Origin of the sequence: Paenibacillus sp. FSL H8-0282, from assembly GCF_037963825.1 — a bacterium.
GTDB classification, from domain to species: domain Bacteria; phylum Bacillota; class Bacilli; order Paenibacillales; family Paenibacillaceae; genus Paenibacillus_AQ; species Paenibacillus_AQ odorifer.
Genome location: NZ_CP150146.1, coordinates 5,190,428 through 5,248,098, shown reverse-complemented (window position 1 = coordinate 5,248,098; position 57,671 = coordinate 5,190,428). Strand labels below are relative to the sequence as shown.

The window sequence follows — 57,671 nt, the reverse complement described above, 5'->3', positions numbered from 1 at the left end:
CCAAAAGATCAAATAAGAATAAGAACACAAACTCACCCTCTGCGGCAGACCAGACACATGGAACAGGGAGTCGGGACGACCTGCGCAATGGTGTAGTCTGGGCAGAGATTCTGGGTCCACCACGTTCTCGTCAGCCGCATTCCACCCGAAGATAATATTTACGGATCATAGTAACAATCAAGCCTCGGTTTCCTATCTTTACGATAGGTTGCCGGGGCTTTTTTTGCTTTTTTCACACTAGAAGGGTCCTCCTTTGTTACTTCTTCTCATAAAAAAAAGCGTTGCCGCATAAGGTGTACAGAAGGCAGGAAGGGGGAACGTCTACTTATGACCCGTATTGGCCGCAGGCTGCGGGGATGGACAAACGGGGTACTGGATCTACCACAGGACTTATTACAGGAAATGCCCCGGATCACCCTGATCGGCAATAAGGAACTGCATATTGAGAACCATCGCGGCGTGCTGCATTTTTCCTCTGGTCAGCTTAAGCTCGCGTTAGCTAAAGGATCGCTTGAAATCACAGGCGAGGGACTTGTCATCCGAAATATTCTAGGCCAGGAATTGGCTGTAGAAGGCGTTATCGGGGAGATCAGATATAACGAAAGCGAGGAGAGATCATGAAGGAGCCACCTCTGTCATCACTGCGGGGGTTCGTTACACTGCATGTGACGGGACCTCAGGTGGAGCGATTTATTAATTTCATTTCTGAAGCAGGAATCATGATTTGGGATGTGAGGCCCGCTGAGGGCGGCGCTTCCCTTAAGCTGCTTCTGGATGATTTTTATGTCCTCCGGCCGATTTTAAAAAAGACAGGCTGTCGTATGCACGTTACCGGTAGAAGCGGACTTCCATTTCTTATGGCGCGGCTGTGGAAAAGGAAATTTTTTGGCATAGGTATTTTGATGTTTGGAATTACACTTTTTATGTTATCTACGATGGTATGGAGTATTAGAGTCGAAGGGAATGAAAAAATTGCTTCTGAGGATATATTGGCTGCCGCTCGCCAGGAGGGTGTGTACCCTTTTCAGTGGATATGGCGTCTGGAGGAGCCGGACAAGCTCTCTAAGGGGCTGCTGGCCCATTTACCGGGTGTTTCTTGGATAGGGCTGCAACGGACGGGGACGAGCATCAAAATTCAGGTTGTAGAGGCTAAACAGCCCGATATCAAACCTTTGCTTAGCCAACGGCATTTAATTAGCCGAACAGATGCGGTGGTAACAGAAATATATGCGGAGCAGGGCAGACCGGTAGTAGCGCGTAATTCGCGTGTGAAAAAAGGGGATATCCTGATTTCCGGTGCTCTTGGAGACGAAGAAAATGTAGAGTATGTGGTAGCCAAGGGTGAGGTTAAGGGGTTGGTTTGGCATGAGTACAATATCGAGGTTCCGCTTGAAACAACAAATAGCACCTACACTGGGGAGCGTAAGGATCGCACCTATCTCGTGTTGGGGAAATGGGCTATTCAGCTGTGGGGTTATGGCAAATCCTCCTTTGAGAATTCAAAGACGCTCACAGAGCATGATCCGCTATCTTGGCGCTCTATTGAGCTGCCGCTGGGCCTGATGACTGAGAAAGAAATGGAGATCAATGAAACAAAGGATACGATAACTCCAGAAGCTGGAGTTGCGAGGGGAATTGAGCGGGCGAAGAATGATATTTTAGCTCGATATGGTGTTGATAGCGTCATCAAAAGTCAAAAAGTTTTGCATGAGAAGAAAGAGAATGGTAAAGTTTATATGAAAGTGATCTTTGAAGTAGAAGAAAAAATTTCCGAAGAACTGCCAATAGTAAACAATTGAGGAGAATGAGGCTACTTGTCAGAACAGACTGCAAGCATTCGTATATCTTTGCAAAATGCGGGAGAAGCGCAATCGCTGTTTGGCCCGCAGGATGGATTCTTAAAAATCATCGAGAGTGAAATTCCCGCCATTATTGATTCGCGTGAAGCAGAGCTAACGATTCGTGGAGCTGAGCGGGAAGTAGACATGCTGGGGCAATTGTTTAATGTGCTACTGTCCCTCATTCGGAGCGGTTACATACTTACTGAACGTGATGTGCAGTACGCTGTGGAACTGGCGAAAGATTTTCGTGCTGATCAATTGCTCGATTTGTTCAAAGGAGAAATTACTACAACTTTTCGCGGAAAGCCTATCCGTGTCAAAACGGTCGGCCAGAAGCATTATGTGACAACGATCAAGAAGCGTGATATTGTATTCGGAATCGGTCCTGCAGGAACGGGGAAGACCTACTTGGCAGTGGTGCTTGCAGTTACGGCACTGAAAGAAGGTTCGGTTAAGCGTATTGTTCTTACGCGTCCCGCAGTAGAAGCAGGAGAGAGTCTAGGATTCCTTCCAGGGGATTTGCAAGAAAAGGTAGATCCATATCTGCGTCCGCTTTATGATGCATTATACGACGTTATGGGGCCCGACCAGGTGGCTAAGGCACTTGAACGGGGATTGATTGAGATTGCTCCGCTGGCTTATATGCGCGGACGTACATTGGATGATTCATTTATCATCTTGGATGAAGCGCAGAATACAACACCTGAGCAAATGAAAATGTTCCTGACTCGACTCGGCTTCGGGTCCAAAATGGTGATTACAGGTGACGTTACCCAGATTGACCTGCCCCGCGGCAAGAAATCCGGTTTGATTGAAGCCAAAGCGATTTTATCCGGCATAGAAGAACTTGGCTTTGTCTACTTCGCGGAACAGGATGTAGTACGGCATTCCCTGGTGCAGAAAATTATCGTTGCCTATGACCGCTCTGCCGAAAACCTCCAATAAAGGGGATTGTCTTCATGGCTTCAAAGCAACCATCTAAATTAAGCGGATTTGTATATACGAACAACGGATGGAAGTATAGCGCAGTGACACGCTATGCTCTTTTCCTGTTACTCGGACTAGTGTTCTACTTCAGCTTGTCGCCAGAATTGCTACCTAAGAAATATGATATTAAAGAGAATACTTACAGTGCAAAGGAAATAACGGCACCGAAACAAATTAAGGACACCAAAGCTACGTTAAAAGCAGCTGAGGAAGCGGCCGAAAGCGTATCTCCCAAGTACAAAATTATCCCGATGAGGGCAGACAACCTAGTGACCTCGCTGCTGGACCGGATAGATCGCCTCAATCAGGATGATCTGATCTCGCAAAGCGATAAGACGGGGATTTATCGTGATGAAATCCCGCAGAGAGCCAGCGATTTCATCTTGAATTTCGTAGCTTCCAATCGGGGCAGCGCTACATATTCAGATCACCTCTTGGATGAAATGCAATCTGTCATCAAAGAGCAGACCTATGTCATTCCGGAAGAGACTTACATTAAGATTCCGCGCCTGACCTCTCAGGACATTATCGAGATGAAGCCTGTCGCCCGAGATATTGTAACTAGGCTGATGAATGATCAGATTACGGATGCGCAGACCGCTCGCGCCAAGGTAGCGGAACAGGTCAGTATTAGTTCTCTAAGCCAGCGTACAGCGCGTGAGGTTGTTCAGGAGCTTGTACGTCTTGTGATCACAAGTAACAAGTTCTACGATGAGGATGCTACCAAGGAAGCAAAGGTACAAGCCCGGGAGAACACACCTGATGTATTCATTGAGCAAGGGGACACGCTTGTTGCTAAGGGGCAGCTAATTACTCCAGAGCTCTACACTCTTTTGGATGAGAATGGACTACTAAGCAATGAGGTGAATTACTGGCCACAGTTAGGCCTATTGATTCTCTCTGCGATGCTCTCCGTCGGTTTGCTTGCGTTCATTCGTTATTCAGGCGGCACCTCAGGCTTTAAGTACAACAATTCTCAGCTATTGATGCTGGTGCTTGTATTTGTTATAACTATTATCTCTATGCGGCTGGCCGCTGTTTTGCAGACCGATGTCCGATCTTATATCGGATTCCTGGCACCGGTGGCGATTGGCGCAATGTTAATTGCAATGCTTCTGGACATGCCTTTGGCCTATTTCTGCTCCATTCTATTCAGTGTACTGGCGAGTGTTATTTTGAATGTGCAGCAGAACTCAATCTTTGATTTTAACTTTGGTTTCTTTGCTATCGTGGTTTCGTACGTGGCTATCTTTGCGACTCACCGTGCGGGTCAACGCTCCACGCTCCTTAAAGGCGGGATTATGGTATCGCTTTTTGGCTGTCTGACAGTCTTTATGCAAATACTGTTAGGTGGAGGAGCATGGAAAGAGGTAGGTACCTTGTATTCGGTTGGTTTTGCTTTTGCAGGGGGACTATTGACGGCTGTACTTGTGATTGGGCTAATGCCTTTTTTCGAGGCAACCTTTGGTATTCTATCGGCATTGAAGCTGGTAGAATTGTCTAATCCAAACCACCCGCTGCTGCGCAAACTGCTTACTGAAACGCCGGGAACCTATCACCATAGTGTAATGGTAGGTAACCTGTCAGAAGCTGCCGCGGAAGCGATTGGAGCAGATGGGCTATTGTGCCGGGTTGGATCGTATTATCATGATATCGGCAAAACAAAACGTCCGTTTTATTTTATCGAGAATCAGAATAATATGGAAAATCCACATGACTCTATTGAACCGAAGCTTAGTAAATCTATCATCGTTGCCCACGCCCGTGACGGGGTGGAAATGCAACGAGAATATAAGCTGCCAAAGCCAATCCGTGACATTGCGGAGCAGCATCATGGAACAACGTTCCTGCATTATTTTTACCATAAGGCACTGAAGCTGGCGGAAGAAAAAGGTGTCGAGGCTGATTTTACCGAGGAAGATTTCCGTTATCCTGGACCGAAAGCCCAGTCGAAGGAAGCAGCCGTTGTGGGAATTGCCGACAGTGTCGAGGCTGCAGTGAGATCATTGCGTAAGCCAACTGTTCTGCAGGTGGAAACGATGATTGAGAAGATTATTAAAAGTCGACTGGATGATCATCAGTTTGACGAATGTGATTTGACGATTAAAGAATTGGATATTATTGCACGGACTCTGAAGGAGACGGTTATGGGAATTTTCCATTCACGGATCGAATACCCAGAAGATGTGCGTAAGCCGAAAAAAGAGGAAGGGGCACCTAACCCATGAGTTTGGAGATCGTTTGGGATAACGAGCAGGAAGAATACGAGATAAAGGACGATCTCATTACGCTGCTGGAGAGTATTTTGCAAAAAGCAGGTGAAGCGGAAGGGATCGATCGGGGCGAGGTAGCTCTTACTTTTGTCGATAACGTTCGTATACATGAGTTGAATTTGGAATATCGGGGCATTGACCGTCCGACGGACGTGCTTTCTTTTGCTATGAATGAAAGCGGAGAGGATGAGCTGGACATTATATACGAGGTAGAGGAAGGCGAGGCGCTGGAAGATGTTCCAGACGTACTTGGGGATATAATCATTTCCGTAACTCGTGCGCAGGAGCAGGCGCTGGAATATGGCCATTCACTGGAACGAGAGCTTGGTTTTCTTTTCGTTCACGGATTTCTGCATTTGTTAGGATATGATCATCAGGATGAAGCTTCAGAAGCAGAGATGATGTCCAAGCAAGAAAAAGTACTATCTCAGGTTGGGTTGACGCGCTAATGGTGAAGAACACGGCGGTAGGGCACAAGAAGTTCTGGCACTCTTTTCGGTTTGCATCGCAAGGCTTAGTGTCGGCATTCAAATCCGAGCTTAACATGAAGGTGCATTGCTGTTTAGCGGTGGTTGTGCTAATAGCCGCTGCCGTGTTCAGACTTCCGCTGGCCAGTTGGATGTTGCTGCTGTTCTCGATCACGCTTGTCCTAACTGCCGAATTGCTCAATACGGCGATTGAAGCGACGGTTGATCTGATCTCGCCAGAGATTCATCCACTGGCTAAGAGAGCAAAAGATACCGCCGCAGGAGCTGTGCTTCTCACGGCGGTGTTTGCTGTCTTAGTCGGGATCTATGTTTTTTATCACCCTGTGATGGACTGGATTAGCGGACTTATGTCATAATCAGGATACAAAATCAATTCAGGGGAGAGGCGGACCCGCGTTTTGCGATTCCGCCTCTTTCGTTACTGAATAATTTGAAGTGAGTTATGCACCCGAATATATCTCATGAAGTACGCTGATAAAATTTAGTGCACGCTGAGAAAATAACGATAAACGAAACTAATTAGATGTTTACGAAGTGCATTTTGTCGAAGTAATAACAGGAAGTAACGCTAAACAAAACAGAGCATATGTTTACAAAGTGAGTTTTGTGCGAAGAAAAATCAATGAAGTCAATACTCACAAAACTAAGCAAATGCTTACGAAGTGGGTTTTGTTGTAGTGATAAAAGGTAGTAATGCTAAACAAAACTTTAGGAGGTCAAAATATGGATTCTACTCTTCTTATGCAAGAGGCGATTAAAGCACGAGCAAAAGCTTACATTCCATATTCCCGATTCGGAGTGGGCGCTGCCCTTCTTGATCAGGATGGTCATATTCACCACGGCTGTAATGTGGAAAATGCTGCTTTTGGCCCAACCAACTGTGCGGAACGGACAGCACTATTCCGTGCGATTGCGGATGGCCACGCTATTGGTTCTTTTAAAGCAATTGCCGTAGTAGCTGACTCTGACGGCCCCGTTTCACCTTGCGGTGTGTGCCGGCAAGTAATGATTGAGTTGTGTTCGCCGGATATGAAGGTTATTCTTGGGAATATGAAGGGTGATATCGTTGAGACTACGGTGGGAGAATTGCTTCCAGGCGCTTTTGGTCCCGTAGATCTGAAGCAAGGACAAGCTCCAGAATAAAATGAGGTTTTGGTTTAATGCCTGTGCCTGTTTAAAGGCAAATCAGGCATAGTTAGACGAGGGTAGCTACTTTAATTGCACAATGTACAGTTAAATTGCTACTCTTTCGCACAAAAATGAATTTAGTTGCAGATAGTACAATTAAATTTATGCTAAAGTCCATGTTTGGCTCTTAAGACAGGATTTAATTGCACAAAATACAACTAAACACCAAAAACATAAACTCAACCTAAAATTAGTTGTACAAAGTACAATTAAAAGTGTTCTAGTTCTACCAAGTTAGGCTAAACTGGTGCAAACTATGTGTTTTTAGAGTAACATTACGAGGTAAAGCGCCGCGGCAAAAGCCGCCAGCGATTCTTTGCACATCGTAACTTGAACCCTGACTGTAAGCTGCATCTCAGTAATCTTTATCTATGGTGAGCTTAATGCGAACCGTGTTAATAAGCGACAGTGAAGTGTGTCCCCAACAGGGGACACAAGCGCTCACGCACGACCGTCCCTCTAATCCCGCCGAACGTTGCGGGTGCGCCCATTTCCGGGTGTCCAGAGGGCCGGGGCCCTTGGGGTCCCCCTTGGCTAAGGGGGATTTAGGGGGATCGAAAAAGATCTTAAAAGATTTTCAAACGCAAATTTAGAAGGTAAGTATGGAAGGAAGATAATATGAAATTCAAATCAGGCTTTGTCGCAATTATCGGCAGACCAAACGTAGGTAAATCAACACTCATGAACCAGGTCATTGGCCAGAAGATTGCCATTATGTCGGATAAGCCACAGACAACCAGAAACAAAATCCATGGTGTTTACACAACAAACACTTCACAAATCGTATTCCTGGATACACCGGGAATTCATAAAAGACAGTCCAAGCTAGGCGACTACATGAACCAGACTGCAATGAGTACACTGGGTGAAGTAGAAGCTGTGTTATTCCTTGTGGATGCGTCAGAGGGCTTGGGCGGTGGAGACCGTTACATTGCCGAGCAATTAAATGGTCTGAAGACACCGGTGATTCTGGTGCTCAACAAGATCGATAAAATAGAGCCGGAAGCTCTGCTCCCGCTTATGGCTCAATATAACAAGCTGCATGATTTTGCCGAAATTATTCCGATTTCTGCGAAGATGGGCAGCAATGTTAACACGTTGTTAGAGCAGGTTGCCAAGTACTTGCCGGAAGGCCCTCAGTATTATCCGGAAGATCAAATCACGGATCACCCCGAGCAATTTGTCTGCGCGGAATTAATCCGGGAGAAAATTCTGCATTTGACTCGTGAAGAAGTGCCGCACTCTATTGCTGTAGCCATCGAAGATATGAAGGTTGAGCCTAATGGAGTGGTGCATGTTTCAGCTGTTATTTTTGTTGAGCGTGATTCGCAAAAGGGAATTATTATCGGCAAGCAAGGGGCAATGCTGAAAGAGGTCGGCAGACGGGCTCGGACAGATATTGAGAACCTGCTGGGTTCGAAGATTTTTCTGGAGCTATGGGTAAAAGTGAAAAAAGATTGGCGCAATCAGGACCGCGTTCTGCGGGATTTGGGCTTCCATAAAGACCTTTAAGTTAATTCCGTTATTCCTCGTTTGGTAGGAATTGCAAGGATAGAACCTGCTCCATCGCACCATCCTAATTCTTGATAAGAGACATCGTCTTTCCCAAGAAAGGATGAATACGAATGCGAAACTTTTCGTGGAAGTATTTTGCAATGACAGGAGACGTCGATGCTTACCTGCTGTATAAGGAAGCTGGCCATCCGCTTGAAGATAGTGGATTACAGCTAGTGGAGGAAGAGAAGGCCTGTGATGAAGAAGCGCAATAAGGACTGGTTGCTTGCCGAATGGTTGGGGGAAGAGGCATGCTACACAGGGTGGAAGGGATCGTCATCCGCAGCATGGACTACGGCGAGGGGAACGCAATTATTACGCTTTGCACCGAGAACGCGGGAAAAGTAGGGGTTCTGGTGCGTAGCGCAAAGAAGGTCAAAAGCCGCCATGCTGCATTGATCCAACTGTTCACCGTTGGGGAATTTGTTTTTTTTAGAAATAATGGAGGACTTGGGACACTGAATTCTGGCGAAATTACGAAGTCGCACCATCCGCTGCGTGAGGATTTGATCAAAGCTGCTTATGCGTCTTATGCGTGTGAACTGCTTGATCGTGTTCTGCATGATGAGGAAACGGGAAGCTTCTGGTTTCGCCAGCTTACGGCCTGTCTTAATGCACTTGAAGAGGACAAGGAACCCGGCGTTATCATAAATGTCTTTGAAATGAAAATCTTACAGGCAGCCGGTTATGGTCCTGAATTCGATTCTTGTGTAATTTGTGGTGCCGAGAAGCCGGATGATCAACTGCTGGTCAGCCCTCGCCTTGGTGGAGCACTGTGCCGCAGTTGTAAACATAATGACCCTCCAGCCATGGAGGTCTCTGCTCGTGCGTTGAAGCTGCTGCGATTATTCGCCAGACTTGACCTGACTAGACTAGGCAATGTGGATGTAAAGGAAAGCAGCCGGGATGAGCTGAAAAAAATTATGCGGGCTTTTATGGATGTGCAACTCGGATTAAAGCTGAAGTCACAAAGTTTCCTGGACCAGCTCGACAAGTACAAGATTTGACGAAAGCTGATTTTTCCGTTACTATAGGATCAGTTTATTATATGATCGTCGTTATGCTCCAAATGGGGAGAGGCGTGCATTGATCGGGAAAGTAGTGGACTGTATTGTCGTTATTCAGCGAGCTGGGGGCAGTGGAAGCCTAGCGGGACAACGTTCATGAACATGGCACCCGGGAGTACGAATGCGGCGAATGAAAGTGGATTTCGTTCTTGTTTTGGCAGCAAACTTGCTTATACAAGGTATGAAATCAAGTAGGGTGGAACCGCGGGAGAATAAGTTAAGCTCTCGTCCCTATGTCTGTTAATCAGGCATGGGGGCGGGGGCTTTTTGTTGCTGTCAGGAGCTAAAAGTGCCGCCTCCATGGTAGAAAGTTTTAGGCAAGCTGTTGTAAAAAACTTGTAAAGCGAAGGAGACGGTATTATGAACTTCCAGCAGATGATTTTGACACTGCAGCAGTTCTGGGCTGAACAGAACTGTATCATCGTACAGCCTTATGACACAGAAAAAGGCGCCGGCACGATGAACCCTATGACTTTTTTACGCTCACTAGGTCCTGAGCCTTGGAGAGTGGCTTACGTAGAGCCTTCACGTCGTCCCTCCGATGGTCGTTACGGAGAGAACCCGAACCGTCTGTATCAGCATCACCAATTCCAAGTAATCATCAAACCCTCACCAGATAACATTCAAGAGATCTATTTGGATAGCTTGAAAGCACTCGGTATTGATCCGCTCTTGCATGACATCCGTTTTGTAGAGGATAACTGGGAGAATCCGTCACTGGGCTGTGCGGGTCTGGGATGGGAAGTATGGCTGGACGGTATGGAGATCACTCAATTTACTTACTTCCAGCAGGTAGGTGGCATCGAAGCTAACCCTGTTGCTGTAGAAATCACTTACGGTATGGAGCGCTTAGCCTCTTACATTCAGGATAAAGAAAATGTGTTCGATCTTGAATGGGTAAGCGGTATGACTTATGGTGATGTTTTTCATCAGCCGGAGTTCGAGCATTCTACCTACACTTTTGAAGTATCGGATGTAAAAATGTTATTCTCGCTGTTCAACATGTATGAAGAGGAAGCACGTAGAGCGATGGAGAAACATCTTGTGTTTCCAGCCTACGATTATGTGTTGAAATGCTCACATAGCTTTAATCTACTCGATGCGCGTGGGGCAATTAGTGTAACTGAACGGACTGGATTTATTACCCGAGTGCGTAATCTTGCCCGCTCCGTAGCGGCAACATATCTTGAGGAACGCGAGAAGCTTGGCTTCCCGCTGCTGAAGAAAGAAGGTGCTGACCGTGTCTAAAGATATCCTGTTTGAGATCGGTCTGGAGGAAATTCCTGCACGTTTTATCCGTGCTGCGATGGAACAGCTGCAAGATAGAATGTCCAAGTGGTTGGATTCTGCACGTATAAACCATGCTGGAGTTACTGCATATGCTACGCCACGTCGTCTCGCTGTATTTGTTAAGGACGCGGCTGAGAAGCAAGAGGATATTAGTGAAGAGGTCAAAGGACCTTCACGCAAAATCGCGCTGGATGCTAACGGCGACTGGAGTAAAGCTGCACTAGGATTTGCCCGCAGTCAGGGTGTATCTCCAGAGCAATTTACATTTAAAGAGCTAGCTGGCGTGGAATATATTTATGCCACAAAAAATAGTGCGGGTGTAGAGACTGCTTCTTTGCTCACAGAAGGACTTCTGGGTATTGTAAATGCGATGACTTTCCCGAAGAACATGCGCTGGGGAGCTTACGATTTTAAATTCGTTCGTCCGATTCGCTGGATGGTTGCTCTTTTTGGTAAAGAGATCATTGATTTGGAAATTACGGATGTAAAAGCGGGTAATGTGAGCCGTGGACATCGTTTTCTGGGTACAGAGACTGTAATCTCGGAGCCTGCACAATATGTGGAGAGCATGCGCGCGCAGCATGTACTTGTGGATGTGAAGGAACGGGAAACGCTTATCCTGGATCAAATCAACAAGTTGGCTGAAGAGAAAAGCTGGACGATTGCGATTAAAGAAGATCTTTTGGAAGAAGTACTGTTCTTGGTAGAAACACCAACCGTGCTCTTTGGAACCTTTGATCCATCTTTCTTAGAGATTCCTCAGGATGTGCTGATTACCTCGATGCGTGAGCATCAGCGTTATTTCCCTGTTTTTGATGCAGCTGGCAAGCTACTTCCATTCTTTGTAACCGTACGTAACGGGAATGCAGAATCCTTGGATGTTATCGCTAAGGGAAATGAAAAAGTACTTCGTGCTCGTCTATCAGATGCCAAATTCTTCTATCAAGAAGATCAAAAGATGAAGATTGACGATGCGTTAGCCAAGCTTGAGAACATTGTTTACCATGAAAATTTGGGCAGCGTAGGGGATAAGGTGCGCCGTATTCGCCAAATCTCTGATCGTCTGGCTGTGAAGCTTGGACTATCAGCTTCTGCTGTGTCCGAAGTAAGTCGCACTGCGGATATTTGTAAATTCGACCTTGTAACACAAATGGTTTATGAATTTCCTGAGCTGCAAGGAACAATGGGTGAAGATTATGCACGTAAAGCAGGCGAGCCTGAAACTGTGGCAAAAGCGATCTTCGAGCATTATCAGCCACGATTTGCAGGAGATGCTGTACCTTCAACAGAAGCAGGTTCAGTTGTCAGCATAGCGGACAAAATCGATACGATTGTTGGCTGCTTCTCCATCGGCATCATTCCGACAGGATCTCAGGATCCATATGCCCTGCGCCGTCAGGCTGCAGGTATTGTCCAAATTGTGCTTGAGCATAAATTGCCAATTACGCTGCGCGAAATTTTTGAAGCGGCGATTGAAATTCATGAAAATTCAGGAAATACGAAACATTCTGGAGATGAACTACGTATAAACCTGTACGAGTTCTTCGGTCTGCGTGTAAAACGTCTTTTATCTGACAATGTACGCTATGATGTTGTGGACGCTGTTACAGCGGCTGGTTTTGACGACGTGGTAGATGTTGTGGGCAGAAGCCGTGCTCTTATGGCTGCTGTGTCCGACCAAGCAGATTTCAAGATTACCGTAGATTCGCTTACTCGTGTCAGTAATTTGGCAAGTAAAGCAACCAGTGAAGTGATTGATCCTGCTTTACTTAAAGAAGATGCTGAATTGCAGCTTTTTAATACATGGCAGGAGCTTCACGCACCTTACCTTGAAGCTATGGCGGCAAAAAATGCCGAAGAAGCACTTCGGATTCTTTCGGGTCTAAAAGACGCCGTTACAACATTTTTTGATTCCGTTATGGTTATGGCGGAGGACGAGCAAGTGCGTGCTAACCGTTTGGCTCTGCTTGCTGGTATTGATGCTGACTCCAAGTCGTTCGCTGATTTTGCGAAGCTTGTCTGGTAATTTTAATCAAGAAAATTTGAATCTTATGGTATAGAATGTTGGTTTGGGGTATAAATATACGGAACGGTGCCAATGCGTCATTTGACATCCGTTCCGTATTTATGCTTAGAAAGAAGGATTTCTTGCGGAGAGGGCGTATATATATTACACGGGAAATTGGTGATGATCATGGAGAAGTCCCAGTCTAGAACGATAGTGGTGGATGGGGATGCTTGTCCGGTCAAAAAAGAGATCGCTGAGGTAGGTCGCACCTTTGGTGTTCCGGTACTTATGGTATCTTCTTATGACCATGCACTGAAAGCTGAAGAGGGTGTAACGGTTGTGCAGGTGGATCGAGGAGATCAGAGTGCCGATCTATATATTGCCAATCATATTACTGCTGGAGATGTGGTATTGACTCAAGATTATGGTCTTGCGGCACTTGCATTAGGTAAAAGGTGCAGTGTGCTTTCATTTCGTGGTCAGGAATACGACAATTTCAAGATGGATTTTATGCTGGAGGGTAGACATGCCAGGGCTGTGGAACGAAGACGGGGACATTATTCCAAGGGTCCAAAACCCATAACGGCAGAAGAAAAAACTTATTTTCAACATAAACTGACAAAACTTTTAATACTTTTGCAGGAGAATGTGGAGCAATAGCGAATTATATTTATTTGTTAAGAGATGAAGGTGGTTGAAGTGGCTAGCGGACACGGCAATATTCCGGAAGAGGTTATCGAAAGCGTGCTTGCGCGTCATGATATAGTCGATACAGTCGGTAAGGTTGTTCATTTGTCCAAGCAGGGGAAATATTTATGGGGCCTCTGCCCGTTCCATTCGGAGAAAACCCCTTCCTTTACTGTTACCCCCGACCGGGGAGTATTTCATTGCTTTGGCTGCGGTATGGGTGGAAATGCCATCAAATTTAGGATGGAAATCGAAGGATTAACCTTCCCCGAAGCTGTCAGAATAATGGCTGAAGAAAGTGATATTCCCGTTCCAGAAGGTAAGGGAGGTATGATGTCTCCTCCTGATCCGGAACGCGACCGGTTGATTCAAGCTTATGAATGGTCGGCAAAGTTCTATCATTACTTGCTGAAGAACACGGAACACGGCAAAGCCGCTATGGACTATTTAAGAGGCCGGAACTTCAGTGATAAAATGATTGATCAGTTTCAGATCGGATATGCTCCGGACCGCTGGGATACTTTGCTGCAGTTTTTGGAGAAACGAAATTTTGATCTTGCGGAAATGGAGAAAGGCGGACTTCTGTCAGCCCGCGGTGAGGGCAAAGGCTATTTGGATCGTTTCCGTGGCCGGATTATCTTTCCGATTGCCAACCGTACAGGCAAGGTAATCGCATTCGCCGGAAGAATACTTGGAGAGGGTCAACCTAAGTATTTAAATTCTCCGGAGAGTAGATTGTTTAACAAAAGCCGGATATTGTACAATTTGCACCAGTCCAAAGCATCCATTCGCAAAACTCGACAAATCGTCCTGTTTGAAGGATACGGAGATGTCATCTCATCCTGGGAAGCGGGTGTGCATAACGGCGTAGCAACGATGGGAACGTCCTTGACGGAGGGTCATGTGGCACTGATGAAGAGCCTGGCTGATGAAATTATACTGTCTTACGACGGTGACCGGGCGGGACAAGCAGCAGCCATGAAGGCCATTCCGATGCTTGAAGGCAGCGGCCTGCGTGTAAAGATCGCCTTACTGCCAAGCGGGGTGGATCCGGATGAATTTATCTCCAAGCATGGAGGAGAAAGATTTAAAGATCAGGTTATTGATTCAGCAGTTTCATCCATAAAATTTAAGCTTATATATCTGAAAAAAAACCATATACTCCTAGAGGAAGATGGCAAAATCGCCTATGTCAAGGAAGCCTTAGAAGTTATTGCTTCACTGCATTCCTCAACAGAGCGAGAGGTTTATCTGAAGGAAATCGCTGCTGAACTCGAACTTTCATATGATAGTTTGAAGCAGGATTGTAATTTACTTAGGGCATCGATGCAAAAAAACATCCCTGAAGGGGATAATAACGACAAAAGGTGGAATAATGGTAGGCATAAAAAAGGGCAGGTGCAGACACCGACCTTACTACCCGCTTATCATGTCGCGGAACGGCGTCTATTGTCCTTTATGATTCAGGACCCGGAAGCCGCCACGTATGTGGGCGAACGCCTCGGAGAAGATTTCAACATCGTTGATCATGCGGCAATTGCTGCTTATCTATATGCCTATTACGCGCAAGGCAAACCACCCGGCATTAGTCGGTTTCTATCATCACTTCAGGATGATCGTCTGGAGAAAACTGCGACATCAATATCCATGATGGATACCCCTCCGGACTGGAATATGCAGGTTCTAGATGATTGTATCCGTGAAGTGCGGAAATACCCACTGCAACGCAAAATGGAACAGAAGCGTGAAGAGATGATTCAGGCTGAAAAGTCAGGTGACTTTTTGCGTGCGGCACAAATAGCAAGTGAGATTATAGCCCTAGAGAGACAATGACATGTTGACAGGATGTACCTAGGGAGGAGGGAGTCGAATTATGGCGAACGATCAGCATACTGAATTGGAAGCAGAATTTACTTTGGATCAGGTGAAGGATCAGCTCATTGAGCAAGGTAAGAAAAGATCATCATTAAATTACAAAGATATTATGGAGAAATTATCGCCGTTTGATCAAGACCCCGAGCAAATGGAGGAGTTCTACGAGCAACTCAGTGATTTGGGAATTGAGGTTGTAAACGAGAACGATGAAGAGGTTAACAGCCTCCGACCAAGTGAGGATAATGAGGATAAAGACAGCGATGATTTCAGCTTTGATGACGATCTGTCACTGCCACCAGGGATCAAGATTAATGACCCTGTCCGTATGTATCTAAAAGAAATCGGACGCGTTCCTTTGTTGTCGGCTGACGATGAAGTTGAGCTTGCTATGCGAATTAAGAATGGCGATGAAGAAGCTAAACGCCGTCTTGCAGAAGCGAACCTGCGTCTCGTAGTAAGTATCGCGAAACGTTATGTCGGACGCGGTATGCTGTTCCTGGATCTGATTCAGGAAGGTAATATGGGTCTGATCAAAGCAGTAGAGAAATTTGACCATAACAAGGGATTCAAATTTAGTACGTATGCTACTTGGTGGATTCGCCAGGCCATCACTCGTGCGATTGCGGATCAGGCGCGTACCATTCGTATTCCTGTACACATGGTGGAAACGATTAACAAGCTGATTCGGGTTTCTCGCCAATTGCTGCAAGAACTGGGACGCGAACCTTCCCCAGAGGAAATTGCGGCTGAGATGGAACTGACGGTTGAGAAAGTTAGAGAGATCATGAAGATTGCCCAAGAACCTGTATCCTTGGAAACACCAATTGGTGAAGAAGATGACTCTCATCTAGGAGACTTCATTGAGGATCAGGAAGCATTGGCTCCTGCGGATGCAGCGGCTTATGAACTCCTGAAGGAACAGCTGGAGGATGTGCTGGACACGCTCACGGAGCGTGAAGAGAATGTACTTCGTCTGCGTTTTGGCCTTGATGATGGACGGACAAGAACGCTTGAAGAAGTCGGCAAGGTGTTTGGTGTTACCCGGGAACGGATCCGCCAGATCGAAGCCAAGGCATTGCGCAAACTTCGTCACCCTAGCCGCAGTAAACGGCTTAAGGATTTCCTTGAATAGTATTTCATGAACTGGACCTTCTGCTGCTCAGTGGCAGGAGGTTCTTTTATTTGAATTTACGCTGGTAAAAAATGTGTTGACCTTGTGTACCTGGAAAGAAGGATGAGCCAGTGAATTTGGAAAAACGCGACATCATTATAAAAGAGATTCAGTATTGGAGAAAAAGCCGGTTGCTGCCAGAGCAGTATTGCGATTTCTTAACCAATCTGTATGACGATGAGGATGCGAATAAGGATAACAATCCAATTTCGCTGAGAAATTTACAGCAGGGAAGCATCAAAATTTGGCTGTTTTCTTTTGGAATTATTTCCTTGATTTTCTTGATTAGTCTTTATTTTAGCGTTTTTCCCTGGCCTTTGCAACTTGCAACCGCACTATCTGTATTAATTATTTGTTATGGATACTCCGCCGTTTATAAGGACCGGAACAATGTTATCAGTCTTATCCTAGCGGGGCTGGGCAGTGTTTTAACGCTTGGTTTTGGGCTATGGCTGATTGATTTGCATGATCTGGATCCTCAGCTCTGGAGGCCTATTCTAATTGGGTGCTGCGGCTTGTTATGGTGTATTTTGGGATTTTTACTCCGGATAGGTTTGTTGCAGTACTGTGGTTTTGCTTTTTGGGCATTACTGTATGCAGGGTTCTTCGGTGGAAGAAGCCCGGAGGCCTCTATATTTGAACTGGAGTTCCTATGGCTGCCATTGTGTGTGCTGATGGTATGGTTAAGCTGGCTTTTGCATCATAAGGTAAGAGGTGTTGCCAGTGTTTATTTTGCAGTGGGAGTATCGCTTTGGATCATGCCAGAGCTTGACGCTCTTTTATTAAGACAGGATTATCCGCAGTGGATTTCATTGATGCTGATCCTAAAGATTGCAGCAGGGTTAGCTTTGTTGTTTGGGTTTCGAAAAAAATGGATAACGTGGGTGGCAACATGAACAATGTGAAATTATCAGATCGGCTTCAGCAATTGCTGGAGCAAATTCCGCAAGGAAGCAGATTAGCAGATATCGGTTCCGATCATGCCTTGCTTCCTGTGGCCGCTGTCGAAAGCGGTAAGGCTGTGTTTGCAATTGCAGGTGAAGTAAACCCGGGTCCCTTTGATGCTGCTTGTAAGGGCGTTGCAGAGGCTGGACTAGGGAAGGTGATCTCGGTGCGCCGTGGAGATGGCCTTGAGGTTCTGGAACCTGGTGAAGTCAATTGTATCACGATTGCTGGCATGGGAGGCGCATTAATTGCCGCGATTCTGGACCGGGGTCAAAGCCAGGGTAAGCTAAAAGAGGTTACAACCCTTTTGCTTCAACCGAATGTAGGCGAGGATATTTTGCGCCGCTGGTTATTAAATAATAAATGGGTACTCGTAGCTGAGAGAATTTTGGAAGAAGACGGGAAGCTATATGAAGTATTGACGGCTGTACCAGAAAATACGGAAGCTGGAATTACAAATGAAAGTGTATATCGTGAATTAACCTTGGGGGATTCCGCTAAAGTCCTTGGGCAAGAGGCCTTGCTTCAAATGGGACCATGGCTGCTTCAAGCACCAAATGCTGTGTTTTTTGCTAAGTGGCAGGGTGAGATTCAGAAATTGAAAGGCATTTTAACATCGTTGTCACGTTCAGAACTCGAATCTGCTGAGCATAAACGGAAACAGATTCAAGGTCAGATCAGGGAAATTACGGAGGTGCTACAATGTTTGCCAAGGGACAAACAGTAATTCAGTATATGGAGCAACTGGCTCCTAAGCATTTAGCTGAGGATTGGGATAAAATTGGTCTTCAACTGGGCACGCTGCAAAAAGAAATCACTAATGTATTAGTTGCTTTAGATGTGAATGATGAGGTAGTTGAAGAAGCGATTCGTCTAGGCTGCAATTTGATTATTGCGCATCATGCGATTATTTTCCGTCCATTGCAAGGAATCCAGACAGACACACCGGCGGGCAAAATGTATGAAAAATTAATTAAGAATGACATTGCGGTGTACATCAGCCACACGAATCTGGATGTCACCGAAGGTGGAATGAATGATTGGATGGCTGAAGCTCTTGGCATAGAAAACGGAGTACCCATCAAAGACATTCACTCCGAGCAATTATCAAAGCTGGTAGTATTTGTGCCGAAGGATCATCATCAGAAGGTTCTGGATGCTATTCTGAATGCTGGAGCAGGGGCAATTGGCAACTATAGTCATTGCAGCTTCAATATCGAGGGATACGGTACTTTTATTCCAGGAGAAGGCACGGATCCTTATATCGGGGAAAAAGGTAAGATGGAACGTGCCGAGGAAATTCGTATTGAGACGATCGTCCCGCACTCCATCCGCAACAAAGTGGTGCAGGCTATGCTTAAGGCCCATCCTTATGAAGAGGTTGCCTATGATTTGTACTCAATGGATCTTAAAGGCCGCAGCTTAGGACTTGGGCGGGTAGGAAAGCTCAAAGAGCCTACAACCCTTGGACAATTCGTGGAGACGGTAAAAAAAGGCCTGAAGGTAGACCATGTACGGGTTGTTGGTGATTTGGACCGTCCGATTCGTAAAGCTGCCGTTCTCGGCGGCTCGGGTGGAAAGTATTATAACAGTGCTATTTTCCGCGGTGCGGATGTCCTGGTTACTGGGGATCTGGATTATCATACAGTTCAGGATGCTGCGCTCGCCGGAATCACTCTGATTGATCCGGGACATAATGCGGAGAAGATCATGAAAGAGAAAGTAGCGGAGTGGATGGCTGGAAAATTGGCCGAGCATAAGTATGATACAGATGTCCATGCTTCGCAGGTGAATACGGAGCCATTTAAGTTCCTATAAAATTGCCATTTAATAATGCTTGTGCCAGACATGTGATGTCTGTATAATATATAATGTTGTTCGGAAAGTTTGACAGACAATCGCCGGTGACGTGAAGACGTCACGGGAGGAAAGTCCGGGCTCCATAAGGCAGGATGCTGGATAACGTCCAGTCGGCGCGAGCTGAAGGATAGTGCCACAGAAATGGACCGCCGATGGCCGCCTTAGGGCGGCACAGGCAAGGATGGAACCGAGGTGTAAGAGACCCCGAGGAACGCTGGTGACTTCGTTCCTGGTAAACCCCATCTGGAGCAAGACCTAATGAGACGCAGCTGAATAAGCAGCCTTAGCCTGAGGCGCGTCTAGGTTGGTCGCTGGAGCTGTGCAGTAATGTATGGCCTAGATAGATGATTGTCGCTTATGGTGGGAGGGTAGTTCCCGATCGAACCACGACGAGCACAGAACCCGGCTTACGGCAAACTTTCCTAACTGCAACGTTATAATAACAACACCATACAAACGGCGACGTATCCCGGTAACCCGGCTTACGCCGCCTTTTTTGTTGCAAACAAATGCGGATAAGGCAAATATTTAAGCGGTGAATGCGTGAACATGCAGGGATTTGGATCGTGATATGCAGAAATTAGACTTTTTAGAAGCATTGCTAGCGGCTGATGGGCTGATGGCTGGTGGTTGATAGTTGATGGCTGGTGGGCTGATGGCTGGTGAGCTGATGAGCTGATGGCTGGTGGTAGATGAGCTGATGGCTGGTGGCTGATGAGCTGATGGCTGGTGGTAGATGGCTGATGGTTGATGAGCTGACGGATGATGGTTGATGAGCTGACGGCTGATGGTTGATGAGCTGATGGCTGATGGTAGATGGATGATGGTTGATGGTTGATGAGCTGATATGCTAACGGACCGAGATGCAGCTATTTGTGTATTTTATGCCTTTTTGGAGGAGTTTCGGACTGGAGAGCCGTTATTCGGCATAAACAGGGTGGATATCGGGCGTTTTGAATCCAATAGTGACTATGGAGTCCGATAGCAAACCAAATGAACGGAATTGATGCAAATAAGAGCGCTGGGGTCCGATACGAACCTCCCGAACTCCCGAACTCAGAACTCTAGAACTCCCGAACTCCAGAACTCAGAACTTCAGAATTCCGAACTCCCGAACTCCCGAACTCCATGGTTACTTTGACGCCAGAATTAGATTAGTAGCTAGCAAACTGTAACAATGCGGAGCCTGGCTAATCTTCTGCGGGAAGATTGGAGTTAGTAGCAAAATATCAATTGTAACCTCTGGCTGTAACTTCGCTGTGAAATCGGAGTTAGTTGAGTGGCAGATGAGTTGAGTAACTGGAGGATGTTTGGTGATGCGGAAAGCGAAATGTGGGAAATGGGATATATGACGTGCAAAGTGTAGAAATGCGAATGTGAAAATGCGAAACGAGATGTGCATAAATCGCTGAATGTGAAAATGCTAAATGAGTTGTACAGAAACGCTGAAATGTGAAAATGCGAAATGTGACGAGCAAAAATTGCTGAATGGGGAAATACGAAAATGGGATCGGGTAGAGAGGCTGAAATGTGGAATGCGATATGTGATGTGCAAAAACGCGGATTGTGGAAATGCGAAATGAGATGTGCAGGAACGCTGAAATGTGGAAATCAGAAATATGACGTATGAAAATTGCTGAATGTGAAATGTGAAGATACGAAATGAGCTGTGCAGAAACGCTGATTGTGAAAATGCGAAATGTGATTTGCAAAAACGCTAAAAGTAGAAATGCTAAATGTGATTTGCAGAAATGCGTAAAGGTCACATTCTGCAAATGCGCAAAAGTGAAAGCTCAGAAATCTGCTCACAAAAAACGGCTTCCCCGTCCAATAAAGGATGGAGAAGCCGTTTTATTTTGCCATCGTAGGTATTGATTACGAGCAGTTGTTTACGACCGAACGATGTTTTGATTTTGCTGCCATTGTACCAATGCTTTCTCTAGACGCTGGACAGCAACAGGAACTTGCTCTGGTGGCGTGTGTGTGAAGTTAAGGCGCATTTTGTTTTTGTGAGGCTCCGCTGAATAGAATACCTCTCCGGGTACGAACGCTACTCCGTTTTCCACTGCCAGCGGGAGTAATTCCTTAGTATTGATCTCTTCGGAAAGGGTAAGCCATAGGAACATGCCGCCTCTTGGCTCGAGGAAATGTGCTCCTTTCCAGTTATGTGATCTGAGTTCCGCGGACAGGAGCTTCATACGCGAATGATACTCTCTTGAGATGAGGCGGATATGCTGCTCAATATCAAAATGCAACAGCAGTTCATCTAAAGCACGCTGGTCGATGGTGCTGGAATGCAGATCGGCTGCTTGCTTTGCCTTGGCGATGGTCTTGATTAGTTCGGAATCGCCGATAATCCAGCCGGTGCGTAGGGCAGGGGCGACGATCTTGGAGAAGGTCCCTGTGTAGACTACACAATGATCCCTGCCGAAGCTTCTATCGATGGAGGCTAATGAGGGTGGATATAGAGTTTTATCTTCATCAAAGGTTATTTCTCCATAGGGATTGTCCTCTAGAATAAGAACACCGTAACGGCGGCAGATTTCAACCACCTTCTCGCGGCGTTCTTTACTCCAGGTTGCTCCAGACGGATTGTTGAAGGTCGGAACTGCGTATAGCAGTTTTGGCCGATGTATCCGAATCTGCTCTTCTAACTGATCCGGCAGAATGCCATGTTCATCATTTGGTATCGAATGAATAGCAGCCCGGTAAGAACCGAGCACTTGTAGTGCTGCCAGATAGGTGGGCGCTTCCACAAAAACTGCATCGCCGGGATCCAGCAATATTTTGCATAACAGATCTATAGCTTGCTGTGAGCCTGTAGTCAATACCATCTCAGAGGCTGTAACCGGGATGCCTTGCCGGGTAAGCCTTTCAGCGATTTTGTCACGTAGTGGAGTAAAACCCTCGGTAAGCCCATATTGAAGCGCTGAGGTGTCGCTGGAGAGCACACGATTATAGGCATCACGTACGGCCTCCAAGGGAAACAAATCCTCCCCAGGCAGCCCGCCTGCAAGTGAAATAATGTCATTGCCTTGTGTAACTTTTAGAATCTCCCGAACTGCTGATGATCCTAGATGATTGGCTGCCGTTGAGTATTTGATATCCATAAATTAGTTCTCCACCTTTCGATTTGATGCTATCATAATAGGAGTGCTGTATAACAGTAAAGCGTTGAATATAACAGTGGAGGTGAAGGGTTCATGCATATCGATTTGAATCGCAGCGGCAGCAAAACTCTGCCCCATCAAATTAGTGAAACCCTCAGTCAGCGGATCTCATCAGGACTGCTTCAGCAAGGTGTCCGGCTGCCCTCCGTTAGAAGTCTAGCTATAACCTTGAACGTGAGTCAGGTTACAGTAAGCAAGGCTTACGATATGCTTGAGAAACGAGGACTTATTTACTGCAGACAGGGTAAAGGGTGCTTTGTAGCCGATCCAACCCATAATAGACGTCAAGAAGAGGGTTGCTGGCAGGATTTATATGATGATTATTTGCCGCGGGCTCAGCTTTGGCGGAATTTTGATGTTTCAGAAGTGAAATATCCCTTTCATTTAGCCGCCATCCACAGTGAGCTGCTGCCACTTCAAGATATTGGTGACACCTATGCATCCTTGGTCAAAGAGCAACCGGAGCTTATGGCAATCTACGGGAATTTTCAGGGAGATCTTGAGCTGCGGAATGTCATGAGAGAACATTTGAAATCGCGTGGGATTTCACTCACTTCTTCCGATTTGATGATAACCAGCGGGACCCAGCAAGGCATTGATCTGGTGGCTCGTACATTTGTTGGTCCTGGAGATACAGTCTATCTTGAGGCGCCTAGCTATACTGGTGCTATTGATGTTTTTGCGGGACGAGGTGCAGAGATGATTTTTGTGCCTACGGATAGTGAAGGGATGCGAGTGGATGTTCTTACAAAAATGTGTGATCAAAGACCTCCAAAGCTAATTTATACCATCCCTACTTTTCAAAATCCAAGCGGCGTAACTATGAGCATCACAAGAAGACAACGACTGCTGGAATTAGCGCGCAGCTACCGTTGCCTTATTGTTGAGGATGACCCATTTAGTGATTTATATTTCCATGCACCACCACCTAGGGCGATTAAATCAATGGATCCCGATGGACATGTAGTCTATATGAAAAGCTTTAGCAAAGTACTTGCACCTGGTTGCCGAATCGCCTGTGTGGCTGCAGAAGGAAATATTCTGTCCCGGCTGATCGCCGCTAAATCTGCGAGTGATCTAGGAAGTCCCTTGCTGACACAGAAGGCCGTATTACCCTTCATCGCTGAAAAATACGACGCCTACGCAGCACAGCTACGAATTACACTCCGTGGTCGTATGGAAAAGGCGGCGAAGCTTCTGAAGCTGTACGCGCCGCCTGGAGTGAACTATATTCTACCAGAGGGAGGACTTAATCTCTGGCTGGAGCTGCCCCCTTCTCCTGATATCGCAAGCCTGCATGACTTGGCGGAGCAGGAGAGCATTTCTTTTTTACCCGGTGATGTCTGTTACTCTGCGGAAACGCCTTCCCGCCACATCCGTCTTTGCTATTCGCAAATGAATGAACCGGAAATGGAGGAAGGGTTACAGCGGTTTCTGCGCTTACTTGGCCGGTTTTTGCAATGACACGGTTATGGGGTGTTATTTGTTCTTTGTTTTAATTGATTCATTTGCTGGCGTACATGTTGAGGAAAAAGCTGCAATGGAACTTGATTGCCGCTTGCCGCTTGTAGCGTTTTATAAATATCGACCTGACCCCAGCCAAAGTATTTATCATGGCCGGAAGTTCCCAGATCAACAGCGTTTTTGGTCATAAGGTCCATAACTTCCTTATTCGTCAGATTAGGATTCAGTGAACGTACCAGACCCGCCAGCGCAGCGACATGGGGACTGGCCATCGACGTGCCGGATAAAGCGGCATACTGGCTGTCCGGATAGGTGCTTGCGATGCTTTCTCCGGGTGCAGCGACATCAATATAATCGCCGTAGTTGGAGAAGGAGGCTTTTTCCCCTGAGGCATTTGTAGCAGCCACTGCAATCACTTCGGGATAAGCTGCAGGGTATCCAGGCCGTTCTGTATTATCATTGCCTGCTGCAGACACAAGCACGATGTCCCGGTCATAGGCGTATTTAATCGCATCATGGAGGAACTGCGAGTCGGCATAATTCCCTAAACTTAAGTTAATAACCTTTGCGCCATTGTCAGCTGCCCATATGATACCTTCTGCTACGGAATAAGTCGTTCCGGCACCTGAGTTATCTAGCGCTTTTACAGGGAGGATCTTATTGTACCAGCTGATGCCAGCTACACCTTCCCCGTTGTTAACAAGTGCGCCAATGATTCCAGATACATGTGTACCGTGACCTACATCATCCTCGGGTGTGGAACCATTGGTAATGGCATTGTAACCAGTCAAAAGCTTACCTTGTAAATCAGGATGATTAATCTGTACTCCCGTATCGACTACGGCTACAACCACTTCTTTGCTGCCTTTGGAAAGATTCCAACCTAGCTCAGTTTCAATCGCCGGGAGGTTCCATTGGTAAGTGGAGAATAACATGTCGTTAGGCGTGACAGTTCCTTCAGCGTTTTTAGTGATGGTATCATTGGTTAAATACATATAGTGAGGTTCCGTATACTCGGGATGCCATTTGTTGGTGAAATAGGATTTCAGCTGATAATAGGTCATCTTCTCAGAGCGAAAGATATAGGCATATCCCAGCTTGCGTGGCTGCTTGCAGTGGATATCGGCGGTTATCGTCTGGAGCTGTCCCTGAGTCGGAGCATTTCCCTTAAAACGGACTACAATTTCATTCTCATAAAAATGGCTGGCATTTTCGTTATCATGGCCGGTCTTGACTGTAATGTCCTTTAAGTTATCGGTATGGACTGATTCCACATGGTATTTGCCTTCCTTAGGATACGGAATGAGACGCAGGTTCTTCAGCTGATGGTCTGCCACACGCCCAAGCACCTTTTGGTTAATAAGAGCAATAATCCCTACATTTTTCTGTTTGTTCCGCTGAGCGATAAAGTAATATTTTTCTTTACCGATTGTAAACGTTGGAGATTCATAGGATTGATGACCGTGGATTGCTGTTTTTGCCGTATTGAGATATTTTAGAAGCTGTTTGTTCTCCTGTTCGGTTCCTTTTGGAAAAGACGATTTAAAGGTCTCAGTCTTTTGTGTGCGGAAATCGATCCACATCAGCATGGAGATAAACCCGTGGTCTTGCTGCAATCGTTTCGCATACACTGATTTATCATGAATCGAAGACATCCCGTCTGTTTCAGACAGGAGTTTAGTTAAATGTCTACTGACATCGACTCTGTTCAGATGATCTGTCGCCTCCACATCCTGGCTTAAGGAGGTTTTCTTTAATGTTTTTTCCTGAGAGGGATTTGGAGGTGAATGCAAAGCTGAAGTTGGAGCCGGATTCTGAACAGCGACTTTTGCGGCCTCTCTGGTCGTCCCATTAGTGGCAGGGCGCAGGGCAAAGGTAAGTAACCCAACTGTAAAAGCTGCTGTAACCAAACCTGCAACTGTTAGATTTTTTCGTGACATGATTTCCGCTCCTCTATGCAATGTAATGTCTATAGGTTTAGAAGAGAGCGTATCTTTTATGCATCTTAGAAAAGGATACCTTCCTAACGTTTTTTATGATAATATCAGAGAGAATAAGTATCTCGAATTGTCTTCTTGATTTTGTAAGAGATACCTCATTAGATGTTGTTCTTAATAATTGTTTAGAAGGTTAGACTTCTCTGTGTTCACATCCTGATATTGCAAGAATAAAGAGATACGTCTTTAGGGCGGTTTCTTTCAGAGGATTAACTTTATTGACTACAAGAGCAGGGAATAATAAGGAGGAGCAACCGCTATGTCAGCAGCCAATGTGCAGAAATTATGTGAATCGACGAGAGATAAACTTAAAGTGGTAATCGACAAAATGGAAGTATTTCTAAATGAGCATGCATTGCCTCAGCTTGTAGTTGAGGGAGATGAGGAAACTGTACAATTTTACCAAGGTTTTCTGTCCGATCTTCGTCACCTATTAGTGTTCTCGGAAATGTCATATGAGAAATTAGGCGTTGCGCTGCGTCGTGCGACATTCGATGAATCTTTTGCACAGAAAGCGCTTTATAATGTATATCACTATGGCGTGAACAACTTCTTTTATCCGAAAAATGAAAGCTATTCTGAAGATGGCCGTTACGCTTATACTGGTCAGGATGCAATCCGTTTCCGCAAAAAGCCAGTACGTCCCGCACGTGATATCATCCTAGAAATCACCAAAACGTATGAAGATCTTCGCGATGATCTCATTTATTATGAGAACGACTATTTGACCGAGAAACGTATGCAAAATCAGGTTTAACTTCTAAATAGTGATCTAAAGGGATCAGCACTTTGTCATTTTGTAATGACGATGAGCTGGTCCTTTTTTGCGTGGATTAAAAGCCCTGTCTCGATACATCAACTGGAAACCACTCTGTCGAATAGCGGGTAAATGGAGCGGACATAATGAAGCCGAGGTGATAATTATGTCGAGTGAAAAACCACTAGTAAAATGTAGCGTGAGCAATTGTCATTATTGGGGCGAGCATAATTTATGCCGGGCTGAAGAAATTGTCATCGAGATCGATAAGCACGTAGGCAATGGTTATAAGGAAGAATATGCTGAAGAAATGACAAATGAAGGTCACCGCGATCATGCCAGTACATCATCTGCAACATGTTGTCTGACGTTTAAGCCGAACGCTTAGGAGGCCGCCAGAATGGACACAGAAAAGGATAATGAATCAAGCTCATCACGGGAACAATCCGGTCCGAGAAAAGTCATTCTTCGTCCGCGGAGAGTGGACTATCCTCGGCGGGACAGAGAGCATCGCGAAGAATACGCTGCTGAGGTAAATCCGGTTCCAATGCAGGTTCGGGATGCCCCGCGGATAGTGGAAGAACGCAAGGACAGTGAAGCGGAATATAGTGGAAGCCGGGTAATGGGGTATGTTGGACTGGGGATGGGGATCGCCTCATTGTTCATCTGGTCCTTTATTCTCGGACCCATCGCTGCCGTAGTTGGTTATTATTCCTATGTCAAAGAGCAAAAAACGCTTGGGGCATGGGCGATGGGCTTAGGGATTGTTGCGACACTAAGTTACTTCGTGATGATTCCCTTTGCGCGCTAAAAAGAACTGAATGGCTTTGATCTAAACAGGCTTTTAGACCTAAATATCAGGGTCTGAAGTCTGTTTTTTCATTCCAACATATAGCAATAATCTCAGATAAAATGTAAGATTAAGCCGTAATTCATCGAAATTTCAACGCGAAACCTTATATATGATTCGAGTAGGACAAAAAAGGAGTGCGCCAGCATGCAGATCAATCCCGCTGTAACCGACGGGTTAGGGCAGCTTAAATGGATCAACCTTAAGGCTACAACCGAAAAAACTAGCTCCGCGAATGGAAATGAACGGTCAACGGGAGTTTCAGCTTCTGGATTTGCGACAATGCTTCAGGCAATGTCAACGAGTAGTGAAAGTTCAAGCTATTTGACTTCTCTCCCGGATGCAACTTCAGTCAGCAGCTTGTTATGGCAGCAGATAGGTGGGACAACAGAAACCTTCAATAACATAATTTCCGGGGAAATAACGGGTTCCACACCTACGAGCTATGATGATCTCATCCAGAAGGCGAGTGCTAAATATGGCGTGCCGATTGATCTGATCAAAGCAGTGATTGATACTGAATCTTCGTTTAATCCTAATGTGGTCTCTTCGGCAGGGGCTAAAGGTTTAATGCAGCTTATGGATGGGACCGCGAGCGGCTTAGGGGTTACTGATTCGTTCGATCCGGCGCAAAACATTGATGGCGGCGTACGTTATTTATCTTATCAACTGAAACGCTTTGGCGGAGAGGAAAAGATGGCACTTGCAGCGTACAACGCAGGGCCGGGACGGGTAACAGATCTGGGAGTAACCAATGATCAGGAATTATTGGAGAAACTTAGCCTGCTTCCAAAAGAGACACAATCTTATATCTTTAAAATAGAACGCGCTCGCGCTCAATACGCGGTATAATAAAAAGGATCAAACGGGAAACACCGTTTGATCCTTTTTCGATAATAAGTTCACTCAACGAAGTAAAGGAGACATTTGACATATGCTTTACTGGGATTATGCCGCCGCTACACCGCCCTATGAAGAAGTGGTGCAGACGATGGAACAAATTATGAAGCTGCATTATGCGAACCCTTCCTCTTTGCACCGTGCGGGCAGTGAAGCGGGTAAGCTGATCAGACGGTCGCGTGAAGTATGTGCTGCTGCTTTATCTGTACAACCGCAGGAGATTCTATTTACTTCTGGTGCAACGGAAAGCAATAATTTGGCGATAAAAGGCGCTGCTCTGCAATATCAGACTAGAGGCCGTCATTTGGTAACTACAGAAATAGAGCATCCCTCTGTATATGAGAGTTTCCTGCAATTGCAGCGAATGGGCTGGGAGGTTACTTTTGTAGCACCCGATAGCACTGGCGTTGTTGATCCTGAGCGCGTAGCTGCTGCTGTCCGGCGCGACACAGTGCTTGTTAGTGTGATGCATGTCAATAACGAGATTGGAACGATACAACCGCTTAAAGAGATGGGGAAGCTGATTAAAGCTGTGAATCCGCGAACCTTATTTCATGTAGATGGTGTTCAGGGATATGGTAAACTTGCAGTTGACTTAAAGGAATGGCAGGTGGATCTTTATAGCCTGTCTCCTCATAAGCTTCGAGGCCCACGTGGAGTGGGATTACTGTATATCAAAGAGGGAATTAAGCTATTCCCATTGCTTACAGGGGGCTCTCATGAAGAAGGACAACGCGCTGGAACTGAAAATGTACCTGCGATTGTCGCATCCTCCAAAGCTATCCGCATGAGTGGTGAGCAGCGCGAAACCTTCGTTGCCCAGTTGGTTCCACTCCGAGATCGATTATTACGCTTCTTGCGCACCGTTCCTGAATTTGTTATAAACAGCAGAGAGGATGGAGCTCCCCATATTGTGCATTTCTCTTACCCTGGCATGAAGGGAGAGGTATTCGCCCGCAAGCTAGAGGAACTGGGGATGGCTGTCTCCACCCGTTCGGCCTGCTCCTCACGACTGGCTGAGCCTAGTCGTGTATTATTGTCTATGGGTAAAGATGTCTCCAGTGCTTCAGGTGGGATTCGTATTAGCCTTGGCGACAGTCATACAGATGAGGATGTCGCTGCGCTTGAGCAAGCATTAACCACTGCGGTACAAGCTTTAAAGATTGCTGAAGGAGGAATGAAGTAACAAATGAGCATGATGAACAAGGAATCTGCAGAAGGCAGAGCCCATAGTATAGAATACGCTGATATGCTGCTCCTGCGTTTTGGAGAGTTTACTTTAAAGGGCAAAAATCGTACCCGATTTGAAAAAACCGTACTGCGTCATGTGAAGGAATTGATTAAGCCTTATCCAAACGTAGTTCTGAGCAAGGAATTCGGAAGAATTTACGTGGAATTGAACGGGGAATCTGCGATTGAATTGGTACAAGCACTGAAGAATGTATTTGGCATTGCTTCAGTTAGTCCAGTGAAGGTTTCTAAGTCAGAGCTTGAGGATATTGTAGCGGTCAGCCGTCAATTTTTGGAGATAATCGCGCCTGCTCCGGGCACCAGATTTAAGGTTAATGCTCGGCGGGTATGGAAAGAGTTCCCTTACGGCTCCATTGAGATGAATAAACGGATCGCGACACCACTATTGCAAGGATATCCTGGCCTCACCGTAGACGTTAAATCGCCTGAATTAGAGCTGAGGGTCGAAATTCGTCAGGGACATACTTATATTTTCTGTGAAAATATTGCCGGTGTAGGTGGATTTCCATTAGGCACTAACGGAAAAGCGATGTTATTGCTGTCCGGTGGCATTGATAGTCCCGTAGCAGGCTGGTCATCCATGCGGCGCGGACTTGAAGTGGAGTGCGTGCACTTCTACAGTTATCCTTATACAAGCGAGCTTGCTAGACAAAAAGTTGTGGATCTTGCGCGGGTATTGTCACGTTATGCGGGTGTAATCAAGCTGCATCTGGTACCCTTTACTGAAGTGCAGACTTCCTTTACCGGCATCGGCCAGGATAATCTGATTATTACACTGATGCGGCGGGCAATGCTGAGAATTACTACCCAGCTTGCTGAGCGGGAAGGTGCATTGGCGATTGTAACCGGGGATAGTCTGGGACAAGTCGCTAGCCAGACCTTGCCAAGCATGAACGTGATTGGCCGTGCGACAACCCTCCCCCTTTTGCGTCCGCTGGTAATGATGGACAAAAGTGATATCGTGGACCTGTCGAAGAACATCGGTACCTATGATTTGTCCATCCTTCCTTATGAGGATTGCTGTACTTTATTTGTTCCAAAATCACCTACAACAAATCCGAATTTACGGATTGTGGATAAGATAGAGGCTACGCTTCCGGGATATTCTGAACTTCTGGAAGCGGCGATTGAAGCCACAGAGACCGTGTTAATCACTCCCTATGGAGATGAGAAGCCTAGTGATGTTGTAAGTGTCGAGGCTGGTTTACAGGAAGAATGGTTCTAAAGTAATAAACCAAAAAACTGCCTTGAAGCGTAGTGAAATCTACGTTCTGAGGCAGTTTTTTTGTGGTTTAGACGAATGTGCCCTCCTGAGGCTCTTCTGGTTTTGATTGGCGTTTCCAATGTCCCGCTGCCAAGATACCTATAATGATCACGATTATAAACAGATATTTGAGCAGCGGATGATGATTAAAAAATGGCGCAAGCTGATGTTCATCCGTAATCATACTTGAAGCAGTAAAACCTAAGACAGCAGAACCAATATAAATGATCCATGGATATTTGTTGATTAATTTAATAAAAAGGGTACTTCCCCACACAACGATGGGAACACTGATCAGCAGTCCTATGATAACCAGTGAGATATTATGCTTGGCAGCTCCGGCAATGGCGATCACATTATCAAGGCCCATGGCAGCATCAGCTAAAATGATTGTCCCTACAGCGGACCACAAGCTTTGACCTGCCTTGATATCTGTTGAAGTGTTCTCACTGGTTAACAGCTTATAGGCAATCAGAATGAGTAAAATCCCTCCGGCAAGCAGTAACCAGGGGATTTTCAACAGCCATACGACCAGAATCGTTGCGAAGATCCGCAACACTACAGCACCTGCTGTTCCAAATACGATAGCCTTCTTTTGCGTGTCTGACGGTAAATTACGCGCCGCAAGACCGATCACAATGGCATTATCTCCCGCCAAAATAAGATCTAGAAAAATAATGTTGAGCAGCGATAATATAAACTCCCAGATGGATGTATTCAAAGCGAAGTCACTCCCAAGTTTGTTAGATTGAGCTTCAAAATATGCTTAGTTTTGTATACGCAAAAAAAGGAGCCAACATGCGTTCACGCTCAAAAAAAGTTGGACAGGAAGCATAGCTTGTCATTTCCGAACATACAAGTAGTTACATGTGACTCGGGGAGGTAAGTGCGAATGGATTCATTATTGCTCCTTGGTGAAATATTGATGATTAATCTGGTGCTGAGCGGAGATAATGCAATGGTTATTGCAATGGCCAGCAAGGATCTTTCGGCGAAGCACCGAAAGACTGCAGTATGGTGGGGCTCAGCAGGCGCAGTTGTTCTGCGGTGTTTGCTTACTTTTGTTGCGGTATTGCTATTAAAAATCCCTTATATTCAGGCTGGAGGGGGAATGCTGCTGCTATGGATAGCGTTCAAGCTGCTTTTGGAGGAAGAGGAGGATCTCAGAGTAAGGGAATCATCCTCAGTCTGGAAAGCAATCCGAACGATTCTTGTAGCAGACTTCATTATGAGCCTGGATAATGTACTAGCCATTGCAGGAGTAGCTAAAGGAGATTTGGCTTTAATTGTCATCGGGATTGCTCTTAGCATTCCGATAGTAGTGTGGGGAAGCGGCATTATTGTCGGCTGGCTGCACCGGTTTCCAGTGCTCGTATTTATCGGTGCTTATATATTGGCGTTTACAGCAGGGGATATGTTGCTTCAGGATGCAAAATTAGGGACGATGCTCTCCTTTTTGTTCCCTTCCTCACATTCCTATTTGCCCATTGCCTTAGGAATATTAGTTGTCGTTACGGGAGCAATAAAACGCAGAAAAACATCTGCAGGTTAATAAATTGCAATAAAAGGCAATACTAAACGGACATCTCCATAAATTGGAATTGTCCGTTTTTTTTGCGTGATCAGAAGCGCTTATAGACACTGATTAATCACAGGGAGTGATGGCATTTTGTGTATGTTTCGGATAATATATGAGTAAGAATCCTGTCGCTTTCAGGCTATAAGGTGACGAGGAAATGAGGTAGACGTGAAATTGAAGGGATGGGTGAAGGATGTCTTCAAAGAAAGATATACAGCTAGGAATTTTTATTGTTGCTGCTGGCATCGTGATTTTATTAGGTAAGCTGGGCGTCTTCGGATTTTTGGGGCGCGCGCTTTGGCCTCTAGTGATTTTAATTCCAGGAATAGTACTACACATGTTATTTTTCAGCCGTCGTGCTTCGGCCTCGGTATTGGTTCCTGCCGGGATATTAACGGTGTATGGTTTGTTGTTTGGCCTCTGCAATATTTGGGGATGGGGGCTTATGAGAAACTTATGGCCTGTGCTGTTGCTTGGTCTTGCCGTGGGCTTGTATGAATACTCCATCTATGAACCTAGACGGACGGGTGGCCTGTCAGCAATTGCTGTAACATTAGGCTTACTAAGCCTTGCGCTTTGTATTTTCAGCCTTATGGGCACCGGCGCGATATACCTGATCGGGATTGTATTAATAGCTGTAGGAATTTGGCTGATTACCGGTCGAGGCAGAGCACGTGGCCGGAATAGATGGTATCGAAGCTAATTGCTGTAGGATCTTGTGAAAAAAAACGGAAATTGGTAACTGTTTTTTCATAAAAAGACTTGCTTTTCATGGTACTTTCACTATAATATTAATGTTATGTTGAAGCGTCGGCTTTCTGCCTGGCGCTTCTTTTGTGAGACTGCCGTGACATGCTATGAATTTTAACAGTTTTAATTTGATAAATGAGAGGATTTGGATACAAATCATGCATTCAAGAAAAGATATTCGCAACATTGCGATCATTGCCCACGTTGACCATGGCAAAACAACACTCGTCGATCAGCTCCTTCAACAATCGGGGATCTTCAGCGCCCATGAGCACTTGCAAGAACGTGCTATGGACTCTAATGATATCGAACGGGAACGTGGAATTACAATCCTAGCTAAAAATACAGCAATTACTTATAAAGAGTTTTTGATCAACATTGTGGATACACCTGGACATGCTGACTTTGGTGGCGAAGTAGAACGGATCATGAAAATGGTTGACGGTGTATTGCTGGTTGTTGATGCTTATGAAGGCTGCATGCCGCAAACGAAATTCGTTCTGCGTAAAGCATTGGAACAAAAACTTACACCGATCGTTGTCGTGAACAAGATTGACCGTCCAGCTGCTCGTCCTAAGGAAGTTATTGATGAAGTGCTCGATTTGTTCATCGAACTTGAAGCAAATGACGAACAATTGGAATTCCCTGTTGTTTATGCATCTGCTCTTAATGGTACATCAAGCATGGTTCCTGAGAAACAAGATGAAACGATGCTTTCGCTCTACGAAACCATTGTTGAACATATTCCAGCTCCAACCGAAAGTGTTGAAGAACCGCTTCAATTCCTCGTAACGTTGATGGATTATAACGAATACTTGGGTCGTATTGCGATTGGACGTGTTAACCGCGGTGTGATCAAACAAGGTCAATCTGTAACAGTTATTATGCGTGATGGTAAGAGCAAAACTGCACGTATCGAGAAATTGTTCGGCTTCCAAGGTTTGAAACGTATTGAAACAGAGCAAGCGGGCGCAGGGGATATCGTTGCTATTGCAGGGATCAAGGACATCAACATTGGTGAGACCATTGCTGATCCTGCAAACCCTGAAGCACTTCCGGTTCTGAAGATTGACGAACCAACCATGCAAATGACATTCCTAGTGAATAACAGTCCTTTTGCTGGTAAAGAAGGTAAATGGGTAACTTCCCGTAAACTACGTGAGCGTCTATTTAAAGAACTTGAAACAGACGTGAGTTTGCGTGTGGAAGAAACTGATAGTCCTGATGCATTTATCGTTTCTGGACGCGGTGAGCTTCACCTTGGTATTCTGATCGAGAATATGCGTCGTGAAGGTTATGAAATGCAAGTTTCTAAACCACAAGTAATCATTAAAGAAATCGACGGTGTCAAAATGGAGCCGCTTGAGCGTCTAATGATTGATATTCCAGAAGAGAGCATGGGTTCTGTTATGGAGAGTCTGGGTACTCGTAAAGCCGAAATGGTCAATATGATTAACAACGGTACGGGTCAAGTACGTCTGGAGTTCCTGATTCCTGCACGTGGATTGATTGGTTACAACACTTACTTCTTGACATTGACACGCGGTTACGGCGTTATGAACCATGCTTTTGACAGCTACGCTCCACTGGTTGCTGGTCAAGTTGGCGGACGTCATCAAGGTGTGCTTGTAGCAAGTGAGACTGGATCAACAACTCAATATGGAATCGTGGGTGTTGAGGATCGTGGTATTCTCTTCTTGGATGCAGGTACAGAAATTTATGAAGGTATGATCGTAGGCGAGCATACCCGTGATAACGATATTATCGTTAACATCTGTAAGGAAAAAGCACTTACCAACATGCGTACCTCAGGCAAAGATGATACTGTAAAAATGAAGACACCACGCACCTTCTCTTTGGAAGGCGCACTTGAATATTTGAACGATGATGAATATTGTGAAATTACACCTAAATCCATTCGTTTGCGTAAAAAGATTCTGAACAAAGGCGAACGCGAACGTGTAGAGAAACAACGTAAAACAGCACAAGCCAACGCGTAAACACATGCTTATGAATAAGACCGCCGGATTATTGCATCCGGCGGCTTTTTTTAATATAAGAAACAAAAAATTCCCCTACTGATGATATAATGTAAACGTATCTTAAATTTGGGAGGAGTGCGGTTATCTATGCAGGTGTGGTTCGCTGAGCATCCAATCGTCGCTTATATTGTTATCTTTATATTGCTTACTTTTGTTTATAATCAAGTCTTTCGTGTGAATCAAAAGTTATCGATTGGCAAGGAAATCATGCTCTACATAATGATGGCGGTTGGCTCTGGCATGCTCCTCATTTTCCAACATGATAAGCTTCCGATTATCCAATGTCTGTTGGTTGCTGTCGGATTAATGCTGATGGTACGGATACGTTATATAGTAGAAGCTCGACAGAAGAGAAAGGCTGCGGCAGCAGCGAAGAGATCGTAATCGCAACTTTTGTACCTTAAGGATCGTCTAATTAATGTAGCAATTCTAATTCTAAATGAAATGAAAAGGACTTTATTCTATTATGAGTACAAGAAACAGCGGTTTACCTCCAAGAGCAAACGGGCAACAACCTACTAATAGAAAACAGCCTGTGAAGGGTGTTTCTAAGAAAAAAACGAAAAAGAAAGTGAAAAAGAGAGGTTTTTTTGGCAGATTAGTTAGAGTATTGTTAACTTTGCTAATTATTGCGATCCTCGGCGTGCTGGGTTATGGCGGTTATCTGTATTGGAAGCTTGAGCATGGCGTATTTAATGCAGGGGTTGAGGGTACGGTTGCTCCAGGGCATTCCGCTTCAGAAAAACCACTGACGATGCTTATACTGGGAACGGATAACAGACCTAAACACGAGTCTTATTTGACTGACGTGATCATGGTTGCAGCACTTAATCCTAAGACTAAATCAGCGACTATTGTTTCGCTTCCTCGTGATACCTATGTGGAGCTAAGCGGCTATAAGAAGACGAAAATTAATGAATTTTATGCTCGCTTCAAGGGTAAGGAGAAATCCTCTGGTCTACTGGCTGAAGATGAGATGAAGACGATGATGGGTAAGTATTTGGATATTGATGTAGATTATACAACGATTCTTGATTTTCAGGGCTTCCGTGATGTAGTGGACGAGCTTGGGGGAGTCGAAGTAAATATTAGTGAAAATATGTGTTATACAGACACTGTGGATGGCACGAATATCAATCTGAATAAGGGTCCGGCAGAGCTGGATGGAAAAAATGCACTGGACTATGTGCGTTATCGTAAATCCAATTGCAAGCCTAAGACCAACGCATCAGATGATTTTGATCGCAACAAACGCCAGAACGAAGTTCTGAACAGTCTGGTGGATCAGATGCAATCGCTTGGTGGCGTATTAAAAATCGGCAAGGTGCTTGATGCAGTGGACAGTAACATGAAGACAGATATCGAAAATTCGCAAATCAAAGATATGATTGCGACGTATTGGAAGATTTCCAAAGAGAATATCGAATTCAAGCCGGTTACTGGAACGTGGCGAAGTCCATATGTATATATTAATGATGAGGAGTTTGAGGCCGCTAAGAAAAGCTTGCAGGATCGGATTGCAGGAATTTCCACGGGAGATGATTCGACAGCTGCTGAGACGCCTTGAGGACCTTAATATCTTCCATAGCTAAAATTGAATGCAAGTTTCAGCCTGTGCTATAATATAATAAATCGAATGAATTAACGTCGCATAGGGGGCCAGTACTTATGTCCGAAGCCGTTGCTCAGCTGAATGAAACTTTGCTATCGATGCTGCAATCGGAAACCTTTGTTCTTCTAAACACAGTTGATGCGGAGACAGGCGGTCCTACATCCACAGCTATTTCGTGGCTTTATGCTGTTAGTCCTAGTACTGTGCGTTTGGCTATTGATCATCGTTCAAGACTTGTGAATAATATGAAGGTTAATCCATTAATAACTATAACTGTGTTTGGTGAAGGAACTGTCTATGCCATTAACGGTAGTGCTGCTGTAAGGCAGGACCCGCTAGAAGATGTTCCTTTTAAGATGTGCTGTTTTGATGTTGAAATTCAAGCGGTCCGCAACGCGCTTTTTTACGGCGCGCAGCTGGACTCCGCCCCAAGATATGCGAAAGTTTATGATGGACGTGCCGCTGAGAAGTTGGACGGACAAGTATTTGCTGCCATGAAAAAAGCCTAGTGAAAATATCACTGGGCTTTTTTTGAACTCAAAGAACATCTTTTGTTCTTAACCTCTACTGTGCATTTTTTTGCGGCTTGGTATCCTCTGGCAGCTGTGGCATGATTCGTCCGATAATATCGGCCAGCTCGGATGAGAATCCGGATATCGGATGTCCCTTGGAGATATGGCGGCTCATTTCCGCTAATCTGCTGGAGAGATCCATATCCGCAGTGACAAGCGCCCGTACACTTCTTGGGTCTTTGCGGATGGCTTCCGCTACAGAATATTTGATGCTTCCTACACGTGAACGGCCCAGAGAACCTTCTACATCAAGACCAACTATGGCAACTTTGTTCATGACTACACAGTGTGCGCCATTTACACCGGGAACTCTTTTGGCCAACTGTTCAAAATGATCCTTAAGTGCAATTTCACTTTCTCCATTAACATTGACGGCTTGACCAGCTTTTGAGGTGGCTTTAGGATTAGTCGCACCATCATTGGACAATTGCCGAACCTCATGGTTCCCCGTACCCTTTACAGCATTCGCAGATTGTTTATTCTGAGGAGAGGGTGATGTCTTTTTATTAGCGATACCGCAGCTTGTCAGTAGCAGCAGTACCAGCAACAGACATATTGATTTTCTCATATGTGATTACTCCTTTCAGCCAAAGAATCGTTTCTGTACCATATCTTTTCCCTTGGCGGAAAGAGTTATGTATGATCAATCAAACCAGGCGCTGTGGAGGGGATAATATGAACAAGATATTTGTGCTAGATACCAACGTGCTTTTGCACGACCCCAATTCAATTTTCTCTTTCAAGGAGCATGAGGTGGTTATTCCGGCTGTTGTGCTGGAAGAAATCGACTCCAAGAAGCGCAATGCTGACGAAATCGGTCGGAATGCCCGTACAGTATCCCGATTGCTTGATGGACTCCGGGAACTAGGTCATTTGCATAGTGGTGTGGAACTGGAGCATGGAGGCAAGCTGAAGGTAGAACTTAACCATCGCAGTTTTGTGAAGGTACAGGAAATGTTTGGTGAGGTGTCTAACGACAATCGGATTTTGGCTGTTGCTCTCAATTATTTGAATGAAGAGAATGAGAAGCCCGATCCGCGTCCCGTTGTGCTTGTGAGCAAGGATGTACTGGTTCGTATTAAAGCGGATGTACTTGGAATTACGCCAGAGGATTATTTGTCAGATCGTACTGGAGACTTAAATGAACTATACACTGGTTACCAATCTCTGCAGGTTCATCCCGCATTGATTGATGAATATTACAGTCACCGCTCTCTGACGGTAAAACAGCTTGCGTTGTCGTATCCGTTGTACCCTCATGAATTTGTGATTCTCAAGGATGAGATTGGCACTGGCAAATCAGCTCTTCTCAAAGTGAATAGTGATGCCACACGTCTGGAGCCACTCTATCTGGGCAATGATTCGGTTTGGGGGATTAGCGCCCGTAATGCTCAACAACGAATGGCACTGGAGCTGCTGCTAAATGATGAAATCCCACTCGTAACGATCACGGGTAAGGCTGGGACAGGGAAGACGTTATTGGCGCTTGCAGCCGGACTATTCAAAGTGGAGGATGAACATAAATACAAAAAATTGCTTATCGCCCGTCCGGTCGTTCCTATGGGTAAAGACATTGGGTATTTGCCCGGTGAGAAGGATGAGAAGCTTAGACCCTGGATGCAGCCTATTTATGATAATCTGGAATTCCTGTTCGATACCAAAAAAGCTGGCGATATCGATAAAATCTTAATGGGGTTAGGAAGTATACAGGTAGAAGCCTTAACCTATATTCGCGGCCGTTCAATCCCATCGCAGTTCATTATTATTGATGAGGCGCAGAACCTTTCCCGCCATGAGGTGAAGACCATTGTCTCCAGAGCGGGAGAAGGAAGTAAAGTCATTCTAATGGGCGATCCAGAGCAAATCGATCATCCATATCTGGATGCTGCGAGCAACGGACTGAGCTATATCGTCGAGAAGTTTAAACAGCAAGGGATTAGCGGACATATTACTTTGGAAAAAGGTGAGCGTTCCCGCTTGGCGCAATTGGCCGCGGATCTACTCTAACGGTTCATCAATCCTATTTTCAGCCGGGAGAAGCAAACACTCCCGGCTTTTTCCTGCCCGCCCGGAAACGGCAGAGGAATTTAAAGTTGGTTGTGGTGATTAGAGCCATGGAAAGAAAGTCTGGAACTGTAGAAGCGAAGCGTTCGCCTTTATCCTCGGATTTTAACCGCATGATGCGGTAATTAAATCAGGAAATCTGAGGATAACAGCGATCGGAAGTCCAAAGCTTTCTTGTAATGGCGGTCAGATCACCTTCCTATTTTTAATGCCTCTGGCGTATCACCCATATAATAGAAAGAGAACGGTTTCACAAACTAAAGACAAGCACCGGAGGGTTTGGTAAAATAGGGGAGACCAATCAAAAGGGAAGGTGGGAAATCGTGCTGAAACGCAAAAATTATTGGCTGCTTTTTGCAATTTTACTACTATCGCTGACAAGCCTGTCGCCCAGTATGGAATTGAGTACCAGTAACGATCCACGTCCTATGAAAAGACCACAAAGTCAGTCGACCCATCCCTCTTCCGGAGATGAGGGAACTATAGATAGCTTACACATAAGAGTATCGTTAAATAGCGAAGAATTTAGTGAACTGGAGCTCCTTAGCAACCGTTATACCTTAGAAAGTGGAGTAAAGGTTATTTTAAGCAATGTGGATATGGAGGATGCCGATGAGGTATTGAAGCATGATTTAACGATCGGGGACAGCCCGGATATAGTCATGGCAGATGGACGAAGCATTCTGGACTGGGCCACACGTGGATATTTATTGCCGATGGATGTGTATCAGAGCGTTCCGGGGAGTGCACCGTTAACACAGTTGATCCCCTGGATGCAGTGGAATGGATATAATTGGGGAGTCCCGTTAGATATAGATCCTTACGTGCTTGTTTATTCCCCACAACGGCTGGCGGAGCTGGGTTTTAATGCATTACCCAAAAGCCTCGAAGAGTGGAATATCCTGCTTCAGAATGTGCTAAAAGAGCAAGGGAAATATTTACTTGCGATGGATACCCGCAATCCTTATGGATTGTCAGCGGTAATGGAGAGCATGAATAGCAGCTTGTTAGCAGATAACCAAGAGGTGTTGAATTGGATTCAGAATGCCCGCAGTTATTTTTATCTCACCAGCCGCTACAATAAAGATGTCTGGGATATGCTCCAAGGAGGTAGTGTCGCCGTTGCTTCATTACCGTTATCCGAGTGGCAGAAGCATGGAAATTCATCCCTTGCTGCTGTACCGGCCCTGACTGCTAATAATGGGGGTGGTTTTGAATCCTGTTACAGTCGATCTTTTGCCCTTCCAGCTCAATCTCAAAGTCCAAAGGAAGCTGTGAATTGGCTGACCTTTATCACCTCAGAGGATGCTCAGCTGGATTGGTTGGAGAATACGGGTAGCTTGCCGGCGCTTGATGTTCTTTATCGTTCGGAGCATGCTTTTAAATACAAGCTTCCTTTTGATGTTGAGCTATTGCTGACAGAAGAAACCGCCCCGGAGGATGAGTCACAGGGAGGCTGGAGTAAGGTTGTTGAAGCTGTATCGTTACTATTAACAGGGCAGATAGATGCGGAAGGCTATAAAGAATTTCTAAAAGAAGGCCTAAAATGAAATGGAAAGCTTAACATGCAAGACGCCCTCTTGGCTATCTACTGCCGTGGCACGAAGGAAAGATACTATTTTGCCTGGATAAAAGCCTAAGTCAAATTCTTCTTCCAACGTTTTTCTTGTTGTGTCAGGCAATTCAAGACCGTTAAATACAATATGATCGACTTGGAATATAAGGCCGTTGATCGGTTCTTCCTGAATGGTATAGTGACCGGTCAGTGAAAGGGCTAGCGCTCCGCTTTTTCCAGTGGCAGTAATCGATCCGTCATTGAAATGAAAGGCGAAGTCTTTAAACAGCGAATTCTGCGATTGCAAAAATTCATTCAGATCCTCTTCCTTCAGGTTTAGCTCATAAGTCATTCCTTTTCGGGTCAGTACACCCTCTCGATTCTGAACAAACTGTGGTAGTTTATTCATTGCGGAGGATAACGCCTTGAAATAGGTTTTTACCTCGTGCAGGCCGATATTCTCCCAATATAATGTGAATTCTTTAAGTAGAGTACTCATATTTTCAGGATCGCTGCTATTTTTAATCCCACCCTCAATATCCTTGTTGAGCGCGTTTACCCGAACTTGCTGTTCCTCCAGAGCCGTACGCAATCGGGCGAGCTCTTCCGAGTTTCGCTTCGCAGTCTGAAGGGTATCCTTCAAATCCTTATATTGTTCTTCATATTGTGAGAGAATATCGCGGTCATTTCCAATAATAATCTCATAATAATCGAACAGAGCCAGGAATCTGCTGATACTTTTTGCTGAAAAAAACGCGGCCAGAAGATTATCTCTATCCCCCATATAATAAGAACGCACAACTGCACCTGCCCGTTCCTGTTGGTCCGCAATGGCTGTTTTTTTCTGGGTAGCTTGTCTGTTCAGGCTTTCTACCTTTTGTTCAAGCGCTTTTTGTTCGGCTGTAATCTTGATGATTTCACGTTCAATTTCTGCAGAAGACAAGGTCTGTTCAAGTAGTTTACGGGTTTCTTCATTATCTGGTATAGCAGAATTGAAAAAATCACCGCTAGGATCGGCAGACAAGTACTTCACAGGTTGTAACGGAAACAAAGTACAGCAGAAGAGAATTAGTATGGTTGCAATCATGCGGCTTTGTAAATTGCGGGAGCGCACCACACCACCACCTTTTTTTGAAATGATATATGTATGTACTAATAATATGTTTAACCCTTCTAAAATAGCATACAAACAAAAAAACGGAAGTGATCCTTATAAGATAAGGACCTCATCCGCTCCAAAAGAGTACTGCAATTTATAGTGGAAGACCCATTTGAAAGATCGTCCAATAACTAAATCCGGTGAAAGTCAGAATCATGTATGCCCAGAAGAGAAGAACATAAGTTTTTTCAGTAAATTTCATATAGCCAAGTATTACGAAAAATGCAGTTTGCAAAAAGAAAAGCAAGGCCATTTCTGTTAGACCTCCGGCGAAAGCCATCAATCCAATAGCTAATGTGAAAAAACCTAATACCCGAAACATGCGGTCCAAGAGAGAGTCCCCCTTCCAGTATGTATCTCACGAATATTCCTTCGATTTATTATACCCTCAACATAATTATGTGTAAACGAATTCATTGAAAAAAATGCACTAATCTTCAAAAAATGTGATTTTTATAATTGACCTGAGTGATTAGTGCTTTAAAAAAGAGAATTTATAGTTTTATGCGTATGATGTACGCAGATAATGGAAATACAAATTAGTATCAAATAGATTCTATGAACTCTATGAGAAGCATAGAAATGGAGTAAGCAGCTTTTATCCCTATTCACTACCCGGCAGAACTGCCGGTTATGGAGATGGTTATTTCATGACGTTGTTAGGAGGTTTGGCTTTATGACAGCCGTTAGACAGGACGCTTGGAGTGCAGAAGATGATCTAATATTGGCAGAAGTAACTTTGCGACACATTCGGGAGGGCAGCACACAGCTTGCCGCTTTTGAAGAGGTGGGTGAAAAAATCGGCAGAACTTCGGCCGCTTGCGGATTCCGCTGGAACAGTTGTGTTCGGAAAAGTTATGAAGGTGCCATCGGTATTGCTAAAGGGCAACGTCAAAAGCGTAGCTACCTGAAAAAGCAGCCGTCAGTAAGAGGAGCGCAAGTAGCTGGTCTCATTCTGGGTGATGTCGATGAGGAATTTGGGCGCGGTGAGGGATTAAGTGAAAACACATTATCCATTGATGCGGTCATTCGTTTCTTAAGACAATGGAAGGGTACGATCCAGGAAGCAGGACGTCAGCTGAAAATGCTGGAAAGAGACCTGCGCGAGAAGGAAGATGAATTAACAGAATTACGATCTGAGAATGAGCGGTTGTCTAAAGAGGTTAATCTTGCTCAAAGCGACTACCGGGTAGTCAACGATGATTACAAAGCTTTAATTCAGATTATGGATCGTGCTCGCAGGCTTGCTTTCTTAAATGAAGAAGAAGAAGAAATGAAGACTCGTTTCAAAATGGATGGTAACGGAAATTTAGAACGCATTGAATGAACGATAGGTTAACTAACAATCCCGCAAGTGGTCTGCTTTTTAAGCACCACTTGCGGGGTTTTTGGTATACTTAGAAAAATTGTGCTTAAGATCAGCAGGAGGGTTATATGAAAATTGATATAATTGGTGCAGGTTCACTCGGGCTGCTGCTGGCAGGGAGACTGATCCAAGCCGGAAATGATGTGAGGCTGTGGTGCCGAGGGATAGAACAATGCCAACGATTAGGGCGTGATGGCTTAACGGTTACCTACGAGGATGGACGCGAGCCGATAACAATTTCGGAAGATCAGTTTGTATCCGCGCCAATAGGGGAGTTCGCTGGTGCTTATCTAGAAGAGCCGAGTGATTGGATCGTGGTGACGGTTAAACAGAATACTCTACATAATGATTTGCCTGAATTTCTATCCCTACTTAAGGAAGAGCAAGTACATATGATTTGTTTTCAGAATGGTACAGGACATATGGAGATGTTAGGAGGCTTGTTGCCAAACGCCAATTTATATGTAGCTGTGACTACGGAGGCTGCGAAGCGCAAATCCTTAACTGAGGTCATTCATGCAGGAGCAGGGGAGGTGTGGATAGGAAAATGGAGCTTAGGGGATGGACAAGCTCATAGCATACATAATGATTTAAAAGCGAATAATTTAATAGAAGTTCTCATAATGGCAGGATTCGCAGCCTTTTTGTCGAATGAAGTGGATACCATGATTTACCGGAAGCTCTTGATCAATGCCGTTATTAATCCACTCACGGCGATTTGGCGTATTCCAAATGGGGAGCTGTTGTCTTCAGAGCAACGCCTCCAATTAATGAAGGAAGTTTTTGAAGAAGCAACAATGGTGTATGATTTCTGTGAAATTACTTATGATAAGGATGCTTGGGATAACATCCTTCAGGTGTGCCGGTTAACGTCTGGCAATATTTCATCTATGCTGGCAGATGTACTTGCTTCAAGAACCACAGAAATTCGTTGGATCAATGGAAGTCTTGTAGAAATGGCAGAACGATCTGGAGTGTCGGCACCATTAAATCGCTGGCTCTGCCAATTAGTTGAAGGTATTGGGGTATGATCTCTGGGGAGAGGTGAAGCTATGGGACTGCTGATGGATTCGGTTATTACTTTAAGCGTTATTCCGATTGTGCCGTTTTTGATTGTTTTTTTCATTGGAAAAGGCTTAAAAAAAGATAAAAAGAAAACTTTTATGCTCGCTATGGACGTGACCACATTTTTTTTATTATTGTCGGTCTCCGCATTGTTTAATAACATCTTTAATTCCGGTTTTGGGTTTTACCTTATACTAATTATTGTATTAATATCCGCTGGACTGATTGGCGGAGCTCAAAATCGGATGAAAGGAAAGGTAGATGGGAAGCGGTTATTTCGGGCAGTTTGGAGACTTTCGTTCTTTTTTATGAGCGTCGGATATTTATTATTTATGTTTGTTGGGCTAATTACCTACATATCACAAGCGATGTAACGTTCCACTGCTTCGGTGAAGCGTCAACGTCACAAAAGTTTAAAGTTTTAAAAAAAAAATATTTTCTGAAAACATTGCACTAGATTTTTTTGACCACTGGTTGTATAATCATAAACCATATACCACATTCTATTTAGGGGGAACTGCTAGATGAAGAAGAGTAAAAGTCTATTGCTAATGATTGCATTAGTACTTGTTATCGGCACAGTGCTTGCTGGCTGCGGCGGAAACAATGCAAACAGCGGCAATAAAGGTAACAATGCTAACACTGGTAACACGGCAACTGGTAATGCAGCTACAGAAGAAAAATTGGCTGCTGACCAAACATTGAGAATTAACCTTAGTTCTGAGCCTCCAACATTTGACCCAGGATTGGCTCAAGATAGCCAAGCACACACTGTCCTGACAACAATGTACGAAGGTCTGACTCGCATGAATGCTGAATCTGGTCAAGCTGAACCAGGTGTTGCTGAAAGCTGGGAAGTTTCCGCTGACGGTCTGGTATATACTTTCAAACTCCGTGATTCACAATGGAGTAATGGCGATCCTGTAACAACAGAAGACTTCGTTCGCGCTTGGAAACGCGTGCTCGATCCTGCTGCTGCATCCGCTGCACCTTATGCTTATCAATTGTACTACATCAAAAATGCTCAAAAGTTCTACAACAAGGAAATTACCGATTTCAGTCAAGTAGGTGTTAAAGCGGTTGATGAGAAAACTCTTGAAGTTACTCTTGAAGCCCCAACTCCTTACTTCCTTGGATTGCTTTCCTTCTACACTTATTACCCTGTACACAAATCCATTGAGAGTAATCCTAAATGGGCAACAAGCAAAGATACTATGATCGTTAACGGTGCTTTCACTCTTACTGAGTGGACTACAGGTCAAACACTTGTTGTAACTAAAAACGATAAATATTGGGATAAAGATTCTATTAAACTTAACAAAATCGACTTCTCCCTTGTAAACAGCGGTGCAACTGAGCTGCTCAGCTACAAGAACGGTGAATACGATCGTGCCGGTGGACCAACTGGTGAAATTCCATCAGAACAAATTCCAATCGTGCAAAAAGAACTTCCTAACGAATTCAGCCGTAAAGGTATTGCTTCCGTATACTACTACGAATTCAATATCACTGAAAAACCTTTCACAAACGCTAAAATCCGTAAGGCTCTTGCAATGTCCATTAACCGTCAAGCTTTGATTGACAATGTAGTACAAGGTGGACAATTCCCAGCATACGGTTATGTACCTCCGGGTATCGCTGGTGCTGATGGTGAATACCGTACAGCAGTTAAAGATAGCTACTTCACTGAAGATCTAGAACAAGCTAAAACATTGCTTGCTGAAGGTCTGAAAGAAGAAGGTATGGATAAACTGCCTACATTCTCCCTGACTTACAACACAAGTGAAGGTCACAAGAAAATCGCTTTGGCGATTGCTGATATGTGGAAAAACAATCTTGGTATCGACGTACAAACCGTTAACCAAGAGTGGGCTGTATTTATTGAAAACCGTCAAAACCTGAACTACCAAGTTGCTCGTGCTGGTTGGACTGCGGATTACAATGATCCAATGACTTTCCTTGATATGTGGGTAACAGGTGGCGGTAACAATGATACTGGTTACGCTAACCCTGAGTATGACAAATTGATCAGCGAAGCTAAAACAAGCACTGACTTGGCAGTACGTCAAGAAAAGTTTGCTGCAGCTGAGAAATTGCTCATTGAGCAAGATATGGTTCTGATTCCTTTGTACTACTACACTAACAACTCCCTGACTAAAGAGTACCTTAAAGGTGTTACTCTTGACTTTAGTGGTGCAATTGACTTGACTCGCGGATACTTGCTTGAGCACTAAGATATTGCTTTAGTAATTACAACAGAATAGTTAGTTGACTGAAGTTGCAGAATACTTCGGGATATATATGTGGAATTCCATATATATCCCTTTTTTTTGTATTCCTGTCTATTTGTTAATTAATGTTATTAATAACATATATAGAAAATAGACAAAAATCCGTTTTTTTCATAAAATCATTATTATGTGTATCAAAAATTGTCGGAGGAGGTGTGATGGGGATGGTTCGTTATGTCGCAAATAAGTTTTTCTATATGTTGGTTTCTCTATTTGTATTGATTTCAGCTACCTTTTTCTTGATGAAAGCTATTCCGGGGGATCCGTTTACTTCTGAAAAGAAGGTACCGCCAGAAATTAAAGCACGTCTGATGGAACAATATGGTCTGGACAAGCCGCTCTCTCATCAGTATTTTAAGTATTTAGGTGATATTATCCAAGGTGACCTAGGTGTCTCAATGAAACGCCTAAATCAAGATGTATCACATTTGATCAGTCAAACCTTTTCAGCGTCGCTGAAGCTGGGACTCGTCGCAATCGTTGTGGCGGTTATTGTCGGAGTATTTCTCGGCATGTTGGCGGCACTCTATCACAGAAAGTTTATTGACAGCGCAGCTATGGTGCTGGCAGTTCTGGGGATTGCGGTTCCGAGCTTTGTAGTCGCGTCATTACTGCAGTATGTATTTGCTTTCAAACTGGGTTGGGTACCGGTTTCAGGTTTTAAAGGGCCAATCTATTATTTCTTACCCGTGGCCGCGCTCTCGGCACAGCCGATCGCCTTTATCGCCCGCTTGACCCGTTCAAGTATGCTTGAAGTTTTGAATGCGGATTATATCAAAACGGCTAAAGCAAAGGGATTGAGCTGGATGGCTATTCTGAGCCGCCATGTACTTCGTAACGGAATTCTACCTGTTGTTACTTATATGGGTCCAATGACAGCTAACATCGTAACTGGTTCGGTTGTTATCGAGCAGATCTTTGGTGTTGGGGGTATTGGTAAACAGTTCGTGGAAGCGATTGGTGTCCGTGACTATACCGTTATTATGGGGATAACCATTTTCTATGGTGTATTACTCATGGTTGCCCGCTTTATTACGGATATTGCTTATGTATTAATTGACCCACGTATGAAATTAAGTGGAGGAAAGGAGGGCTAAATAGTGGCTACTGAAAATAACTTGCTAAATCTAAAACCGGAAGATTTTCAAAAAGTCGGTGTAGATGAAAAAGAAGCCGAAGTTATCCAGCGTGAGAGTCTCTCTGCTTGGAAAGACTCTTGGCAACGGTTGCGTCAAAATAAAATGGCGATGACTGCGCTCGGTATCCTGGGTTTGATTGTACTTGCAGCGATTTTTGCACCTTTTATCTCGAAATATAACTATTATTCTAATGATTTGATGAGCACCAATAAGCCCCCTTCCTCCGATCACTGGTTTGGAACGGATGATCTTGGTCGTGATATCTTTGTTCGTACTTGGTACGGTGCACGGATTTCCTTGATCGTTGGTCTTGCTGCGGCAGCCATCGACTTGTTCATCGGTGTTATCTACGGAGGCATTATGGGCTTCTTCGGCGGCCGTGTAGATAATATTATGAATAAATTCTCTGAAATTTTGTATTCTATTCCTTATTTGCTGGTTGTAATCTTGCTCTTGGTCGTTCTTGAGCCAAGTCTTGGAACAATCATCCTAGCTCTAACCATTACAGGCTGGATTACGATGTCGTGGATTGTGCGTGGAGAAATTATGCAGCTCAAGAATCGTGAATTCGTATTGGCGTCCCGTTCCATGGGTGCTGGTTCTGCGAGACTGTTGTTCAAGCACCTTCTGCCGAATGCGGTTGGTCCGATTATCGTAACCATTACACTGTCTGTACCAAATGCTATCTTTGCTGAGGCCTTCCTAAGCTTCTTGGGTCTTGGTGTACAAGCTCCTGTTGCTTCACTTGGATCGATGATCAATGACTCACTCACCGGCTGGTTGTACTATCCATGGCGCTTCTTGTTCCCTGCGATCCTAATCAGCTTAACAATGCTTTCTTTCAACATTTTCGGTGATGGTCTTCGTGACGCGCTTGATCCTAAGCTGAAGAAATAGGAGGAATATGGATGGAACCTATTTTACAAGTCAAAGATTTGCATATTTCCTTTTTTGTTAAGGGCGGAGAAGTACAAGCTGTCCGTGGTATGAATTTTGAAATTGGCAAAGGCGAAACGGTTGCCATCGTCGGCGAGTCCGGCAGCGGTAAGAGTGTAACTGCTCAATCGATTATGCGGTTGATCCCTTCTCCACCTTCTAAAGTGAAAAAGGGAGAGATTATTTTTCAAGGACAGAATCTGCTAGACAAAAGCATGAAAGAAATGGAATCTATTCGCGGTAAAGATATTGGCATGATTTTTCAAGACCCGATGACTTCTCTGAACCCAACCATCAAAGTGGGCAAACAGATCACTGAAGTTTTGATTAAACATCAGAAAATGTCAGCGGCCGAAGCGAAAAAGCAAGGTATGGAGATGTTGAAATTAGTAGGCATCAAAAATGCGGAGGCTCGCTTTAACCAATATCCCCACGAATTCTCAGGCGGTATGCGCCAGCGTGTAATGATCGCAATCGCGTTAGCTTGCCGTCCGGCTTTGCTGATAGCAGATGAGCCTACAACAGCTCTAGATGTAACCATTCAGGCGCAGATCATGGAAGTTATGAGAGAGATGCAGCAAAAACTAGGTACCTCCATTATTCTGATTACACATGATCTGGGCGTAGTTGCTGGCATGTGTGATCGGGTGATTGTAATGTATGCAGGTGAGGTTGTGGAGACCGGAACAAGATGGGAAATCTTTAAAAATCCACAACATCCATACACCAAAGGTCTGCTGCGCTCAATGCCGCGTCTGGACCAAAAGAAAGGCGAGCCGCTTATTCCGATCATCGGCACACCGCCAGATCTGATCAAGCCGCCGATCGGCTGTCCGTTCACTGCTCGTTGCAATGAAGCGATGCATGTGTGCGAACAAATCGATCCCGGCGCCACAGAATTCAGCGAAACGCATATGGCGCGTTGCTGGAATCTGCATTCGATGGCCAAGGAGGTGCAGTACTCTTGAGTAAGAACCTAATAGAGGTAGAAGGTCTTAAGAAATATTTTAATGTAGGTAAAGGTAAGGTTCTTAAGGCTGTTGATAATATTAACTTCACGATCCGTGAGGGCGAGACACTTGGGATGGTAGGTGAGTCCGGTTGTGGTAAGACTACTGCTGGACGTACGATTCTTCGCTTGTATGAGCCAACTGCTGGAAGTGTGAAATATAATGGTACAGACATTTATAAATTGCCTGGAAATCAAATGAAGGCTATGCGCCGTGACATGCAAATGATTTTCCAAGATCCGTACGCATCGCTTAACCCGCGGTTTACGGTTTCTGATATCATCGGCGAGGCACTGGACATTCACGGAATGGCTGGCAGCCGTGCAGAACGTAAGAAACGGATTGAAGAACTGCTGGATATGGTTGGTCTTAACCATGACCATGCAACCCGTTATCCGCATGAATTCTCCGGTGGACAACGTCAACGTATCGGGATTGCCCGTTCGTTAGCGGTTAATCCTAAGTTCATCGTTTGTGATGAGCCGATTTCCGCACTTGACGTATCCATTCAAGCTCAGGTCGTTAACTTGCTTAAAGAACTGCAAGATCGTCTTGGATTGACTTATCTTTTCATCGCGCATGATCTGTCCATGGTTAAACATATCAGTGATCGCGTAGCAGTTATGTACTTGGGTAAAATGGTTGAGTTGGCGGAAAGTGAAGAGCTTTATGCAAATCCTATCCACCCTTATACTAAATCCCTATTGTCGGCTATTCCAGTTCCGGATCCGGAAATTGAAGTCAACAAAAAACGTATTCACTTGCATGATGAGCTTGGCAGCCCTATTTATTCTGCTAACGATAAGACCAATGACAGTGACTTTGAATTAGTAGAAGTATCTAAAGGCCACTTTGTCAGCAAAAAATTCGCATAATTTATACTTAGGTTTTCAAAGGCGGGAGCATTATGCTCTCGCCTCTTGTATGTATTTAGGATATTATTTAATGAATTTATAGTATAATTGAACAGTTGGCTGTACCTGTGTTGCTGATATCAAGACATGTTTTACTTTGACGCGGCTCCTGACTTTGGATACAATCATAGAGAGTTTTTACGAACTTGGATTTACATATAACTGCTTAGTAGAACTGGAGGCACTAGCAAATGAATATTGTAACGGAACCGCTCAAGGGTGGATCTGCACTCTCGCGCGACTATATAGATCATTTTGAAAAGGTTAGTCATTTGTACGGTGGGGATTTCCGCAATAAAGAAAGTAGAAGTAGAAGGGCAGAGTGGCTAGACGGCAGAGAAAGCCTTCGTGCCGACCGGACTCAGATTGCTGAGTGTCTGCGTCAATATAATGAAAAGCATAACTCGCATGATGCGGTGATGGCTTCGCTGGCGCTCTTAGAGCAGCCGGGGACATTAGTGGTGACAGGTGGGCAGCAAAGCGGACTATTTACTGGACCCCTGTTAGTGGTATATAAAGCTGCAACTACCATTATGGCGGCAAAAGAAGCAGCTGAACAACTCGGCCGACCAGTAGTTCCTTTATTCTGGATTGCAGGTGAAGATCATGACTGGGATGAAGTGAATCATACGTATGTACTGAATCGTACGCAGGAGATTACTAAGATTAAGATAGAAAAGTCAGAAGAGAAACGCTCCTCAGTAAGTGATATTCGTGTAGAAGAGGAAAGCTGGCAGCAGGTAGTGGAACAGTTAGACGGTCTGCTTCAGGAAAGCGACTTTAAGCCGCAGATTATGGAATTCATTCGCACTTCTTCTTTTAGAGCAGATAGTATGACGGATGCATTTGCCAAGCTGATGGGTTCATTATTTGGTAAATTTGGTCTAATTCTGCTTGATTCTGCTGATCCCAACTTACGTAAGTTAGAACAGCCATTTTTCACTTCGCTAATTATGCAGAATGATGCACTGGAAACAGCGTATATGAATTCTGCTTCTGATATTGTGGGCGCCGGATATGAGCTTCAGGCTGATGTTACAGCTGGCAATGCCAACCTCTTTTATATTCATGAAGGTACACGGCTTCTGCTTCACAAGAAGGACGGAATCTTTACGGATCGCAAGGGTCAGGTATCCTTTTCCCGTGATGAATTACTTGAGGAGGTGCAGGCACATCCGGAACGCTTTAGCAATAATGTGCTGACACGTCCACTTATGCAGGATTATGTGTTGCCTGTTCTGGCAACGGTGCTGGGTCAAGGTGAGATTGCTTACTGGGCCATTCCGCGTCGTGCGTTTGAGACCATTGGGGGAGAAATGCCGTTAATTATCCCTAGAATGTCTTTTACAGTCGTAGAAGGTACGCTGCACAAGCATATGGATAAATATCAACTTAGCTTTGAGGATGTAAGACAAGGACTGGATCACAAAAGACATGAATGGCTGGCCGCACAGGATGAGCTGGGGATAGAACGTCGTTTTGAAGAAACCAAGACCTCATTCGCCGCTATGTACGAACCGCTGATTGAGCAGCTTGGAACGGTTCAGGCCGGTCTGCTTAAGCTGGGGAATAACAATAAAGAGAAGATTCTAGATCAGATTACTTTTTTACAGGCGAAAGCCCAAGATGCAATGGCAAAACAGAACGAAGCTGCAATCCGGCAATGGGAGCGAATCGAGCTGTCGTTAATGCCACTGGGTAAACTGCAGGAAAGAGTGTACAATATCATGTATTACTTGAACCGGTACGGGCTTGCATGGCTGGATGAGTTAATGACGGTTGAACCGGATTACAGTGGAACACATCGCATCATTTATATGTAATGGAAGTATCGCTTCATAAAACTAAGCTTATGCTTACGAAGTGAGTTTTGTACGAAGTAGATTCAATGTAGTAACGCTCACAAAACAAAGCGTATGCTTACGGAGCAAGTTTTATTGCGAAGTGGATCATAGAAGTATAGCTCCATAAAACTTTTAGGAGGTTTCATAATGAGTTCATCTAAACAAAATAGTATCGTGGCTGATATGTCACTCGCACCGGAAGGGCATTTGAAAATCGACTGGGTTCGCCAGCATATGCCGGTACTGAACCGTATTCGTGAGCAGTTTGAAGCAGAACAGCCATTTAAAGGTCTGAAAGTATCGATTACATTGCATTTGGAAGCTAAAACCGCTTATTTGGCGAAGGTTGTCAAAGCTGGTGGTGCAGATGTAACCATTACAGGTTCGAATCCACTATCTACACAGGATGATGTATGTGCAGCGCTTGTGGAGGATGGAATCACAGTATTTGCTAAATACAATCCGTCTCCTGAAGAATTTAAAGCCCTTAATATCAAAGCACTGGAGAGCAAACCGGACTTGATTATTGATGACGGTGGGGATTTTGCTACATTGCTGCATTCGGAGCGTCCTGATCTGATGGAGAATATTCGCGGGGGTGCTGAAGAAACAACTACCGGGATTATTCGTCTAAAAGCTCTGCAAAAGCAAGGCGTATTGAAGTTCCCAATGGTCGCGGTTAATGATGCCTACTGCAAATATTTGTTTGATAACCGTTATGGCACTGGCCAATCGGCATGGGATGGAATTATTCGCACAACCAACCTTATCGTAGCGGGCAAAACAGTAGTTGTTGTCGGTTACGGCTGGTGTGGTAAAGGTGTTGCCATGCGCGCCAAAGGACTTGGAGCAAAAGTGGTTGTCACAGAAGTTGATGCGATTAAAGCCATTGAAGCACATATGGACGGTTTTGAAGTAATGCCAATGCTGGAAGCAGCTAAGGTTGGTGATTTCTTCGTTACAGTAACTGGTAACCGTTATGTAATTCGCGGTGAACATTATGATGTGATGAAGGATGGAGCAATCATGTGCAACGCGGGCCATTTCGACGTTGAAGTGAATAAGCCTGAGCTGTCGGAAAGATCCGTATCCCAACGTACCGTTCGCAAAAATATCGAAGAGTACCAGCTTCGTGACGGACGTAAATTATATCTGCTTGCCGAAGGCAGACTTGTAAATCTGGGTGCTGCTGATGGTCACCCTGCTGAAATTATGGATACAACCTTTGCACTCCAGGCACTGTCGCTGAAATATGTAAATGATAATTATAAGAGCATTGGCGTAAAAGTTGAAAATGTTCCTTATGAGCTGGATGAGCAAGTAGCACGTTATAAGCTGGAAAGTCTGGGCATTAACATCGATAGCCTCACTCCGGCACAAGTCGATTATTTGGACAGCTGGAATTTGAACGATTAATAACTGAACGCATAACAATAAAGTGTATTAACCAGTGTACCTTGAACTGAAGCAACTTTTTTAACAAAGCCATGCAACGGACAAGATTCCGATTGCATGGCTTTTTTCTGTGGAGAAATGTTTTTCGGGAAACGAGCTATCTGATTTAGGAAAAATTTCCTTGGCCAGAAAAAGGTTTTTGATTTTTAATGGCGAATCTATTATGCTTAAGTGGTGAAAAGTGGGGTAAAGTGGGGATTCGGGGATTAGGGGTGGGAAAAAGGATGTTCATGGGAGAGTATCAACACAGCATTGACGACAAAGGCCGAATCATTATTCCGGCTAAACTCCGTGAATTGCTCGGAACCTCCTTCGTGACGACCCGCGGCCTAGACTCCTGCCTGTTTGTTTATCCCATGGAAGAATGGGCAATCATGGAACAAAAGCTTAAAAGCCTTTCGCTGATGAAATCAGATGCCCGCGCATTTAGCCGCTTTTTTTTCTCAGGTGCAACTGAATGTGTTTGGGATAAGCAGGGAAGGGTAAATCTGCCGGCCAATTTACGGCAGTATGCCAAACTGGACAAAGACTGTGTCATTCTGGGCGTTTCGAACCGGGTGGAAATCTGGAACAAAGAGCTTTGGGAACAGTACTTCGAACAGTCCGAGGAATCGTTCAACGAAATCGCTGAGAAATTGGTGGATTTCAATTTTGATCTATAAAACACAATAACGAATACTGTCCTGGAGGGATGCAGCTTGTTTCACCACATCACGGTGCTTAAGGAAGAAGCGACAGAAGGGCTGCACATCAAAAAAGACGGAATCTATGTAGATTGCACTCTCGGTGGAGCGGGTCACAGCTCACTTATCGCTTCCAAGCTTAGCGGCGAAGGCCGTTTAATCTGTTTGGATCAAGATGATTGGGCTTTGGAGAACGCCAAAGAAAGATTAGCGGAATACGGAGACAAGGTTGTGACTATTAAGACTAACTTCCGTGATCTGGAGAGTGTACTTAAGGATGTGCCCTTTGTGCCACAAACAGATGGTATTCCCCAAGTAGATGGAGTGCTCTTTGATCTTGGCGTATCCTCTCCCCAGTTTGACGAAGGGGAACGAGGCTTTAGTTACAATCATGATGCTCCGCTGGACATGCGCATGGATCAGTCAGCACTTTTGACGGCTGCTGAAATTGTGAATACATGGTCCGAGCAGGAGATTGCCCGTGTTCTTTTCCAATATGGAGAAGAGAAATTCTCGCGGAGAATCGCTAGAAAAATTGTAGACAGAAGAGAAGAAGCTCCTATTGAGACAACAGGAGAATTAGCAGAACTGATCAAGGAAGGTATCCCGGCAGCTGCTCGAAGAACAGGAGGGCATCCCGCTAAACGTAGCTTTCAAGGATTAAGGATTGCTGTGAATGACGAATTGGGTGCTTTTGAAGAAGGGCTACATAGTGCAGTACGTTGCCTTGCACCAGGAGGCAGAGTATCCGTCATCACCTTTCATTCGCTCGAAGACCGAATTTGCAAGCAAATTTTTAGCAGCTATTTAAGCAGATGTACATGCCCGCCTGACTTTCCGTTTTGCGTATGCGGCGCGAAAGGCACGCTTAAGTTAATCAATCGTAAACCGCTTGTGCCTTCTGAAGAAGAGCTTGAGCTTAATACCCGAGCCCGCTCAGCTAAGCTGCGCATTGCAGAAAAATTGTAATTGACGATAAAGGAGAGTCAGAGATGGCCTATACCCGCGGCAATTTAGCAGTTCAGCCCAAAAGAAAAGAAGAGGTAAACCCCCTTTACCGCGAGAAGACAAAAGTAGTTACCAGACGAAGAGTACTTCCGCTGCAAGAGAAACTTTTGTATATGCTGACGCTAGGAGTATGCGTTCTGGTGGCGATCACCCTGATTTCACGTTACGTCCAAATTTATGATTTGAACTTGCAGGCTCAGAAATTAGATCAGGATATTGCAACAGCCAAGAAGCAGATTTCTACGTATCAGATGGAAAAGCAGAATTTAGAGCAGAAAGTCGCCCAAAAAGCACGGGATCTTGGTTATGTGTCCCCGGATGAGAATGCAACAATCTATATTCCGGCAAGCTCAGCAACGACTCCAGGTGATAATTAGTGAGCGATTGGCAAGATCGCAATAAAAAAAGTTGTGAGGTTCGCTTATGCTGAAAAGAATAAAACTTCGCACGCTGTTTATAGGAGGGTGTATTACCCTCTTTTTTCTTGTTTTGATCGTTAGAGTGTTCTGGATTCAAGTTATGCAAGGTGAGGAATGGCAGGAAAAGGCCGCCACACTTTGGGCGCATTCCTCAACTATCAAAGCGGAGCGAGGTACGATTTCTGACCGTAACGGGAGTGTGCTCGCTAGCGATGTCCCTGCTTATACCGTGGTGGTGAATCCTGAAGTGATTCAACAACAAGGCATCGGGGAAGAGGTCATCACAGGATTGCACGAATTGCTCGGCAAACCAGAGGATGAGCTGCGTAAGCTGGTTGAAGCCAAGGACGAAAAGACGGGTGCTTACCTCAAGAACCGTGAGATTCGTAATGAAGGCTGGAAGATTGATCAGGAGCTTGCCGATAAGGTGAAAGAATTTTATGTAGCCCTAGGTAAAGAACATAAAATTCAAGAGACCGGTATTGGGCTTGTTAGAGAGCAGAAACGATATTATCCAAAAGATGAATTAGCTGCACATATCTTAGGTTATACAGATAGGGACGGCAATGCTATCATGGGACTGGAAAAATACTTTGATACGGAGCTTAAGGGTGCCGATGGCAAGCTGCTTTATCAAAGTGACGGTCAAGGGGTAAAATTGCCGGATTCACAAGATACCTATAAGCCAGTAGTAAATGGAAGTAATTTCAAGCTTACAATCGATAGTACGATCCAGCATTATATAGAAGAGGCCATGCAAAAGGCGTATGCGCAATATAAGCCAAAAAGTATGAGTGTCATTGCTGCTGATCCGAACACGATGGAGATTTTGGGATTAGCCAATATGCCTACCTATAATCCAAATGAATTTTGGAAGACCGGGGCCGATGGGGCGGGATTCTATAATCATGCTATTAAATCTAAATACGAGCCTGGTTCCACTTTCAAAATTGTAACGCTTGCCGCCGCAGTAGAAGAGAAGCTTTTTGATCCTGTTGCGACATTTTTGTCCGGGTCCATCCGGATAAAGGGATATAGTAAAGCACTGCATGATATTAATCATGCTGGATGGGGGCAAATCAGTTTTCTTGAAGGTGTGAAACGTTCTAGTAACGTTCTATTCGTTAAGCTATATGAAATGCTCGGACAGGACAAGCTATTACAGTATATCAATGATTTTGGCTTCAATGAGAAAACGGGAATCGATCTGCCAGGAGAAGTAAGCGGGGTAGTTAACCCTAACCTTGGACGTCCTATAGAAATTGCGACACTCGCATATGGACACGGTAAAGTGCTAGTAACCCCACTTCAACAGCTAGTT

The 57,671-nt window shown here is 44.8% G+C and carries 54 protein-coding genes and 1 other RNA gene (2 of these 55 running past the window's edge); 49 read left to right on the top strand and 6 right to left on the bottom strand.

Features of this window, described 5'->3' with window-relative positions; genetic code table 11:
* From NST94_RS22815 to rnpB, 20 genes are all read left to right on the top strand, one after another.
* Positions 1–155, top strand: partial view of a hypothetical protein gene (locus NST94_RS22815; RefSeq protein ID WP_280753448.1) — the end only. It extends 424 nt beyond the left edge of the window; only the last 155 of its 579 coding nucleotides appear in the window; its start codon lies off the left edge, out of view; its stop codon occupies positions 153–155.
* Positions 156–327: 172 nt separating this feature from the next.
* The gene (gene yqfC / locus NST94_RS22810; protein ID WP_036683844.1) at positions 328–621 is read left to right on the top strand and encodes a sporulation protein YqfC; all 294 of its coding nucleotides are present in this window, start codon (positions 328–330) and stop codon (positions 619–621) included.
* On the top strand, positions 618–1,799 hold the full coding sequence (gene yqfD / locus NST94_RS22805; RefSeq protein WP_076128997.1) for a sporulation protein YqfD: 1,182 nt from the start codon (positions 618–620) through the stop codon (positions 1,797–1,799). Before yqfC ends, yqfD begins: the two co-directional genes overlap by 4 nt.
* 15 nt (positions 1,800–1,814) lie before the next feature.
* Positions 1,815–2,786 carry a PhoH family protein gene (locus tag NST94_RS22800; RefSeq protein WP_036683834.1) on the top strand — a complete coding sequence of 324 codons (972 nt, stop codon included), beginning with the start codon at positions 1,815–1,817 and terminating at the stop codon, positions 2,784–2,786.
* A 14-nt stretch (positions 2,787–2,800) separates the two neighbouring features.
* Positions 2,801–5,056 carry an HDIG domain-containing metalloprotein gene (locus NST94_RS22795; RefSeq protein WP_036683831.1) on the top strand — a complete coding sequence of 752 codons (2,256 nt, stop codon included), beginning with the start codon at positions 2,801–2,803 and terminating at the stop codon, positions 5,054–5,056.
* Positions 5,053–5,550: an rRNA maturation RNase YbeY gene (ybeY, locus tag NST94_RS22790; protein WP_076129001.1), complete on the top strand. Its 498-nt coding sequence runs from the start codon at positions 5,053–5,055 to the stop codon at positions 5,548–5,550. The genes NST94_RS22795 and ybeY overlap by 4 nt, the downstream gene beginning before the upstream one ends.
* Positions 5,550–5,945, top strand: a complete 396-nt coding sequence (locus tag NST94_RS22785; RefSeq protein WP_076129003.1) for a diacylglycerol kinase family protein — start codon at positions 5,550–5,552, stop codon at positions 5,943–5,945. Before ybeY ends, NST94_RS22785 begins: the two co-directional genes overlap by 1 nt.
* A 367-nt stretch (positions 5,946–6,312) precedes the next feature.
* Entirely contained in the window at positions 6,313–6,732 is a 420-nt protein-coding gene (locus tag NST94_RS22780) for a cytidine deaminase (RefSeq protein ID WP_076218336.1), read from the top strand.
* Between the two features lie 663 nt (positions 6,733–7,395).
* Positions 7,396–8,289 carry a GTPase Era gene (gene era, locus NST94_RS22775; RefSeq protein WP_036683823.1) on the top strand — a complete coding sequence of 298 codons (894 nt, stop codon included), beginning with the start codon at positions 7,396–7,398 and terminating at the stop codon, positions 8,287–8,289.
* 113 nt (positions 8,290–8,402) lie between these two features.
* Complete coding sequence (locus NST94_RS22770) at positions 8,403–8,546, top strand: YqzL family protein (RefSeq protein WP_076098533.1); 144 nt, start codon at positions 8,403–8,405, stop codon at positions 8,544–8,546.
* 36 nt (positions 8,547–8,582) lie between these two features.
* Complete coding sequence (gene recO / locus NST94_RS22765; RefSeq protein WP_339281319.1) at positions 8,583–9,338, top strand: DNA repair protein RecO; 756 nt, start codon at positions 8,583–8,585, stop codon at positions 9,336–9,338.
* Positions 9,339–9,758: 420 nt separating this feature from the next.
* Complete coding sequence (gene glyQ / locus NST94_RS22760) at positions 9,759–10,646, top strand: glycine--tRNA ligase subunit alpha (protein WP_036683820.1); 888 nt, start codon at positions 9,759–9,761, stop codon at positions 10,644–10,646.
* Positions 10,639–12,714 carry a glycine--tRNA ligase subunit beta gene (glyS, locus tag NST94_RS22755; protein ID WP_280753447.1) on the top strand — a complete coding sequence of 692 codons (2,076 nt, stop codon included), beginning with the start codon at positions 10,639–10,641 and terminating at the stop codon, positions 12,712–12,714. Before glyQ ends, glyS begins: the two co-directional genes overlap by 8 nt.
* A 162-nt stretch (positions 12,715–12,876) precedes the next feature.
* Positions 12,877–13,356: a DUF188 domain-containing protein gene (locus NST94_RS22750; protein ID WP_076103766.1), complete on the top strand. Its 480-nt coding sequence runs from the start codon at positions 12,877–12,879 to the stop codon at positions 13,354–13,356.
* A gap of 24 nt (positions 13,357–13,380) precedes the next feature.
* Complete coding sequence (gene dnaG, locus NST94_RS22745; protein ID WP_232061436.1) at positions 13,381–15,216, top strand: DNA primase; 1,836 nt, start codon at positions 13,381–13,383, stop codon at positions 15,214–15,216.
* Positions 15,217–15,256: 40 nt separating this feature from the next.
* Positions 15,257–16,390 carry an RNA polymerase sigma factor RpoD gene (gene rpoD / locus NST94_RS22740; RefSeq protein ID WP_036683799.1) on the top strand — a complete coding sequence of 378 codons (1,134 nt, stop codon included), beginning with the start codon at positions 15,257–15,259 and terminating at the stop codon, positions 16,388–16,390.
* A 110-nt stretch (positions 16,391–16,500) separates the two neighbouring features.
* On the top strand, positions 16,501–17,325 hold the full coding sequence (locus tag NST94_RS22735; protein ID WP_036683797.1) for a hypothetical protein: 825 nt from the start codon (positions 16,501–16,503) through the stop codon (positions 17,323–17,325).
* 5 nt (positions 17,326–17,330) lie between these two features.
* Positions 17,331–18,101, top strand: coding sequence for a class I SAM-dependent methyltransferase (locus NST94_RS22730; protein WP_280753466.1), 771 nt, complete (start codon positions 17,331–17,333; stop codon positions 18,099–18,101).
* The gene (locus NST94_RS22725) at positions 18,077–19,192 is read left to right on the top strand and encodes a Nif3-like dinuclear metal center hexameric protein (RefSeq protein WP_280753446.1); all 1,116 of its coding nucleotides are present in this window, start codon (positions 18,077–18,079) and stop codon (positions 19,190–19,192) included. The genes NST94_RS22730 and NST94_RS22725 overlap by 25 nt, the downstream gene beginning before the upstream one ends.
* 64 nt (positions 19,193–19,256) lie before the next feature.
* An RNA gene (gene rnpB / locus NST94_RS22720) (RNase P RNA component class A) lies at positions 19,257–19,659 on the top strand.
* Positions 19,660–21,123: 1,464 nt separating this feature from the next.
* On the opposite strand, the gene NST94_RS22715 is transcribed toward rnpB, so the two are convergent.
* Complete coding sequence (locus tag NST94_RS22715; RefSeq protein ID WP_339281318.1) at positions 21,124–22,344, bottom strand: PLP-dependent aminotransferase family protein; 1,221 nt, start codon at positions 22,342–22,344, stop codon at positions 21,124–21,126.
* A 93-nt stretch (positions 22,345–22,437) separates the two neighbouring features.
* Here NST94_RS22715 and NST94_RS22710 point away from each other — a divergent pair, with 93 nt between their 5' ends.
* Positions 22,438–23,868: a PLP-dependent aminotransferase family protein gene (locus NST94_RS22710; protein ID WP_339281317.1), complete on the top strand. Its 1,431-nt coding sequence runs from the start codon at positions 22,438–22,440 to the stop codon at positions 23,866–23,868.
* 5 nt (positions 23,869–23,873) lie between these two features.
* On the opposite strand, the gene NST94_RS22705 is transcribed toward NST94_RS22710, so the two are convergent.
* Positions 23,874–25,808 (bottom strand): S8 family peptidase, encoded by a 1,935-nt coding sequence (locus NST94_RS22705; protein ID WP_076302460.1) that lies wholly within the window; start codon positions 25,806–25,808, stop codon positions 23,874–23,876.
* A gap of 316 nt (positions 25,809–26,124) precedes the next feature.
* Between NST94_RS22705 and NST94_RS22700 the strand changes: the two genes are divergently transcribed.
* The 6 genes from NST94_RS22700 to thiI all read left to right on the top strand — a co-directional run bounded on the left by NST94_RS22700 (position 26,125) and on the right by thiI (position 30,848).
* A complete protein-coding gene (locus NST94_RS22700) occupies positions 26,125–26,622 on the top strand; it encodes a YpuI family protein (RefSeq protein ID WP_036683764.1) in 498 nt (165 codons plus the stop codon).
* Positions 26,623–26,788: 166 nt separating this feature from the next.
* Positions 26,789–27,010, top strand: a complete 222-nt coding sequence (locus tag NST94_RS22695) for a DUF1540 domain-containing protein (protein ID WP_036683762.1) — start codon at positions 26,789–26,791, stop codon at positions 27,008–27,010.
* A 12-nt stretch (positions 27,011–27,022) separates the two neighbouring features.
* Positions 27,023–27,433 carry a hypothetical protein gene (locus NST94_RS22690; RefSeq protein WP_038572882.1) on the top strand — a complete coding sequence of 137 codons (411 nt, stop codon included), beginning with the start codon at positions 27,023–27,025 and terminating at the stop codon, positions 27,431–27,433.
* Positions 27,434–27,619: 186 nt separating this feature from the next.
* Positions 27,620–28,324, top strand: a complete 705-nt coding sequence (locus NST94_RS22685; protein ID WP_038572880.1) for a lytic transglycosylase domain-containing protein — start codon at positions 27,620–27,622, stop codon at positions 28,322–28,324.
* An 82-nt stretch (positions 28,325–28,406) separates the two neighbouring features.
* Positions 28,407–29,558 carry a cysteine desulfurase family protein gene (locus NST94_RS22680; protein ID WP_076185255.1) on the top strand — a complete coding sequence of 384 codons (1,152 nt, stop codon included), beginning with the start codon at positions 28,407–28,409 and terminating at the stop codon, positions 29,556–29,558.
* A 9-nt stretch (positions 29,559–29,567) separates the two neighbouring features.
* Complete coding sequence (thiI, locus tag NST94_RS22675) at positions 29,568–30,848, top strand: tRNA uracil 4-sulfurtransferase ThiI (protein ID WP_248549392.1); 1,281 nt, start codon at positions 29,568–29,570, stop codon at positions 30,846–30,848.
* A 67-nt stretch (positions 30,849–30,915) separates the two neighbouring features.
* Here the strand turns inward: thiI and NST94_RS22670 are convergent, their stop codons facing one another.
* On the bottom strand, positions 30,916–31,608 hold the full coding sequence (locus NST94_RS22670) for a TerC family protein (protein WP_076217854.1): 693 nt from the start codon (positions 31,606–31,608) through the stop codon (positions 30,916–30,918).
* A gap of 171 nt (positions 31,609–31,779) precedes the next feature.
* On the opposite strand from NST94_RS22670, the gene NST94_RS22665 reads away from it, so the two are divergent.
* The 6 genes from NST94_RS22665 (at position 31,780) to NST94_RS22640 (ending at position 37,379) form a co-directional block, all read left to right on the top strand.
* The gene (locus NST94_RS22665; protein ID WP_076136549.1) at positions 31,780–32,439 is read left to right on the top strand and encodes a TerC family protein; all 660 of its coding nucleotides are present in this window, start codon (positions 31,780–31,782) and stop codon (positions 32,437–32,439) included.
* 220 nt (positions 32,440–32,659) lie between these two features.
* Positions 32,660–33,169, top strand: a complete 510-nt coding sequence (locus tag NST94_RS22660) for a hypothetical protein (protein ID WP_076129027.1) — start codon at positions 32,660–32,662, stop codon at positions 33,167–33,169.
* Positions 33,170–33,374: 205 nt separating this feature from the next.
* Positions 33,375–35,216: a translational GTPase TypA gene (gene typA / locus NST94_RS22655; protein WP_076129029.1), complete on the top strand. Its 1,842-nt coding sequence runs from the start codon at positions 33,375–33,377 to the stop codon at positions 35,214–35,216.
* Positions 35,217–35,345: 129 nt separating this feature from the next.
* A complete protein-coding gene (locus tag NST94_RS22650) occupies positions 35,346–35,642 on the top strand; it encodes a YlaH-like family protein (protein WP_076179286.1) in 297 nt (98 codons plus the stop codon).
* Between the two features lie 82 nt (positions 35,643–35,724).
* Positions 35,725–36,825 (top strand): LCP family protein, encoded by a 1,101-nt coding sequence (locus tag NST94_RS22645; protein WP_339281316.1) that lies wholly within the window; start codon positions 35,725–35,727, stop codon positions 36,823–36,825.
* 101 nt (positions 36,826–36,926) lie between these two features.
* Positions 36,927–37,379, top strand: a complete 453-nt coding sequence (locus NST94_RS22640) for a pyridoxamine 5'-phosphate oxidase family protein (protein WP_076129033.1) — start codon at positions 36,927–36,929, stop codon at positions 37,377–37,379.
* Between the two features lie 55 nt (positions 37,380–37,434).
* Here the strand turns inward: NST94_RS22640 and NST94_RS22635 are convergent, their stop codons facing one another.
* Positions 37,435–38,010 carry a YhcN/YlaJ family sporulation lipoprotein gene (locus NST94_RS22635; RefSeq protein WP_076129034.1) on the bottom strand — a complete coding sequence of 192 codons (576 nt, stop codon included), beginning with the start codon at positions 38,008–38,010 and terminating at the stop codon, positions 37,435–37,437.
* A 107-nt stretch (positions 38,011–38,117) separates the two neighbouring features.
* Here NST94_RS22635 and NST94_RS22630 point away from each other — a divergent pair, with 107 nt between their 5' ends.
* The gene (locus NST94_RS22630; RefSeq protein WP_036683710.1) at positions 38,118–39,449 is read left to right on the top strand and encodes a PhoH family protein; all 1,332 of its coding nucleotides are present in this window, start codon (positions 38,118–38,120) and stop codon (positions 39,447–39,449) included.
* Positions 39,450–39,829: 380 nt separating this feature from the next.
* A complete protein-coding gene (locus tag NST94_RS22625; protein WP_076185253.1) occupies positions 39,830–41,056 on the top strand; it encodes an extracellular solute-binding protein in 1,227 nt (408 codons plus the stop codon).
* Here NST94_RS22625 and NST94_RS22620 read toward each other — a convergent pair.
* Both NST94_RS22620 and NST94_RS22615 read right to left on the bottom strand, forming a co-directional pair.
* A complete protein-coding gene (locus NST94_RS22620) occupies positions 41,048–42,148 on the bottom strand; it encodes a hypothetical protein (RefSeq protein ID WP_076185283.1) in 1,101 nt (366 codons plus the stop codon). The genes NST94_RS22625 and NST94_RS22620 overlap by 9 nt on opposite strands.
* A gap of 166 nt (positions 42,149–42,314) precedes the next feature.
* On the bottom strand, positions 42,315–42,551 hold the full coding sequence (locus NST94_RS22615; protein WP_036683705.1) for a DUF2626 family protein: 237 nt from the start codon (positions 42,549–42,551) through the stop codon (positions 42,315–42,317).
* 345 nt (positions 42,552–42,896) lie between these two features.
* Between NST94_RS22615 and NST94_RS22610 the strand changes: the two genes are divergently transcribed.
* The 14 genes from NST94_RS22610 to NST94_RS22545 form a co-directional block, all read left to right on the top strand.
* Positions 42,897–43,547 carry an RsfA family transcriptional regulator gene (locus tag NST94_RS22610; protein ID WP_036683702.1) on the top strand — a complete coding sequence of 217 codons (651 nt, stop codon included), beginning with the start codon at positions 42,897–42,899 and terminating at the stop codon, positions 43,545–43,547.
* Positions 43,548–43,654: 107 nt separating this feature from the next.
* Complete coding sequence (locus tag NST94_RS22605) at positions 43,655–44,617, top strand: 2-dehydropantoate 2-reductase (protein ID WP_280753441.1); 963 nt, start codon at positions 43,655–43,657, stop codon at positions 44,615–44,617.
* 21 nt (positions 44,618–44,638) lie between these two features.
* Positions 44,639–45,025, top strand: coding sequence for a DUF3397 domain-containing protein (locus tag NST94_RS22600; protein ID WP_036683696.1), 387 nt, complete (start codon positions 44,639–44,641; stop codon positions 45,023–45,025).
* Between the two features lie 150 nt (positions 45,026–45,175).
* Positions 45,176–46,885, top strand: coding sequence for a peptide ABC transporter substrate-binding protein (locus NST94_RS22595; RefSeq protein WP_076129042.1), 1,710 nt, complete (start codon positions 45,176–45,178; stop codon positions 46,883–46,885).
* A 221-nt stretch (positions 46,886–47,106) separates the two neighbouring features.
* On the top strand, positions 47,107–48,039 hold the full coding sequence (locus NST94_RS22590; RefSeq protein WP_036683691.1) for an ABC transporter permease: 933 nt from the start codon (positions 47,107–47,109) through the stop codon (positions 48,037–48,039).
* 3 nt (positions 48,040–48,042) lie between these two features.
* A complete protein-coding gene (locus NST94_RS22585; RefSeq protein ID WP_036683689.1) occupies positions 48,043–48,978 on the top strand; it encodes an ABC transporter permease in 936 nt (311 codons plus the stop codon).
* Positions 48,979–48,989: 11 nt separating this feature from the next.
* Complete coding sequence (locus NST94_RS22580; protein ID WP_036683686.1) at positions 48,990–49,985, top strand: ABC transporter ATP-binding protein; 996 nt, start codon at positions 48,990–48,992, stop codon at positions 49,983–49,985.
* Complete coding sequence (locus tag NST94_RS22575) at positions 49,982–50,902, top strand: ATP-binding cassette domain-containing protein (protein WP_036683682.1); 921 nt, start codon at positions 49,982–49,984, stop codon at positions 50,900–50,902. Before NST94_RS22580 ends, NST94_RS22575 begins: the two co-directional genes overlap by 4 nt.
* Positions 50,903–51,132: 230 nt before the next feature.
* On the top strand, positions 51,133–52,764 hold the full coding sequence (gene bshC, locus NST94_RS22570; protein ID WP_076129044.1) for a bacillithiol biosynthesis cysteine-adding enzyme BshC: 1,632 nt from the start codon (positions 51,133–51,135) through the stop codon (positions 52,762–52,764).
* Between the two features lie 165 nt (positions 52,765–52,929).
* A complete protein-coding gene (locus tag NST94_RS22565; RefSeq protein WP_280753465.1) occupies positions 52,930–54,201 on the top strand; it encodes an adenosylhomocysteinase in 1,272 nt (423 codons plus the stop codon).
* A 263-nt stretch (positions 54,202–54,464) separates the two neighbouring features.
* Complete coding sequence (gene mraZ / locus NST94_RS22560) at positions 54,465–54,902, top strand: division/cell wall cluster transcriptional repressor MraZ (RefSeq protein WP_036683674.1); 438 nt, start codon at positions 54,465–54,467, stop codon at positions 54,900–54,902.
* Positions 54,903–54,938: 36 nt separating this feature from the next.
* On the top strand, positions 54,939–55,892 hold the full coding sequence (rsmH, locus tag NST94_RS22555; RefSeq protein ID WP_036683671.1) for a 16S rRNA (cytosine(1402)-N(4))-methyltransferase RsmH: 954 nt from the start codon (positions 54,939–54,941) through the stop codon (positions 55,890–55,892).
* A 23-nt stretch (positions 55,893–55,915) separates the two neighbouring features.
* On the top strand, positions 55,916–56,308 hold the full coding sequence (locus NST94_RS22550; protein WP_036683668.1) for a septum formation initiator family protein: 393 nt from the start codon (positions 55,916–55,918) through the stop codon (positions 56,306–56,308).
* Positions 56,309–56,354: 46 nt separating this feature from the next.
* Positions 56,355–57,671, top strand: the 5' portion of a protein-coding gene (locus tag NST94_RS22545; RefSeq protein WP_076129051.1) for a penicillin-binding transpeptidase domain-containing protein. The gene runs 918 nt beyond the window's last position; the window shows 1,317 of its 2,235 coding nt (coding positions 1–1,317); its start codon is at positions 56,355–56,357; the stop codon falls past the right edge of the window.

Coding starts and splice junctions, on each gene's coding strand:
- NST94_RS22665 (WP_076136549.1), top strand. CDS start 31,780: ATGGATTCATTATTGCTCCTTGGTGAAATATTGATGATTAATCTGGTG.
- mraZ (WP_036683674.1), top strand. CDS start 54,465: ATGTTCATGGGAGAGTATCAACACAGCATTGACGACAAAGGCCGAATC.
- yqfC (WP_036683844.1), top strand. CDS start 328: ATGACCCGTATTGGCCGCAGGCTGCGGGGATGGACAAACGGGGTACTG.
- yqfD (WP_076128997.1), top strand. CDS start 618: ATGAAGGAGCCACCTCTGTCATCACTGCGGGGGTTCGTTACACTGCAT.
- rpoD (WP_036683799.1), top strand. CDS start 15,257: ATGGCGAACGATCAGCATACTGAATTGGAAGCAGAATTTACTTTGGAT.
- NST94_RS22550 (WP_036683668.1), top strand. CDS start 55,916: ATGGCCTATACCCGCGGCAATTTAGCAGTTCAGCCCAAAAGAAAAGAA.
- NST94_RS22640 (WP_076129033.1), top strand. CDS start 36,927: ATGTCCGAAGCCGTTGCTCAGCTGAATGAAACTTTGCTATCGATGCTG.
- thiI (WP_248549392.1), top strand. CDS start 29,568: ATGATGAACAAGGAATCTGCAGAAGGCAGAGCCCATAGTATAGAATAC.
- NST94_RS22725 (WP_280753446.1), top strand. CDS start 18,077: ATGTTTGCCAAGGGACAAACAGTAATTCAGTATATGGAGCAACTGGCT.
- NST94_RS22705 (WP_076302460.1), bottom strand. CDS start 25,808: ATGTCACGAAAAAATCTAACAGTTGCAGGTTTGGTTACAGCAGCTTTT.
- NST94_RS22610 (WP_036683702.1), top strand. CDS start 42,897: ATGACAGCCGTTAGACAGGACGCTTGGAGTGCAGAAGATGATCTAATA.
- NST94_RS22700 (WP_036683764.1), top strand. CDS start 26,125: ATGTCAGCAGCCAATGTGCAGAAATTATGTGAATCGACGAGAGATAAA.
- NST94_RS22600 (WP_036683696.1), top strand. CDS start 44,639: ATGGGACTGCTGATGGATTCGGTTATTACTTTAAGCGTTATTCCGATT.
- NST94_RS22605 (WP_280753441.1), top strand. CDS start 43,655: ATGAAAATTGATATAATTGGTGCAGGTTCACTCGGGCTGCTGCTGGCA.
- era (WP_036683823.1), top strand. CDS start 7,396: ATGAAATTCAAATCAGGCTTTGTCGCAATTATCGGCAGACCAAACGTA.
- NST94_RS22620 (WP_076185283.1), bottom strand. CDS start 42,148: ATGATTGCAACCATACTAATTCTCTTCTGCTGTACTTTGTTTCCGTTA.
- NST94_RS22645 (WP_339281316.1), top strand. CDS start 35,725: ATGAGTACAAGAAACAGCGGTTTACCTCCAAGAGCAAACGGGCAACAA.
- NST94_RS22595 (WP_076129042.1), top strand. CDS start 45,176: ATGAAGAAGAGTAAAAGTCTATTGCTAATGATTGCATTAGTACTTGTT.
- bshC (WP_076129044.1), top strand. CDS start 51,133: ATGAATATTGTAACGGAACCGCTCAAGGGTGGATCTGCACTCTCGCGC.
- NST94_RS22780 (WP_076218336.1), top strand. CDS start 6,313: ATGGATTCTACTCTTCTTATGCAAGAGGCGATTAAAGCACGAGCAAAA.
- NST94_RS22785 (WP_076129003.1), top strand. CDS start 5,550: ATGGTGAAGAACACGGCGGTAGGGCACAAGAAGTTCTGGCACTCTTTT.
- glyQ (WP_036683820.1), top strand. CDS start 9,759: ATGAACTTCCAGCAGATGATTTTGACACTGCAGCAGTTCTGGGCTGAA.
- NST94_RS22750 (WP_076103766.1), top strand. CDS start 12,877: ATGATCATGGAGAAGTCCCAGTCTAGAACGATAGTGGTGGATGGGGAT.
- NST94_RS22795 (WP_036683831.1), top strand. CDS start 2,801: ATGGCTTCAAAGCAACCATCTAAATTAAGCGGATTTGTATATACGAAC.
- NST94_RS22635 (WP_076129034.1), bottom strand. CDS start 38,010: ATGAGAAAATCAATATGTCTGTTGCTGGTACTGCTGCTACTGACAAGC.
- NST94_RS22680 (WP_076185255.1), top strand. CDS start 28,407: ATGCTTTACTGGGATTATGCCGCCGCTACACCGCCCTATGAAGAAGTG.
- NST94_RS22650 (WP_076179286.1), top strand. CDS start 35,346: ATGCAGGTGTGGTTCGCTGAGCATCCAATCGTCGCTTATATTGTTATC.
- NST94_RS22660 (WP_076129027.1), top strand. CDS start 32,660: ATGTCTTCAAAGAAAGATATACAGCTAGGAATTTTTATTGTTGCTGCT.
- NST94_RS22690 (WP_038572882.1), top strand. CDS start 27,023: ATGGACACAGAAAAGGATAATGAATCAAGCTCATCACGGGAACAATCC.
- NST94_RS22630 (WP_036683710.1), top strand. CDS start 38,118: ATGAACAAGATATTTGTGCTAGATACCAACGTGCTTTTGCACGACCCC.
- NST94_RS22770 (WP_076098533.1), top strand. CDS start 8,403: ATGCGAAACTTTTCGTGGAAGTATTTTGCAATGACAGGAGACGTCGAT.
- NST94_RS22590 (WP_036683691.1), top strand. CDS start 47,107: ATGGTTCGTTATGTCGCAAATAAGTTTTTCTATATGTTGGTTTCTCTA.
- typA (WP_076129029.1), top strand. CDS start 33,375: ATGCATTCAAGAAAAGATATTCGCAACATTGCGATCATTGCCCACGTT.
- NST94_RS22695 (WP_036683762.1), top strand. CDS start 26,789: ATGTCGAGTGAAAAACCACTAGTAAAATGTAGCGTGAGCAATTGTCAT.
- NST94_RS22685 (WP_038572880.1), top strand. CDS start 27,620: ATGCAGATCAATCCCGCTGTAACCGACGGGTTAGGGCAGCTTAAATGG.
- NST94_RS22580 (WP_036683686.1), top strand. CDS start 48,990: ATGGAACCTATTTTACAAGTCAAAGATTTGCATATTTCCTTTTTTGTT.
- dnaG (WP_232061436.1), top strand. CDS start 13,381: ATGAAGGTGGTTGAAGTGGCTAGCGGACACGGCAATATTCCGGAAGAG.
- NST94_RS22715 (WP_339281318.1), bottom strand. CDS start 22,344: ATGGATATCAAATACTCAACGGCAGCCAATCATCTAGGATCATCAGCA.
- ybeY (WP_076129001.1), top strand. CDS start 5,053: ATGAGTTTGGAGATCGTTTGGGATAACGAGCAGGAAGAATACGAGATA.
- recO (WP_339281319.1), top strand. CDS start 8,583: ATGCTACACAGGGTGGAAGGGATCGTCATCCGCAGCATGGACTACGGC.
- NST94_RS22710 (WP_339281317.1), top strand. CDS start 22,438: ATGCATATCGATTTGAATCGCAGCGGCAGCAAAACTCTGCCCCATCAA.